Raw genomic sequence first — 57,671 nt, forward strand, 5'->3', positions numbered from 1 at the left:
TTAGGTGGCTGGAAAGGCTATCTCTCAGAACGTAAACCCGGCATCACTACCTTTTGGATGGGGCTGCAAAAATTTACTGCAGTCATGCAAGGCTGGATTCTTTTTAGAAATGTGTCCAGACGGTAGCTCTTAGAGCTAGTTTTGCATTTTAAGTGCCCAGAGCTGGAATCGAACCCTCACACCTTTACGCAACCATTTGGCAAACATAATGAAGACTCGATTCCCTTTCCTTCTTCCAAAAATCAGTACAAACTAATACATAACTACCTTTATTTATATGTCTCATGGACGATCGTCGTGTACTTCGCATATAGCGCCTTTGACAAAACAATTGCATCTCCCTGGGTTGTTACGGGATATAACTCCTTCGCATTCACCCATTTCCATTCCCAATTCTTTATCTGGTCATCAAAATAAGTATCATCTACCGGTTTTTTCTGGCGCATACAGTTGCCCACGTAAGCGAAATACTGCTGCCAGCGTGCCCTGTAGAAGTTTTTGAGTAAACCGGCCCACTGTCTGCTGGAATATTCATGTAAAGGGCTGTTCTTATCTCCCCAGAGGGTGATCAGATCACGGGCATTACGCTCATATAACGCTTTTTCGGCGGGCGTTGTTCCCCAGCCTTTAGCATCACTTAACCATCTGCCTAAAAGGAAATCCTTACGGGTAGCCAGTAATCTGTCCATATCATCCAATAAGGCAAGGAACTGCTGACTGTACTTCTTAAAGCTCACACTGTCATCGTTTTTATACGCCTTTGCTACCTGCTGTTGCAGGGAATCCGCATAGTTTGCCAGTACCTGGCGTGTAACATCCACTATATCATAGCGGAAGCCATCACTGTTTTTCAGGACATCGGCAGCCTTCTGCAGGTGGTCCCAGGCAGGGAGCATTTCACCGGGCGCATAATCAAGCTGTGTTTTTGTGCGGGTGGTAGATGTGTTAAAGGTAGGGCGACCGGTGAGTATACTTTCCGGGCCACCTTCTGTAAGGCCACCATTGTACACTGTTTTTCTCAGTACGTCCCAGGCCAGGTCCGCATCGGTGTTCTGCTTGCCGTAACGGCGCCGGGTGTAGTCTTTAAGCCATGTATCCAGGTTGATGGGTTGGTCCCTCCATACATTCTCCAGCATCAGGGCATACATCACGGGATTCTGCTCAATACCTTCCGGTGTAAGACCGATACCTATCATATTGCGGGCCGCAGGATTGTGCAATGCATTGGCCGGATCATTAGCCACATTATTCATTCTGCCATACATACTGATGTTACCGCCAAAGTTCAGCAGCATACACCAGATCCATTGTTTACCATAGTACCCATCAGTTTTAATCCACTGAGGGGAGTTTTCACTGTAGAGGTCCAGTACGATCATCTTATCATCCGGAGCTGCGGTGAACAGCGCCTTGATCTGTGCAGGATGCCAGAAGTCGCTCTGGTAGTGGAACATCCAGCCCTGCATTACCCATACGGCGGCAGTATCTGCTGCTGTCATAGACTGGTAGATCTTTTTACTGATATTATGTAAGTAAAGAGAATCGTTGGTCGGTGGCAGGTTCTCATTGAAGGTATCAGAAGAATAGAGATGGTCCGTACCGAAGGTGCGGATCTCCTCTTCCATAAATCTTTTACCTATCAATGTGAACATAGAATCTCCGGGATCGAGGATGTATACATCATCGAAACCAGCATCCCAGTTGGTCTTCTTTACTTTAGCGTTCGGGAATTTATCCTTGAAAGCGGAAGGTACGTGTCCTGTAAAAGCGGGTAGTACGGGTGTCATGCCTAATGATCTTTCTCTTTCCAGGATCTTCTTCTGCAATTCCTCATGACCTTTCATGAAAGACTGTGGCAGCGGACCGCCCCATCCATCAATGTTGCCCATCCAGAACCAGTTAAAATAACAGGGACCGCTAAAGAAGTTACTCAGGTCTTTATCTGTTAAACCTAATCCTTTGTATACCCTGTCCCAAACGGAGTTTTGTCCGGTTATTGCCAGTGGCATATTCACACCATTGAGCGCCATCCAGTCGATCTCCCATTGCCAGCGGTCCCAGTTCCACCAGCTCATGGTGTAGTTGAACGTACAATAGTTGAGGTAATAGCGGTATTGATAGGGAGTGGTTTTATGCACTTTTTCCTTTACGACAGGCAACGGAGATGGAAGGTTTAAGTTGGTGCCGTTCCAGCTGATATCGCAATGTGCATAGTTTTGCAGGTAGTAGTTGAGGGCGCTGGCGATGCTAAGCCCATTACTACCTTTCAGCAGGATCATTCCGTTTTTACTTTCCAGTTCAAATACATCTTTCCCTTTTTCCTGAGGAATAAAGCTGGTTTCAAAATGGACAGCATGTTCCTTCAGTACTCTCTTCACCAGGTCAGTGATTGCTTTTTTATCTGGTACTGCTGCTGAAGCTGTACCGGTAACAAATGCAAGCGCCAGGCTTCCGGCACAAAGGATTTTACGAAATGATAGTTGCATAACTCTAGGCTTCAGTATTAATCTTAAATGTTGCGATGTATTTCAGGCCGCTTTTCTCCTGTAATTCTTTTGGTACTTTGATGATCAGCTGACCATTGTTCAACGTCCATTTCAGTTTTGCCTTTGTACCTAACAGGGATACTGTTTTGATCTTCTTTACATCCTGTACAGGGAAAGCTACTTCAGTGGGCAGTTTCACGGTATCACTGTCAGACAGGAAGAAAGCATATACAGATGGCTGGTTCTTAGCTTTGGTAAAATAGATATTTTTATCAGAATACGGAGCTACCGGTACAGAACTGTGAATTCCTTCTCCGTTTATCTTCATCCAGTCACCGATATCCGCTAAACGCTTATAGGCTTCCGGAGCCCAGTCGCCTTTATCACTTGGTCCGATATTTAAGAGCAGGTTACCGCCTCTTGAAACGATTTTTACGAGTATCGTTAAGAGTTTCAGAGAAGGTTTGTACTGATCGCGGGAGCTGTAACTCCAGGAATCGCCCATGGTCATACAGGTTTCCCAGGGATAGGGCAGGGGCTTATCGGGGATGGATTGTTCCGGCGTGGTGTAGTTTTCAAATTCACCGGGAACGGTCCTGTCTACGACGATAAGTCCTGGCTGGTGCGTGCGGGCCATGCCCACGATTTTCTTCATGTCCAGGCTTTGTTTGCCATCGGGTCTTACCCAGCCGCCATCCAGCCAGAGGATATCGATGGAACCGTAGTCAGACATCAGTTCTTCTACCTGGTTATAGGTGTAGTCGTTGAATTTCTGCCAGCGTTCCGGGAATTTCTTCAGATCGTAGTTGATATTTTCATCTTTTGGCGGGTAGTAAGACCACCAGAAGTATTCACTGTGCCAGTCGGGTTTTGAAAAGTATGCCCCGATCATAAAGCTGTCTTTACGGAAAGCGCTGAAGATCTCTTTTGCCACATTGCTGCGTGGATTGGAAGAGAAGGGGGTATTAGGACTGGTGATCTTGTAGTCTGTTTGTTTGGTGTCGAACATACAGAAGCCGTCGTGATGTTTGGTAGTAAATACTACGTAGTTCATACCAGCGGCTTTTGCGGCTTTTGCCCATTTCTCCGGGTTGAAATCTACCGGGTTGAAGGAGTGCTGCAGGTTTTCGTACGCCTTTTTATATCCGAAGTAATCAGCACTGTAAGGGCCTTTACGCACTACCCAGTCGACCGGACAGATACTCCAGCTTTCCACTTCGTTCCAGATGGTATACGTACCCCAGTGCATGAAAAGACCGAATTTCTGGTCCTGCCATTTATCCAGTTTTCTGATTACGAGGGGATCTGTAGGCGACTGGTAATCTTTGGACATTTGATGCACGCCTTCATTTTCCTGCGCTATCGCAAATTTCACCGGTAATTGCAATGATAAAAGTACCGAACAAACGGCTAATGTTTTTCTCATATATGTACGACCTGTTTAAGTGCTGTAAGATCACTGAATTATTGCGTTTAAGGTATGCATATTTTACCTGATACGCATGTCCGTTTAACAGGGAGAATGTCCATCACCTGGGTTTTTCTATAAACAGGCGGCTCTGTCGGTGCAATAAAGTTGATGATAAATGTATTTATAACAGCTATAAGCCCCCTCTATATAAGGTGGGCTTGTAGGGGGCTTATAGGGGACTATGAGGGGGCTTATATGGGGCTTATACTACCTGATGAGTAGCTAAAAAGGCAGATAATTTATGGTACACGTACGTACATCTCTATAATTTCCCGATTAACCTGCAAGTCTTCTATCTTCTCAATTCCTTTCTGGATTAATGTATCGTGTTTTACCTGCAAATTGAAGGTAAAATCTTTGTCTTCCCATTCCCTGTAATTGCAATATGTCAGGTGTTCTGTGTAGGTTTCCCCATCTAATGTGTACGTACCACTTCCGGTATCATATACGGCTTTGGCAGAATCTTTACCATGTTGCAGGTCGTGTTTGAAGAAGGCAAAGTGGGTATTGTTTAAGATCTTGATCATTTCCTGACCTTCAACAGGGAAAGTAATAGTAGTATCTTTGCCTTTGATCATTTTGGCGGCGAACATACGCCAGGTACCATTTATGGGTGATGATTGTGAAACAGGAACGGTTGTTCTGGTACATGATGTGCAGGCTGCCAGAGCAAGAAAAATTAAAGCGTGTATTTTCATAGTGGAAGTTTGAATAAAAATAGTGAATGTCTTTCATATCTCCCGGAATCCATACTAAAGGTAAACCCAGGTTGGTGACAGCTCCGGAGAGTCTCTGAAAGTAGAACATACTTTGAACATAGCCTGGATATAGGTTGAACATACTTTGATGCTTCGGAGCGGAGATGACCAAAGTATATTCAACCTATGTTCAACGTATGGTCAATTCCATAACACTCCACGCAATCACTACTCAAACTAAAAATTCTGTTAAATGTTGGATCTGTGCAGATAAGTTACATGTATTGGTCGTAATTTCGCCATATGAATTGAAGGAAGGAAAGGACGCTTACCACTTGTTGAAAAACACCTCCACTTTGTCGCAATCAGCTACAGTTAACCCACGTAGCACACTTATTAGCAAAATTTAAAAACAACATTTAATGGCACGATTAATTAACGGCATTTTAGGCGGTTTTGTGGGCATAGTAGGCAACCTGGAAGGTTATATGCTCAATGGAAGACAGATTATCCGCAGCCGCCGTAAAAAGACCTCAAAACCACCTACAGAAAAGCAGTTGGCATGGAGGCAAAAAATGGTACAGACACACCAGTTTCTGGGTGCTTTTACAGATTTTGTAAAAGCAGGCTTTACTTATGCTACTACTGGTAAAGGTCTTACTCCATATGCAGCAGCAGTAGGTTACCAGTTGAAACATGTTTTTAGAGGTGAGTACCCTAATTATACAATAGATTATGCACAGGCGCGACTAACCGAAGGCCCAATAAACACGGAGGGTATTAACGCTGCAGTAACCATACAGGGTAACAAATTAATATTTACCTGGACACCTGACCTGAGTTATACGCACAGCAGTGATCGTGTAATGCTGCTCGGCTATTCACCTGTACTGAACGAAGCGGAGTATAAGCTATGTGGCGAAAAAAGAAGCACAGGTAGGGATGTGTTGATATTGTCAGATGAAACCTGGAAAGATAAAACAATAGAAACTTATCTGTCCTTTATTAGTGAAAATGGAATTACGTGTGCCAACAGTATTTATTTGGGTACTTTAACTTATTCCAACTCATCTTAATACTCCCGGTCCTTCGGGTAACATTCTTTTTGTCTCCGGAATATGGCATTACGTCGTACCTTTTTAACTTTCTGTCTATAATGCAGTTTTACTCTCAAAGACTGACTATTTTGCAGTCATGAAAACAAGGATATCCGTTATTCTTACTCATTTTCTTTTCCTTGCGGGATTTGTCAGCTTCCCGGTTTTCACAATACCTCCCCCGGGGGAGCGTATTAATTTAAATGCGGGAGAGTTCTCTCAGTCGCTGGTTTTGACGAATGTATTGGCTGCCGCAGGATATTATCTGAATTACTATTATTTCATCCCTGCATTTAATCTTAAAAGAAAGTATGTACACTATACCATTGCATTGTTGCTGACAGCCTTTATTTATCTTCTTATTCCTGCTGCATGTAATATTATTTTAAACAGGTTAGCACAGGGCTTTCACTTTATTGATTCATTGGTCATGCCTGTAGGGCCATTACTGATGCTCACGCTATCCTTTATGCTCTCTTATATTTTGCATAAGCATAATGAATGGAAGCAGTCGCAACGGGATAAAATGGAAATAGAAATGCAGAAAAATGCAGCGGAGATGATCTTACTTAAGAATCAGATCAATCCTCACTTTTTTTTCAATACTTTAAATGGCATCTATGCTTTGGCGATCCGGCAATCTGATAATACGGCACCTTCCATATTACAGCTATCCCAGATGATGCGATATGTGTTGTATGAAAGTGAAGGAGAAAAGGTATTGCTGGAAAAGGAAATTGCTTACATGCGTGGATATGTAAAGATGCAGCAGATGCGACTGGGAAGTAATAATAGTGTACACTTTGAAATAAATGGCGCCGCTACCGGATTAACGATTGTCCCATTATTAATGATACCATTTATCGAGAATAATTTCAAATATGGGATATCAGGTAACCAGGAAACCCGGATGAGCATTACTATTGACCTCTCCGGGCAAATACTTAGGTTCAGATCGGAAAATACGATTGTGCATCGTGATCAGGAGGATAATCATAAAGGGATAGGTATCAGTAACGTCAGGCGCCGCCTGGACCTGGCATATCACGACCGCCACGATCTGTCTATCAGCGAATTGCCGGATGAATTTGTTGTTCAACTGGAAATAAAACTCTAAACGATGTTACATTGTATTGCTATTGATGACGAACCGCTTTCTCTCGACATACTAAAGGCTTACAGTGAGCCCCTGAATAGTATAACATTGGCCGGTACCTTTACCAGTACTGCGCTGGCCAGAGAATACCTCGATAACAACATCGTAGACCTTATATTCCTGGATATCGAAATGGCCGATATTGACGGTTTGTCTTTTTACAGATCGCTTAATACAAAGCCTATGGTCATCTTTACCACAGCCTATAGTAATTACGCTGTTCAGGGCTTTGAGGTCGCAGCGCTGGACTACCTGTTAAAGCCAATCAGCACCGAGCGCTTTCTGCAGGCGACTCAGAAAGCCTGTCATTTTGTGGCTCTTCAGCAGCATATCACACATGCTAATACAGCTTTCCTTAGTGTCAGATCAGAATATCAGACTAAGAAGATCACGCTGTCTGAAATACTGTATATAGAAGGACTGAATAATCATGTAAAGATCTATACAGATAACTCTCCCAAACCTATCCTTTCAATGATGTCCATGAAGGAGGTCTTATCAAAGTTGTCAGACCGGAGATTCGCCAGGATACACCGGTCATATATTATTGACTTATCCAGGGTAACATCCTATAACAGCCGCTATATTTTCATAGAAAACAAGCAATTTCCTATCGGTGATACCTACCGCGATGTAACAAAACGCCTGTCTGACGGTTCTCCATTATTTTAGTCGGATTCTCCCCTTTATTTTTTAAGCGATGGCCTCATACTATAGATTTGTAAGGGGATTATAAAAGGGATTTTCGCTGATATACTATGAAATTTTTACTACGACTGTTGATTCTTATGTCATTTTATGAAGGATATGCCCAGCGTCCGTTACCACCGCCGGTTCAGGTGAACGGCATGCAGAAGATCCTGGTAGAAGAGAACAATAAAACGGGTACTAAGGATACCATTAAACAAGGAAGTTTTATAAAGTTATGGTTCCGGTCGGAAGAAAAAAGGGTGATGGAACAACCTTTGATAAGAAGTGATTTTAACCGTCATACTTACTATGTAGAATCTAACCTGGTAGCAATAACCGATAGCGCATTGATCTTTGTAAAACGACCACCTTTTATCCCTTTGCCAATTCCTCTACACCTGGGTTCATTAGACTTCGATACTGTTAAAATTGCAGATATAACATCGTTCAGGGCATTGAACAGAACTATAGATGGTGCCGTTAAAGGCGCCGTTATGATGCCAACAATGTCATTCATGCCGGAATACTTCACCTCTTTCCCCGGTATGCTCTTTATGATGCCATCCATGCAGATCGGGACTACTTTTTTTGGAGATGCTGTATTCCGGTTTCACAGGATGAACCGGCAACATCCACACTTCCGGCTGACGGTTGGAGAGATGCCTGCTGATTCTATGTATTATATTAAGAGAAGAAAACTACTGAATGAAAAAGATTACGAATGGGAGATTGAACGGTTGGAACGTTACGATAAGATGTACGACAGAATAAAACATGATCTTTCTGATCAGATACTGGATGAATTTGTAGGGAATCGTATCATTAGCGTGTCCCTTGGGTCTATGTTTGTTGCCGGATATGCCAAAGGGGCCCAGGATCTTAATACAAGAGTGAATATCTCTGAACGGAAATTCGTATTCGGTTTGTCTTCCGAGCATTTCATTTCACAAAGGCATCGTGTGGGGATAGAGATACAAATGAATAGAACCGAAAAGTTTACATCTTTAACATCAGGATCATCATCTATGCATATTACCGGAAGTACAGGCATGATCCTGTCAAACTTTGCCTATATAAAGTTTGGTTTGGGTGGCCTTTACAACGAGCGTTACAAGGGCAGACTAAGGGCGCAGATCGCTGCATTGGATGCAGACATAGTCAGTGAAGCAGATGACGAGAATATTGGTTTTATCCGGTCAAAAAGGGCATTTCTCAGAACAAAGCTAACCGCCGAACCCAAACCATATTTCATGTTCGGGGCAGGTGCCGTGAATACGACACTGATCCGGTTCAAGGGGAGTATGAGTAGCGGTATGAATACGACCGATTATTCACAACAAAAGTTTTCCCTTGAGGCCGGGCCGGGAATCTTTTCCAGACTGGGCCGCCGGCTCACCTATGATATGTCAGTAAAGTACCTGTGGAGTCCTGATTATACACCTTCAATAGGTGGTTTGACAAGTTACAGCGGTGTAAGATTGCAGTTTAATGTTGGATACATGGTAGGCGCCAGTTTTGTACGAATGAGAAGACAGTTGAGAGCCATATCAACGAACAGGGAATAGGATACGGCAAAGCCGCACTTCTCTTTTATCTCAATGCACTTAATTCCTCAGGCCTTGATATGATCTTTATGTCACTCCATCCTCCTGACTGCTTACTGAGCTGTATCTGTGTGACAATCCTTTCTTTCAGGGCTTCCACGTGCGAGATAATACCGATCGTTTTCCCGTTTGCCTGTAAGTTTTCCAGTGCGGAAATGGCGATGTCCAATGTATCTGCGTCCAGTGTACCGAAACCTTCGTCAATAAAGAGAGAGTTGATCTGTACTTTATGACTGGCCAGATCGGACAGGCCAAGGGCCAGCGCTAAACTGACGAGAAAGCTCTCACCACCGGAGAGGGTAGCCATGGGGCGTACCACATCTGCCTGGTAACTGTCAACGATCAGTAACTCAAGATCATTTTCTTTGCTTTTGAGAATGGTGTAACGGTCACTGAATTTATTCAAGTGCCTGTTGGCAAGGTCTGTGAGACGGGCCAGGGTAAGTCCCTGGGCGAAACGCCTGAATTTCTTACCATCCGCAGAGCCGATGAGGTTCGATAACTTTAACCAGCGGTCGAATTCCTTTTTCCGGATATCCAGTTGGGCTGTTATCTCTGCTGACTTCTTCCTGAGTTCATCATCCTTATCCAGGATCTGTTTTAACTTTCCTATCTGCTGGTTCAATTCGCTGATGGCTGCGTTGGCAGTTTCCAGCTGAGGGATTAAAACCGTTTCATCTTCAGTAGTTAATGCTTTAGCCAGTTCTTTTTCACGTACAGCTTCAGTATTGATCAGCAATTGTTGTAATAAGGCGATTCCTGACGTTATTTCTTTCTCCAGCTTGTTTATCCTGTTATGTTCATTTTCATCGAGAAATAGCGCTTTTAAAGCCGGAATGGAATCAAATCCCTGCTTACTGATAGCTGTTAATAGTTGGTTTGTTAATTGTTGCCGGGTTGATTGATAACTTTCCAGGTCTTTGCCAAGCTGGACTATTTTTTCCGTTGTTATGTTCAGCTTTTCCCTTTCGGTTTGTTGTGTTTGCTGAGCTTTATCTTTTTTATCCCTGTTGTTTTGAAGGGTATTGTTCAGTATTGTTCTTTCCTTACCGGGATCTTTATCTGCAAAGAGTGCAAACCTTTCGTCCTTCAGCGTTTTTAACTTTGCTGCTTCCTGTTTCCATTCTGTTTCACGGGCGGTTTGTTCTATTGTTTTTTCAGTTAATGAGCGGGTAATGTTTGACAATGTATTTTCTGCCTGGATACGATCCAGCTTAAGCTGCTGTTGTTCTTTAGCTGATTGATCGTACTTTTCCCATCTTTGGGAAAGAGTCGTTTCAATGGCATTTATCCGGTTAAACTCAAAGTTGATCTGATAAGGGTTCAGCAGGGCAGTGATATTCTCAGTGAGCGTTGTTTGTTTTAATGAGTGCTGTTGGAGTTGAAAAGTGCTTCTCTCTATAGATTCAGAAAGGGCATCAATTCTTTCCTGGTAACGGGCTTTTGTTCCCTGTTCTGTAGCGAATGACTGCATGAGAGTCGCCAGGTTATCCTGTTCATCGCGGACCAGTTGTCTGGTTTCTCTGATTTTCAGGATATCCGCCTGTAAGGAACTATAGTACTGCCTGCGGGTTTGGATAGTCTGAATGAGATGTGAACTAAGCGCAGGGGCTGTTATATCCAGTGCCCCCGGATTGTTATGATTGAACTCATTGACTGTTTCCCGGGATGCAGTAATAAGTTTTGCAAGTTCGTCTTTGCTGGTCTGAATTTTAACCTGTAATGTGTTTAATCCGATGTTACTTTTATTATACTGTTCTGTAAGACTCAGTACATGCTGTTGTTGCTTGTTCCTTCTTTCTTCTGCTTCGCTCAGTTTGTTTGTATAGTTCCCTTCGGCATAAGGATGATGAATAGCGCCACAAAGGGGGCAGGGTTGCGCGGGTTTCAGTTGTAACCTGTCTGCTTCGTATTTCTGGGTTCGCTGTTCCAGTTCTACTAATTGCCGTAAGTCTGAGAGTTGTGTTTCTGCTTCCGTTTTTTCCTTGCTGAGAAGAACAAAGGCTGTTTGCTTCTCTGTATAATTATTTTCAAGATTGACAATGCTTTCTTCCAGTGTTCGTCTTTGCGCTTTGTTGTTGTCGAAAGCTATTGCAAGTCTGTATTTGTTCTCAAGGTTGTTTATTTCAACAGGCAACTGACCGGCTGTTTGTTCCAGTTCTTCCAGCGTCTTACCGGAAAAGTCATTGACCAATCCTTTATTTAACTGGCTGATATAAATTTCCTTTACATCAATCTCTCCCTGAAGTTTAATGATTTTTTTCTCTACTTCTGCGAGAAATGCATGCCCCTTGGCTTTATTTGTTTGAAATTCAGCTAACTCTGTGTTTACATTTGTAATTGCCTGTAAGGTATCGCTGAGTTCCTTATGGTATTGTTTTAAAGCAATTAACTGTTTTTCCAGTGTTATATCCTGCTGATGTGCTGCCAGCCATGTATCTAAAACCTGTATGCGTGCCTGCTTCTGTTGCAGGTCATTGTTCCTTTGTTCTTTGTCAGTATGCAGGTCCTTTACAATAGTTACCAGTTGCTGATATTGTATATTGTATTTCTCTTCCTGCTGAGTGCTGTGTTTAATATTGGCATCCAGTGTTAATACTCTTTCCAATACAGGTTCCAGTGCTGATAAACGCTGCTGGACACTGGTAACGGACAATTCAGCCGCAGAGAGGTTTTCTGTAGCTGTTTGTACGGCTGCTTTATAACCGGGTAACAGACCCTGTTGTGTGGTGAGGGCCTGCGTAGTCTTATCTAACTGGTGGGTAATACCTTCTAATTCTACCAGGGCAGGTTTGAAGTTTACGGCTTTTTCATGTTGCCTTAGTCGTTCGAAATCTGCCTGATGTGCTGTTTGTAAGGTGTTTTTCTCAGTGAGTTCGTTAGTGTATTGCGCCTTTTCTGTTTCCAGTTTTGCAATACTTCGAAGCCAGTTGATCTTATCCGTCAGAGAGGCTTGTTCTGTTTTTAAAGTCGTTTCACTTTTGCGTTGTTCCTCCAGATTTTCAAGATGTATATTTCTTTCTTCGGTTGTCAGTAAATCAACGCCTTCCAATTGCAGACGAAGGGTATTTAATTTGTTGCTCTCTTCCTTTTGTTTTTCGAAAACGAATATGGAGATCTTTGTGTAGATCCCGGTATCTGTTACCTTTTCCAGTAGTTCGCTTCGTTCGTTATCACTTGCTTTCAGGAACATGGTAAAGTCGCCCTGGCATAGTATTACGGAGCGGATAAACTGGTTATAATCGAGTCCGCACAATTCTTTGATCTCCTGTTTCACGGAACCGGTAGTATGACCACCCAGGAATGTACCTGTCGCCACTTCTGAGAGTTCCATCTTTTCCGGCTGTATTTTACCACTCACATTACCACGGCTACGTTTGAGCGACCATTTAGCGCGGTATGCTTTCTCATTTACTTCGAATTCCACTTCGGAATAAGATTCAGCGGTATGCCGGGACATGATCTCTTCCACATCACTTTCGTGACGGTGTACCTTTCCATATAATGCGACTGTGATAGCATCCAGGATAGTGGTTTTGCCGGCACCGGTAGGCCCGGTAATAGCAAATAATCCTATTTCTGTAAAAGGAGGAGCATCGAAACGGATTTCATGTACACCTTTCAGTGAATTGAGATTCTGGAACTTTACACTTAATATCTTCATCAGTCTTCCTTTTGTATCATATACTCCAATACTTCTTCATATGTGCTTAGCAGTTCGCTGTAGTCTTCTTCTCCAAATTCAGCCTGGCATCGTTTCAGGAATACTTCTTTGGGATTGAGATCTGCCAGTTGTAGTGCTTCATCTGTATGTTGTTCCAGTGTTTCTGTGGAATGTTTCTTTATCTGACGAATGAAAAAACGCTCTATAAAATCGTGACTATGTTCTTTGAGTTGCTCTTCCAGATCGGGCATGTAAGCATCTGTTTCCAGCTGTATTTCAACCCAGGCAGGATAAGTAAAACCGGGATCTGTGATTTTCCTCAGTTTGGTGATCACTGTATCAAGATCGCCTTTAATGCGGATCAGTTTGCGGGTGCCGGGTACTTCGTATTCTTCTATCTTCAGTAATGCTCCTTTGACAAATTCCAGGATGATGACCTGTTTCGTGTTATCGGATTCTGAAAAGCTAAGTGGGATCGGAGAACCGGAATAGCGGATATGCGCCAGTTTATTCACCATCTGTGGGCGGTGAATATGTCCGAGTGCGATATAATCAAATTCCCGGGGGAAGAGATCGCCGGCTACCTGTCCGAGGTTGCCTACGTGAATTTCCTTTTCACTATCGGAAGTGCTGGAGCCCGCAGCAAAAAGGTGTCCCGTAGCAATGACAGGAATACCAGCTGCTTTATAGGCAGCAATATGTTCTATGAAACGGTTGTAGTGGTTGTAAATACCCTGTTTGATGCGTATTTCCCGCTCTTCGCCTGTTTCACCCGGGACAGACAAACGGATGTCTTTATCGCGGAGAAAAGGAACGGCACAGATGACGAGCGCCGTTTCCCCGTTTGTATCCCGGACAGGAATGATTTGTTCTGTAAATTCTTCGGGCACACCACCAATGATGTGTACGTTAAAATATTTCAGCAGTACCCTGGGCGCATTGAGTGTGCTGATGGAATCGTGGTTCCCTCCGATGATAATCACTTCGCGGCAACAGGTATCCTTTACTTTCCGGAGGAAGCTGTAGTATTGTTCCAGTGCTGTATTGGAAGGACTGCCACTATCAAAGATATCTCCGGCAATGATCAGTACATCGATTTGTTGTTCATCCAGTATGCGTATGAGCCAGTCGAGGTAATCCTGGTGTTCTTCAGTACGCTCGTATTGTTCCAGTCTTTTCCCCAGGTGCCAGTCCGCAGTATGTAATATTTTCATCTTGTCTGAATTCAAAAGGATAACGAATTTCTTATAAAAAAACCATATCGCTTAAAAAATGTTACGTTTTGCTAACAGCAGGTAGTGACTCAATTTGATTACATAATCTTCGCGCCAGATGTTATTGCTCATAAATACACCTTATTTGACATGAATTTTAGGTGAAGTTAAATTGAAATACAAATCCTGAACCCATATTCCAAAGCTACATCAGAGAACTAAACAGTCAGATGCAGTGTATTTATAAGCAATAACATCTGCCAGATAATATTTAAACTGAGTTTAACGACATTGATATATTTCATTACCTTTAACAGGACTTACCCTTCCTATATATGAGTCTTGCGAAAAATGCTTTCTACAGTGCTGTGCAACTATTACCTATAAAAATGTTGCAGAACGGGGGTTTACTACTTCCATATCATCACCTTGTCAGCAATAAGGACGTACCTCATATCAAACATCTCTATCCTTTTAAAAACATCCGTGCTTTTGAACAGGACCTGGATTATTTACTCAAACATTTCACACCGGTTACGTTACAGGATGTCATTGCTGCTGTTAAATCCGGACAGCCTTTACCGGCAAGGTCTTTCCTGATTACATTTGATGACGGGCTGCGTGAGATTACAGAAAACATAGCACCGCTGTTATTAAAGAAAGGCGTACCAGCTGCATTTTTTCTGAACAGCGCATTCCTGGATAACAAAGAACTGTTTTACAAATTCAAAATAAGCCTGATCACAGAGGCCATACAAACTGGAGAACATAGTGCTGCCGCACTGGCAAAACTCAGCACTGTACTGGGAAATCCCTCCGAACTGGTTCCTGCTGTAAAAAAGATCTCTTATCATAACAGGCAGCTGGCAGAAGAAGCAGGAGTTGCACTGGGATTGTCCTTTACAGATTATCTGCAGCAGCAACGTCCGTTCATGACGTTGGAGGAAGTAGGGAAGCTGGTGCGGCAGGGGTTTGCCATAGGGGGGCATAGCGTGGACCACCCTTATTACAGTCAGCTTACACTGGAAGAGCAACTGGCACAGACAAGAGACTCCGTTAACTTTTTAACCGGACATTTTCATTTACCATATCGTGCTTTCGCATTTCCTCATACCGATGCAGGCGTAAGCCGTACTTTTTTCGATACCATATTAGAAGGACCGGATCCAATAGATGTAATTTTTGGCACTGCAAACCACAAACAGGATATTTCACCACGCATATTGCACCGTTTCAACTGCGAACGTCCTGCAATATCAATCGGTGCAGCAGTTAAAGGAATATTGTTATATAACCGTTTGCAGGAGCTAAGGAACAAACAAGTAATAGTAAGATAATATTAGAATTCTCTTTTTTAACTGATTATAGCGCGCAACATATTTTTGGTCAATTCAATATATATTATTAAATTCAATGGATTATTTAATATTTTATATTTGTTTTTTTTATTAAAAAAGAAATATCTATACTACTTTTGCCAGGGACGACAAGAAGACAAAATCAGGACATTAAGAATTACGAAAAAATTAGGCTATTGTAAAACGCTACTAAAATTTTAACCAGCATTGAGAAACCAAACTATTGCAAGGCTACTTATATGTGCCTGCCTCCTGATGTGTCTGCTTACTCCATATCAAAGCAGAGCCCAGGGAGACCAAACTAAGATTACCGTAAACCTGGCCACCGGCGTAACCACCGGGGCATGGTTACACCTACCGGATGATTACAGCACCACATCTACCAGTTACCCACTCATTATTTTCCTGCATGGAGTAGGAGAAGGTGGTACAGATCTGAATGTTGTATTGTCTCACGGTCTGCCTAAAATTATCGCGAACGGTGCAAAGATGCAGTTCACCGTTGGCGGAAAATTATTCAAATTCATTACTGTTTCACCTCAAATCCCTAATGGCTGGGCCAGTGAAACTATGATCCAAAATGTACTGAATGATATCAAATCCAGGTATCGTATTGATGCATCACGTATTTATCTCACAGGATTAAGTGCCGGTGGGTATGGCACATTGAACTATGTAGCCTCAGGCGCTACTTACGCTAATAACCTTGCGGCGATTGTACCGGTATCTACCGCCGCCATTGATGCCAGCAAAGTTGCTGGCCTTTGCAATGTAGCCAGCGGCAGTATTGGATCCTGGTTCCTTTGCGGAGACAACGACAGTTTCATTGACAATCAGATAACTTATGTTGCTGACATCAATAAATGCGGTCCTAAATACCCTGCTATTGCCACTACCTATGCAGGTGGAACACATAGCGATAACGTATGGGACAAAGCATATGATGCCACGCATGCTTATCAATCCCCCAATATTTATGAATGGATGCTGCAGTACAGCAGGGCCAGTGCCGGTAATACAATTGCTGCACCTGTGGCTGTTGCTACTGCCAGCAATATTACGCTTCCTGTAAGCAGCACTACCCTGAATGGTTCCGGTTCTACTGCATCCGGCAGTACTATTGCCAGTTATGCATGGAGCCAGGTATCAGGGCCTTCTACAGCCACTTTCAACAATACTACTGCGGCAAGTGTTACTGTCAGTAATCTCATAGCAGGTACTTATGTGTTTAGTCTCACAGTGAAGAATACTGCGGGCACCTCCGCCAGTACACAGGTGAGTGTAGTCGTTTCTCCTGCAGTAACGATTGCTGCACCTGTTGTGAATATATTAAACACCAGTATTGCGATCAAACTACCGGTAAACAGTACAACACTGGATGGTTCTGGTTCTACCGTATCCGGCAGTACTATTGCCAGTTATACATGGAGCCAGGTATCAGGGCCTTCTACAGCCACTTTGAGCAGTACCAGTACAGCAATTATCACTGCCAGTAACCTGGTAGCGGGTACTTATGTATTCAACCTCACCGTGAAAAGTGCGGCGGGTGGTACAAGCAGCAAACAGGCCACTGTAACGGTAGCTGCTGCAACAACGACCACAACGCCGGCTACAACAACAACATGCAGCTTCTGTAAATTCCTGATCAAACCAGGTACTGATGGTGGTGCATACATCAACGGCGCTACCATGACGGTGCAACCGGGTGATACTGTTTGTATACAGGCGGGTAACTATTCCTACATGCAGTTCTTCAATTTTACCGGTACAGCGGCCAAACCAATTGTGTTCATCAATTGCGGCGGACAGGTGAAAATAGGGAACGGTGGTAGTTATGGTTTCATCTTCAATAATGTGAAATACTTCAAGGTTACCGGTTCCGGTAGCAGCGACAAATATGGTTTCAGTATTAACGGTGTTACTAAGAGACTGAATGTGGGTGTTGCGATGGGTAAGGGATGTACCGATTACGAAGCGGACAGAATGGAAATAACAGGCAGCGAAGTTGGGATGATGGCGAAAGTGAATCCAGATTGTGAAACCGCTAACCAGTATCCTTATTTTGCTATCCGTAATGTAAAATTACATGACCTCTATATTCATGATGTATCAGGAGAAGGTATGTATATCGGGAATACTGCTCCCAATGGTACAGAAGTGACCTGCGCAGATGGTACCGTGAAGAATGTACTGCCTCCCCGCATCTATGGCCTCAGAATCTACAATGTAATTACTGCCAATACCGGATGGGATGGCATACAGGTAGCTTCTGCCCCACAGGATGTAGAGATTCATGATAACAAAGTATCCAACTATGGTACCACCAATATGGGCAGCCAGCAGGCCGGGATCATCCTGGGTGGGGAAACCAATGGTAAGGTATATAATAACACCGTAATTAAAGGAACAGGTAATGGTATCGAGGTATTCGGTATCGGCCTTTGTTATGTATATAATAATATAGTGAGTGATGCAGGATGGGATGGTTCAACTGCCAGACAGGATGCTATATTTATAGATGACAGACCAACCCAGAATAACTATGTGCCATTGCAGGTATATGGTTTCAATAACACTGTTTATAATTCAGGAAGAGATGCTATCCGTTTCCAGAACAGCTATGGAACAGTCGCTAAGGGCAACCTGTTTTATAACAACCTGCTGGTAACACCAGGATCGTTATCAACAAGAGGCACGCTTTCTTATCTGTCTTTCGATGCGGGTATGGATTACCTTTCTGTAAACAACCTTAATTATTCAGATGTCAGCACCGTTAAATTTGCAGACGCTGCAAATAAGAACTTCCACCTGGCTTTAGGATCTCCTGCAATAGACAAGGGGAAGGACCTGAGTGCTTATTTCAAGTACGACATCGATAATGAAGCAAGACCACAGGGAGCAGGATACGATGTTGGTGCGGATGAATATTCTTCCGGTACCGTAACGAATGTTGCTCCGGTAGCTAACGCAGGTAGTGATCTGACAATCACCTTACCCGTTGCGACAGCTACGCTGAATGGTTCCGGTTCCAGTGATCCTGATGGTACGATTGCTTCCTATGCCTGGACACAGGTATCCGGACCAGCAACTGCTACCATTACTACAGCTATTATAGCTCAACCAACTATCAGCAAACTGGTGACTGCAGGCTCTTATGTTTTTAAACTCACTGTTACAGATAATAAGGGTGCTACCGCTACAGACCAGGTAACTGTTACTGTAAAAGCTGCTACTGTTGTTACTAACCAGCCACCGGTTGCGAGTGCGGGCAGTAATATCACCATCACTTTACCAACTTCCCAGGCTACTTTAAACGGTTCCGCTACAGATGCAGACGGTACCATTGCTTCATACGCCTGGACACAGTCGTCGGGCCCGGTGACGTCAACGATTACTTCTGCTACTATTGCCAAACCGACCGTGAGTAAGCTGACTACAGCAGGTACTTATGTATTCAGACTGATCGTTGCGGATGATAAAGGCGCTAAAGACACTGCACAGGTAAGTGTGATTGTAAAATCGGCTACAGCTGTCAACCAGGCTCCGGTTGCGAGTGCGGGTAGTAATATCACCATCACTTTACCAACTTCCCAGGCTACTTTAAACGGTTCCGCTACAGATGCAGACGGTACCATTGCTTCATACGCCTGGACGCAATCGTCCGGCCCGGTGACGTCAACGATTACCACTGCCACTATTGCCAAACCTACCGTGAGTAAGCTGACTACAGCAGGTACTTATGTATTCAGACTGATCGTTGCCGATGATAAGGGCGCTAAAGACACTGCGCAGGTAAGCGTTATTGTAAAAGCGGCTGTAGTTTCTACGACCAATAAGCCACCGGTAGCTAATGCCGGCACAGATGTTACCATTACCCAGCCTCAGAACAATTCCAATGCAACCGGAATCGCTTCTGCTGACAGTGATGGCACAATAGTAAGTTACAAATGGACGCAGGTTTCAGGACCTTCTACCGCTTCCATTGTAACCCCCGCTGCGATGGCTACCGACCTGAACCAGTTAACGACCGTAGGTACATATGTGTTCCGGTTAACGGTGACAGATAATGCTGGTGCTGCATCTACAGATGATAAATCGATTATCGTAAAACCTAATCCGGCCAATGTACTGGTGGCGAATGCAGGAGCTGATCAGACGATCAATTATCCCGGTACTAACCTGGTAACACTGGATGGCACTGCCTCTTATGCTACAGGAGGATATGTATCTGCATACTCATGGACACTGGTAAGCGGGCCTTCAGGCTCAAGCATCCTGAATCCGGCAGCACAGCAACCTGTTGTTACATTTTCGGCAGCCGGCACTTATGTGTTCCGCTTAACAGTAACCGATACTTATGGCAATACAGCCACAGATGATGTTACTATCACGGTGGGTAGTAAAACCAGTCTTATTGATGGAACAGCGACAAGTTTACAGGTTTATCCAAATCCTGCAACTACTGTATTGCATGTAAGACTGACATTGTTACAAACAAGCAGGATTGTAATTAAGATTTATACCAGCACTGGTGTAGTAAGAGGCATTTATGATCTTGGTACCGTATCAACAGTTTCCAAGGACATAGATGTTAGCGGCTTTACTTCCGGTATTTATATTTTGCAGATCTCTGACGGACAAACTATGAATCTGTCCAGTAAATTTATGACGACCAATTAATAACCTATGCTACCCGAAAGATCCGCCGGGGTTACCCGGCTGGATCACTTTCGGAATAATCAGGAGGCTGTCCCCGGTAAAGGGGGCAGCCTTTTTTCTGTAACATAAGTTTGTATGGCAGAGTACCTGGTTTTTATTTTCAGGAAGTGTTTTTCATACAGTTCGTATGACAGATATGCTACGCCGCAGGTAGTGATCAGGCCCGTAAGCGGATACAATATTTCATATACCGGTACATTCGGCGTATGACCAAATACCTTCATGAAAACCATCAGCAATAACTGGCAAACGGGGGAATGAAAAAGGTAAATACCGTAGGAAACCTTTCCCAATACTTTGAGCAGAGGATATTCCAGGTTAAGTATACTATTAGGTGCCACCGCCATCAGCATCAGGTAGCCGAAAAGCGCTGCGTGGATAAAATGATCATAATAGTATTTACTGAGAATGGGTATTTTGATAACAGATAACATTACCAGGACGGTAATGATCAGCATGCACCATTGTATACCCGGCTTCAGGATAGCGTCAAATAATTTGCTGTAAGATTCCTTGTTGAACAACAGGTATGCAGCAAACATTCCCATCCCGAACAATTCCAGTTTATCAAACAGCAATACATAATTAATTCCAAACAGTTGCAGTACTGTAAATTTCCCGGGAAAGAGATAAGGAAGTACCAGGCACAATGTCTTGCACAGGAAGCCTATACTCAGCATTACCAGGAACAACAGCTTTAGCCTTTTCCTGAACAATACCAGCAACAATGGCCATATCAGGTAAAATTGTTCCTCTATACAAACAGACCATGTTATTTCAAGGATCCCTTTATTATAGGGGAAAAATGCCAGCTGGATATTTACCGCAAATAGTAAGAGAAACAGCAGGTTAGTAAGGATGGTATGACTATCACCCTGTGTCGCGATCCCCAGTTTATGCATAATAAAAGGAGAGAGGGCCGTCAGCACAATACCATAGGCAAAATACAACGGCCATATTCTCAACATTCTCCTGATATAAAAATTCTTGAAATTAATACTCCCCGTTTGCGCGTTCTCTTTCATCAGCAGATAACTGATCAGGAACCCGCTGAGTACAAAGAAAAGATTAACACCAATGCGACCGGCGTCTTCCAGTATATGACTCAATATATGCCAGGAAGATACGCCGTTTTCAACTTTGAAATACTGCATATGATGGAACACCACGAGGAAGGCCGCGAGGAATCTTATGGCATCTAAGTTTTTAAAATGTACTCTCATTCGGGGAAGTGTAAAAATTAATATTATTTTTTATACTGTAGCATCCATTCATAGATGTTCATACCATATTTCCTATACGCTGTATCATATTGTTCTTTCCAGGTGCGATGTGCAAAGCCCTCCAATATTGTCACTTTAGCCAGGTTAGGCTTGTATGTGTTGGTGCTGTCTTTGTAGCGTTCACAATTTTCCAGGAAATGCAGTTCTTCTGTACCAGCCAGATACCAGCAGGGAATATTGGCATCAGCGACCAGTTTGAACTGTGTAAGATTTTTATCGTCAATAGATGCAACTGACATCGGCACTGCTGCAGCGAAACGGGCGGAAAGGGCAGCGTTATCAGTGATCGCCATTACACTTGCCCAGCCACCTGCACTGTAGCCTGTCAGATAAATGCGGGAACGATCTATACGGTAACGTTTCTCTACATCGTCCAGCATCCGTTTGATCTCATCCGGTTTTAATCCCCAGTTCGGAGCCTGGGGAGCCACTACTATAAACTTGTATAATTTACCATCTACCGGGTTTACGGCCTGGATTTTCTCACCATTGTTAATCCAATAGGGGATACCTTCCAATAGTAACTTTTGCAGGTTGTTACCCGATTTACTTTTCCCATGCAGGAAAATGATCAAAGGGTACTCTTTTTTTGTTTTTGTGTATTCATCAGGCAGGGCAAGCAAAGCATGAACTTTACCCCATGATGTAACGTTTACCATAATGCTGTCCATGTGTCGTTGAGCAGATGCAGCCGAAGGGATATGCAGCCACCAGATAAAAAGCAGTATAAAAAAAGCACGAATAGTTTTCAACATGATAATCAATTAGTCTTTAAAATTACTGGGCTATTACATCCTCCAGTCTTACCCCAATAATCTCCTCTATTTCAAGTTTGACATTACTTAAATCTCTTTCCAGTGACAGCTTCTTGTTTCTGTCGTCGTTATAACGCTGGGAAGTGGTAGTATACGATTCGTAAGAAATACTACCGCTTGCCAGTTTGGTTTCTGCCGTCTGAAAAGCAGTGTAATCATCTTCAGTGACCTCGTTCTGTAAAGTCAGCATTTCTTTGGTCATCAGGTAATCATGGTATTTGGAGAGTACCATTGCTTTCACCTGGCGTTTTGCTACTTCCTGTTCTGCCGTAGCAATGTCCACATTTTTGCGGGCAATTTTGACATCATTGGCTTTACCTGTCAGGGAACCTAAGGGTACATTGATACCCACGTTCCACAGCGGATAATAGATCTGGTTACGGATGTCGGTAGTGTTGGTGCTTTTGTATGTTTTCAGCGTTACTTCATTGAGGTTGGCGCTTACTGTTACATAGTTGAGCCAGTTAGCACCTGACTTGTGCAGTTCTGATACGGTTTTGTCTTTTTCGTAATCTCTTATTTTTATGGAAGGATTACTGTATGCGAGTTGTACCAGTTTGTTCTGGATATCCTCTTGTGTAGCATCTTTGACCGGTTTAACTGTTTGTGCCTTCAGTCCTAAGGCAGCAATAATCAGCAGAGATGAGAAAATCACGTTCTTTTTCATGTTGTTGTTTTTTAATCTTTTAGCAGACTTTGTTTATGAGGTTTGTTCGAAATTTTTAAGTTTTACGATGACGGCCATTGTGCCATAAAAGAAAAAGGCGCCTGGCATCTGACCTATTGCCACCTGTGCATATTGTGCGATCATATAGGCAAACAGGCTGGCTACAATGCCCACATAGATCGTTCGTATTTCTTTGGACCTGCTGGAATAATAATTGCGTACGCCTACCTGCAGCATCGTAAAGAACATGAACAACGTATATGCGAGGCCAATAGGGCCTGTTTCCAGCGCTGCACGCAGATAACCACTATCCGGAGGGAAACCTGCCAGGGGATGCCCCGGATTGTACAGTAATCCTAATACGCCACTGGTAGCTACACCACCGCCTAACGGATGACTATGCATATAAGGCCGGATCATTTCGCGGTTATTGTCGCGCACGGTCATCGATTCATCATCGGTTAACTGGAAGGATGTACGTATACGGTTGACGGTACTGTTACTGTAAAAAGGGCCGAAGATCAATGCCACGAAGAACAATATAAAACCTGTCATGAAGAGCAGTGTTTTACGGTTGGTGATGGTCATTAATCCATATATACAAAGTCCGGCAGGAATGATGAAGTAAGCGGTACGGGTACCGGAATATGCCATGCCGAGTACCATGAATATAATGCCAATGATAAGCAGCCAGCGACGTTTGGGTCTTTCTTCATTCAGCGCAGCAATTATTCCATACACGATGCTGATGGCCATCAGGATCCCATAAGCGCTGGGATCGGAGAGAAAGGAAAACTTACGGATCTCACCACCCTGGTAATAGAGCTGGTATCTGATGGGATCACTCATCACCCAGTCGTTTTCAAAACCCAGTAATCCGAACCATTGCTGGAAGCATCCGTATATTCCGGCGAGGATGGCGAGGAATAACCATAGTTTCATAAAGTCCTGTATATCTTTCTTCGTGTTAAAGACATGCAGCCCTACGAAATAGATCATGACAAAATTCAGGAATTTCCTCATAGTGAAGACCCAGCCTGCTACTGAATACATAGATGGATTGAACAGTTCTATCATCAGGAAGCCGAAATTAATAATATAGACGTAGGTGATAGGACTGTTGAAGTACTGCCATAAACGTTGTTTATGGATGGTCTTCTTGTAATAAGAGCCTATAAATGTTACCGCAAGAAGCACATCCACCACTACACCCGTTGGTACGTCATCATTGGTGAAGCGCTTGAAGTAGAACATAAAGAAGGAGAACACCATTGTGATAATAAATCCCAGTCGCGTATTGAACAGGGCTATCAGTGTCACCGCCATTCCTATCAGTCCTGCAATGATGATGAATCCGAAGCGGTAATCGCCAAATCCTATTACATAACTGATAGCCACTGCCATCAGTAACATGATAGCATATGCCAGGGGGGAGTCCAGTAATTTGGCCCCCTTGAACCACTTTGTTTTATGTAAGTAAGCTATGCTCATAATATCATCTTGTTTCAGTAAAACACTACTTTCAGAAAGAGGAAAATCATGGTGAGTGCGATGAATGTCAGCACGATGATTTCCAGTATCCGGTCGTCCGAGAATCTGTTGTCTGTCATAATAATGTGTTTTGCAAATGTTTTCCCATTTCAGCTATACAATTTTCCCAGGTATGGGATAAGGCAAATGTTATCCGTTCTTCCCTGATGCCGCTTTGCGGATCCTCCTGCAATGCAGCGGTGATCCTGCCGGTATATTCTCCGCGGTCAGCGCAGAGGTATACGTAAGGCGCAAACATCCGCATGGCGGCGGTATCTGTTGCCACAACAGGTTTACCCAGCGCCAGGTACTCATCTATTTTGCGTGGGTAATTCCCGATGGTCATGTCATTGATCACCTGCGGATTAATACATACGTCAAAACTGTTGATATAGGCCGGCAGTTGTTCCGGTGGGCGGTTACCTGTGAAATGGACATTAGCCAGCTGGTGCAATTTGCTTTTACGGAAGGACTCGTCTTCCGGTCCTACCAGAACAAGGTTCCAGGAGGGCATTTGCGCTGCAATATCCTCCAGCAGGGTAATATCCAGCCGGGTTGCCAGTAAAGCGCCTACATAGCCTATAATGGGCCTTTGTACAGCCTTTATATCTTCAGGTGTTCCCGGCACGGGTGCTTTCAGCCAATCGAAATCACAGCCCTGTCCGATATCGAAAGACCGTTCATTATGCTCCTGTGCGTATTGCGCCAGGTAAGCAGAGTTAGCTGTTACGATGGTCGCCTTCTTCATCAGTTCGGCTTCCAGCCGGGGCCCATGTTTTTTGAAATAGGGCTGACCGGTAAGTTTGTCCCTGATATAATAGATCGTTTCCTGTACACCCTCCAGTAACTCCGGAAAATACACCGCACGGAAAAAGTCATTATCAATGAAAAGAAGGATGTCTTTAAATCCCAGTCTTTTTGCGGCCTGGTTGATTTCTTTAGCCAGGCGTTTATTGTTGATATAATTAAAGCGGTCGAATATACCTGGGAAAGGGATCCAGTTGATGGACTCGAGAACGGTCCTGGGGTCCAGTGTCCACAAAGTATCATTCACCGGGTTGATGTCATTGGCTTTACCATGCAGGCTGTTCAGACGGGTCTGCACCATTTCATCCTGAGGTGTGCGTAGCGCGGAGATCCTGTCGAGTGCCCGGTTCACATACAGCACGCGGTTGTGACGCGACAATTCCAGCGCCATGTTCTTACAGTTGCTGCCGATCTTTATATCCCAGGATTGCAAGCCTGCTACTATGATATCTCTGTTCCTGATCATCGTGTTTTCCATTTTAAGAAGTAACGTTGCCGGACAACAGATAACATTTCAGGATAGAACTGCAGGCAGTATTTGAATACGTTCAGCAGGTTTATATTCAACTTACGGTAAAGGATTACCTGCGTGATGATAAAACAGATACCGTAGGAAGTCATCGTACCATAAGCTGCCCCCATTAATCCCAACTGACGGGTAAAATACATGCAGATGAAGATGTTGCAGGCAGCCACTATTGTATTGACAAGGAAGTTCGTTTTAGGTGCACCGATAGAATCCATGATCGTTCCGAACTGTTTGATGAAAGGAAGGAACAGCCCATAGAAAATAGTTACCTGCAGGATAGGTACGGCATCCAGGTATTTATGACCGGCGATGATCGTTATGATCAGTTTGGGCAATAGCATGATCACCAGGCTGGCAGGTATGGCAATACCCAGAATGGAGCCTACTGCTTTTTCGTAGTAATATTTCACCATCTCCAGGTTGCCGTCTTCCATCATCTTCGCTGTTTTGGGGAAGAGGATATCTCCCAGTACCTGTGAAGGCACATCTACCAGGTTGGAGATACGCAGACAAACACCGTACAGGGCTACTGCGGAAGTAGACAGGTAAGATGAGATGATGAACTGATCGGTATTACGGAAAATGGAAGCGCTGATATTTGTACCGAATACGAACTTCCCAAAGTGCCATAGTTTTGCTAACCATGCTTTGTTGAGTTTCATACTACGATAGAGGAATTTTCTGGCAAAGAAAGCAGAGACCAGTGTACCGCATAAAAGCCCTGTATCGAAATAACAGATCAGGTAAATGAGAGAAATGTTACCTATAAACAGGAGATGGAATACGATGAGCAGGAAAGAGATCCCCTGTCTGCTCAGGTAGCTCCAGAAGATACCTCTGAAGTCTGCATTGGCATTCTGTGTCCATTCGAAGTGAGAAAAGGGAATGAGTAACAGTAAACCTGGCAGGAAGAGGTACATCACCATTGACAGTGAAGGCGCTTTCAGCAGGATACTTACCGGATGCATGAATACGGCGATCAGTAACCCTATCAGCACGGTAATACTGATATTGAGGTAGAGGGCCGCAGATTGTATGTGCGGATGTTCTTCTGCCTGGTGGCCATTGATATATTTGATCACTGCATTTTTGATCAGTGATTGTCTGACAATTTCGATGATACCCGTGTATACAAGGAACAGATTCCAGACACCCATATCGGATTTGGTCAGTGAGCGGGTCAATACCAGCACACTACCTATACCGAACAGTAGCACTGCGATTTTCTGTAACCCGCTGTATATGCCGGATTTCAGCCAGTAAGTGTATTTTGGGTTACTCATTTTAATTGGTTCGTACTGTTTTTAATTGCACAGGTCTTTCCAGGCTATACAACCACCATGCGCCGATGCGCATTGCAAATTTGTATAGCAGTATAGGGATGACTATGGCGAAACACAGGCAGATCAGCAGTAATGCCGGTAACCAGGTAAGGCCAAACACTTTCACAAGCACCATGCGTACCGCAGATGCTACCAGCACATGCGATACATAGATATACAATGAATGAAAACCTGCTACACGTAACAGTTTAAAGCTGTCGTAACGTTGCAGGAGAAATGAGATATTGATCATGAATGCACATCCCACCAGGGCAATTATGGCGAACAGTAAAGGCTGGTGTTGTTCAACAAACAGGTTATCCTTCATGGCCAGATTGCTGTACAGGAAGTAATATTGTCCGATTGCAAAGAAGGGCAGGAGACAGGCGAATAATTTCCAGGAACTATATAGCGGGTATTTGCTGCTGTCCAGGATTTTGTCTGCTACCAGCTCTCCGATAGCGAAGAAGAGGTAAAAGTGACAGATGTCGTAAATGAAGCCCAGGTCTATACGCTTAACGGAAACATAATCGGAGAATACGTACAGTATACTGCCGATGATCAACTGATGCCATACTTTGAAGTGCAGTTTTTCCCTTGTGAGTATATAGATCACTGTTACGTTGAACAGAGCATACAGGTACCAGAACTGATCAATCATCCTTGGGAATAAGATCACATATCCATAATCTATCCAGCTGCGGTTGGCATTTACATATTTCCCCAGCAGCATTTGCAGTGTGATCTGTATAACAGACCACAGCAGGTATGGGTATAAAAGGATATTGACCTTATTGATGATTAAGCTTTTCACTCCTCTTTTGGCCAGGCTTTTTGCGATAAACACACCAGACAAAATGAAGAACAGCGGCATCCTGAAACTGTAAAAGATAATGTTGGCATGTTCCAGCCAGCTATACTGAGCCGCTTCTACACCAGAGCGGGATATACCTTCAAAGATATGACGGTATAGTACCAGTATAATGGCAATACCCCTTGCATAATCTATCCAGGCCAGGCGGTTACCTTTCATATTAGGAAGCGCGGCGCTCATTATATATCGATGTTTTCGGGTTCAACAAAATTGAGGATAGCACCACCTAATTTCTCCTGAAGGCTTTGCAGGAAAATAATTGCTTCCTTATCCGTTTGTTTCACACTGGACCTGGCAGAAATAACAGCGATAACAATTTCCGCGTATTTCATCAGTTCTTTACTATCTGAACGGTCGTTCAGCGCAGCGCCTTCCATCAGGATATAATCATACTGATGGGCGATCGTTTTCAGATATTCCAGCAGGTTGCCCGGTTTCAGTATTTCCGAAGGCGTGTATTCTCCTCCCTCACATCCTATTACGAATACGCCAGGTAATGGCGATTCAGTTACCAGTTGCTTTACTGCGTCCACATTGAAATCATCTACGGATGAACTGAATGATTCAAGTACAGGCTGCGCACCAAAATCACGGGTCAGTGAATTATTTGGAAACTGTGTATCGATAATCAGTACGCTCTTTTTGCTGAGGCTTAAACTGTAAGCCAGGGCTTTGATGATAGTAGATTTCCCTTCACGTGGTTTAGTACTGGTGAAAAGGAAAATCTTTTTGCCACTGTCTTCCATTTCAAAGCGCAGTTTCCTGAGCAGTTCCCGGAATACCGCAGTATTATGTTTTTTCAGATTTGGATCTGTGAAGATCTTTTCCAGGGGAGCATGTTTAAAGTTGATGCGGTTCACTACACCCAGCAGTTTCAGTTCCAGTACTTTCAGGAACTGAGTAGGTGTTTTGATAGAGAGGTCCACATACTCCAGGAAGATGATGGCGATACAACAGAAAACCAGCATGGACATACCTGCCAGTGCGATGATGATGAGTCGTTTCGATGGTTCCGGTTCTACGGCAGGCTGACCAAACAGGATCTGGTGGAAGTTGTCCATTGGTGCGATCTTGTTATTTACAGCGGCATCGTAACGGGATTTAATGCTTTCATATTCCTGTTGGGCCAGTTCCACTTCTTTCTGTAAGGCGAGGTTATTGGCGCCACGGGAAGCGGCAGCCCCCATGCTGCTGTTCAACTGCCGGATCTTCTGTTCGTAGGCATCAATATTCTGTGCACTGCTTTTAATCTGTAGTTCCAGGTCGCTCTTCTTCTGCTGTAAATCTGCCAGTGTATTACCGGTAGTGGTAGAAGGCGCCGCAGAAGCCATTGCAGTGAGCTTCGTTTTATAATCGTTCTTCAGTGTCTGATACTTGGCATACAGCGCTGCATCATTACCGCCTTTGTTTACGTAATCGGAATAGGCTTCATTCATCTGCGTACGCAGAGAGGTTAGCTCTGTATTCATGGCAGAAGTGGTGGAAGAGGTCTGACTGTTGGTCTTGCTCATATCCGCCAGCCTGATAATGATTTGCTGTAGCGTAAGCTGTGCGCTGTTGTTGATGCTTTTTTCATCTGCCAGCCTGTTTTCGAAATTACTGATCTGTTCCAGTTTGCTGGAGCTTTCTACGGATACATCGAGTGTACCCATTGCTTTGATATTGGCAATCTTGGCATCCAGTTCATCTCTTTTCTGATCTACCAGTTTCTTCAGCGTTTCAATGTTCTGAACGGTTAACTGGTTTCTGCTTGACTCATAGTTACGCAGGTATTCTGTACATACCTGGTTTACGATATAGGCAGACAGTTCGGGATTGACAGAGCGGTATTGAATATCGATAAAGTCGGTACGCTGCACACGGCCTGCGTATAATACGTAACGCAGTGTTTCCAGGTCATACCTGTAAATCTTCAGCAACTCCAGGATCTTTCTTTCTTCCGGAACGTAAGAACTAAGCAGTTGCTCATCGTTGTACTTTTTAGTGAGGATGGCGATAGCCTTTGCTCTGTCGAGCTGACGGTAAGCGTCATACTTTTTCTCTTCGACACTTAGCGTACGGAACGCTTTGTCCGGATTTTCCAGATCATGCAGCATCAGGTTATAAGAGGTCATCCCTAAAACACGTGGAGATTTCAGCGCTTCGATCACGTTATTGAATTTCACATCTATTTCATAGATATTGAAACTTTCATCTTTTAGTTTTACCTGATCACTGATAGTAAATCCGGTAGCAATTTGCGCAACGGATTTGTATAATTTCTCCTGCTCAAGGGTTAACAAAAATGCCGCGAGTACAGCCATTAATGTACTAATAATAATAAACCATTTTCTTCTCATCAATGATTTAAACAAATAAATCAAGTCCATATTGATGGTTACTTTAAAGTGTAAAATAATCTAATCTGAAAAATCCGAAAAAATCCGGTTTGCACCGGACCTTTTCGGTAAAAATTGAAAATTGATCAACTAAGAATGGTTACCAGTTTTTAATCAGTTTAACAGTTTTCAGCAAATTATCTCCTTCCATTACTTTCAGCAGACAAGGTCCGCTTGGGATTTGTGAAGAGCCAAGATCCAGCGTTATTCTCTGAGATCCTGATACACCAGGTACTATCCTTGTGTAGATAATTCTGCCGTTCATATCCAGTATGGAAACGGTTATGTTTCCGCTGGTTTTTCCGCTGTTGTTAAGATCAAGTGTAACCTGGCTGTCGAACGGATTCGGGAATACTCTCGTAATGGTTACATTACTTGCAGCATTCTGTAACAGGCCATTTGTCAGCAACGGATTTGCTTTTTTAGCCATCAGCAGTGACTGATCGAGCTGGCTTGCTTCCGGTGTGTAAGCCTGTATTACCAGGGCGCCGATATATCCGTAGATAGAGGCTCCGCCGGATGTTACAGTAATCAGCACTTCACCATTCGCATCAGGAACTACCTCATTGATCTGCGTGGTATTCATTGTATTATAGCCTGCATTCAATGATACTGTAGTTGTGTTAATAGTATAGTTGCTGGTCCTGTCACCGCTTCCGTCCCTGCTGGCGAAGAATACAAAGTTGTATCGTTTTGCCAGGTTCAGACCTTTGATGCGTAAGCGTCCTTCTTCATTTATATCTACCCAGTAAGTGCTGCGCATAACGTTATCAGGATAAATACCGGAGTTATTACCGGTGTTCATACCGAATGGATTATCGCCGGTGAAGGCTTTGTCAATCACCATAGTCAGCCCTGTATTATTCCAGTTGTCATCTTTCAGGTCTGGGAATTCAAGTCCCTGCGCAGGTATGGAGTTGGTGTTATTCCAGGGTATAGCTGCAGGATCGAAAACGTTACAGTTGATGTACACTGCACTGATAAAGGTTGCGGCAGTGGCTACATTGGTAAAGTCTGATTTAGCAGTGTCTTTCAGCGCACGTACTTTGTAGTAGTAGCGTGAATCTGCGCCAAGTCCTGCATCAGCAAATGAGTTCACGTTATTGGCAACTGTTGCCCGCAGCGTGAAGTTGCTGTTGTCTGTAGAACGCCATACTTCAAAGCCCGTTTCATTGTTTGAGTTGTCCATCCATTTCAGCTGAATGCTGGTCTTGGATGAAGCAACGGCAGTTGCTGTACTAGGACTAAGCGGCGTACCATTGTCTGTGTAATACTGGATAACAACATCGTTGATATATCCGTAAGCGGCACCAACAGATTGTTTAACCGTGAAGTTGATCGCACCGGTGCTGTCTGCAGCAATACCATTTATCTGTACGGTATTGGTGTTGTTATTTGCAGCATTCAGTGTTACGGTATTGCTGCCAACGGTAAAGTCTGTATTCTTATTATCATTACCTGTACGGCTGTTAAAGAATACCAGGTTATACCGGTAAGTAGTTGGTAACCCTGTGATGCTTATTCTCCTGGCAGTAGATTCACTGGTATAGTAATTTCCAGCGATCGCGTTGTCAGGATATACACCACTGTTATTACCGGTAGTTGCACCGCTTGTGTTGGTACCGGTAAAGGCATCCAGTAACTGGATCTTAAATGGTGTAGCTACACCGATCTCATTCTGCAGATTAGAGATGGAAGCACCTGCGCCCGGATAAGAGTTAAAGTTATTCCATGGTGCATCAGCAGGTAATGTCATGTTGAAGTGTACATACACAGAGGTCAGGTTCTTATCCCTTACATACAGGGTGAACGTTCTGGTAGTACTACCACCATTGTTATCATTAGCAGTAACATTGATGTTATATCTGCCTATGTTACCCGCTGAAGGAATGATTTTGATAGTACCTGTACCATCACCGTTATCTGTCAGTTTAGCAAATGAAGGCAGATTGGTTGATTTTAAGGTCAGGATATCACCGGCATCATCAGTAGCATGCAGGCTGATCGTTACTGTATCGTTATTCTTCATTGTTACTCCTGCAATGCTATCCAGTTTAGGATTGTTATTACCGGTAGTAATCGTTACGGTATCGGAGTAAGCAGATGCTCCATGAGAGTTGATCGCCCTGATAGCGTAGAAGTATTGTTGGTTTGCCTTTGCAGAAGTATCTGCATAAGACACCGCATTTGTTGGCGCCACAGGGGTCAGTAAAGTATAAGGGCCGGCATTAACACCTGCGCGGTATATTTCGTAACCTGTTTCGTTAAATGCTACATCTTTCCAGCTAAGCGTTACACCGGAAGTAGCGCTTTGTACGGCCAGGTTGGTTGGACGGGCTGGAGCGTTACCGTCGTCATAACCCACTTTCACTACCATCGCATTGAGGTAAGCATATACGGAGCCTGTACCATTCTGCAGATCGATGCTTATTTCGTTGTTAGCGTCTGGTGAAACGTTATTAATAGATACTGTGTTCGTTTTGTTAGATGCGGACTGTAATGATACGGTAGTAGTACCAATGGTGTAGTTGGTCAGACGGTTGTCTGTAACATCTCCACGGGAGCCGAAGAAGGTGAAGCTATACTTGCTGGTGCTGTTCAGGCCATACAGTTTGAATGTCTGTTTGGTAGTGTTGCTCCAGTAAGCAGTTTTCATCACATTGTCCGGATATACACCGGTGTTATTACCGGTAGAAGCGCCATAGTAGTTGGAACCGTTACCGATAGCAGACCAGTTGCTCACGATCTTGATACCGACAGTAGTAGCCACGCTGTTCTGGTCCAGCAGGTTCGGGAACAGGTCGTTCTGAACAGGCTGTTTATTGGTGCTGTTCCATGGAGCAGGAGGAGGATATGAACCATCAGAGAAGTTCACATAGATACTGCGGCTTGGATCAACGTCCAGCACGGTGATGGTGAAGGTTTTGGTATCGATACCATCGCGGCCGTCATTTGCCTGTAATGTTACATTATAGACACCCGCATCTGTATAACCGGGAGCCAGATTTATTACACCAGTGTTACCAGAAGGAACAAAGGTAGCAAAGGCAGGCAGGCCGGTTGTGGTCCAGGTCACTGTTTCCGCATTACCGTCTGTAGCTGTAAGGCTTACGGAAGAGGTCGTGTTTTCGTTCAGTGATACATTGGCAACATTGGCGATTACCGGAGAATAGTTATCATTTACTGATAAAGTGAAAGATGTAGAGGCAACACCGCTGTGCTGATCGGTTGCTGTAACAGTGATATTCGGATAAGTACCCTGGTCGGAAACGGCCGGATTGAATGTCAGTGTAGCTGTACCGGCACCTGTATTTGCGAATGTAGCAAAGGCAGGCAGATTGGTCGCCGTTAATGTGAGCGTTTCAGCATCAACATCCGTAGCGGTCAGGTTCAGAGACAGTGATGTACCATATCTTACGGAACGGTTTACCAGTTGAGTAAGGACCGGAGGATTGTTCAGTGTAGTGGCAACATTACCCAAACCGAATATTGAATAACCACCTGCGTTCTTTGCCCGTACCTTATAAAAATAGGTAACGTTCGCGAACAGGCTGGAGTCTGTGAAGCTGGCCTGTGCAGTTGCGTTTGCTCCTATCGTTGCGTACAGTTTATAGTTACTGCTGTCATTTACAGATCTGAAGATTTCAAACTGTGTTTCGTCTGTAGAATTATCATTCCACACCAGCAGGATCTTTGAAGAACTGAGAGGTGTAAGTGTTACCGGTCCGGGACGGTTAGGCACCGGAGGCATTGGCAGTGTGGTTGCAAGCATTTTCGGGTTTCCGAAAGTGCTGTCAGCCATCAGGCGTTTGGTCATACCCGGGCCTGCATAACTGGCTGACAGTGAATAGCTGCCTGTACCCTGGAAGTAGGTTATATAGATCGGATACCTGCCTTTGGTAAGCGCCTTGGTACCGGAGCGTTCAGTTGTACTCTGGGAGTAGTTATTGTTTACTACAAGGTTGCTTTGAGCAAACCCACCTATATATAACGCACTTCCATCATCAGAAGCGGTGTAGAAGGTATAAGTTCCTGTTGCAGGGATATTAATGTATCCGGAGAATTTAAGCGCGTAGTTGGTTTCACGGTCTCTTACATCCAGCGTTACATTACTCACCCAGCCTGTTTTAAGAGGAGTGAGGGTACTGAAGCTGGGGAGAGAGGTCCAGTTACCTGGGTATATTCCATATTGGAATCCACCGCTTTCGCTGATGTTCAAACCGGAATCGCCATACTTATTGATCGCTTTCAGGCGGTAATAGTAAGTCGTTTGCGCAACCAGGTTGCTATCGGTATAAGCAGTTTGATTTGCCGGTACTGTTGCAATGGAAACGAACGGACCAGTAGAACTGGTGGCACGGTATATTTCAAAACCTGTTTCATTATTGCTGCTGTCTGCCCAGGTGAGTCCTATCTTATTATAAGACAGCGCCGTTACCTGGAGATTACCAGGCGTTTTAGGCACGGCTGGTGATGCAGGTGCTATTTCTTTATAGTAATCGGCAATGATCTGTGTTTTGCTGACAATACCATTGGCGGTATTCTTCCATGAAACGGTCATAGCCTGTGAACCTGTAACTTCGAAGAATGCTATTGCTATCTGGTGCATACCAGCAGTGAGATACTTGGTTCCTTCCCTGTCCCGCGCACTATGTATACCATCATTATTTACCAATGGGGTAGCTGCTGCATTGTACTTGGTATCAATCCACAGTTTGCTGCCAGCATCTGAATTGGTGACAAAGGTATAATTCCCGGAAACGGGGATACGGATATATCCTTCCCATACGAAACCGAAGTAATCATCCTGAGTACGTACGCTGATATCAGGTGTAGCAGAATAACCTGTAACATCCGGTGTCAATGCATTAAAGTCCGGTAATGTAGTCCAGTTACCGGTATAATACCTGTATGCCAGTCCATTAATATATGCACCTGAACTTACCTGGTTACTGCGTGCTGAAGAATTGCCCGCTGCATCCCTTGCTTTTACCACAAAGGTGTAGATGGTATCATTCTTCAGACCGTAAACGGTAAAGTCGGTAACATCGTTGTCAACAGTATATGATTTAAGACCGTTGACGTAGATATCGTATTTGTATACGCCTACATCATCAGTAGAAGGTCCCCAATCCAGGGATACTGCAGTAGCCTGAGTACCAGTTACCGTAAGGTTGGTTGGTGCTGTTGGTGCCGATGCGTCCACCTGCGTTTGTGTATTTGCTTCATTACTTAACGCAGCAGCGCCCGTATTGTTCACTGCACGTATAACATAGAAATATTTTGTGTTAGCGTTTAGTCCGGCATCTGTATATGTTACTGCATTTGCGGCAGTAACATTAACCAGTGTGTAAGGTCCGCCAGCGGTTACTGAACGGTAGATCTCATAACCGGTTTCATTATAAGTTGCATTTGGATTGTCTGTCCAGTCGAGCGTAACCGCTACCTTGGAAATGGCGGTCGCAGTCAGTCCAACAGCAGGTGAAGGAGCGTTGGTACCGTTGGCAGGTATTACTGTAAAAGGCGCAGAAAACGCACTGGAACAGCCGAATTGTTCTGTTACTTTCGCCTGGTATTGTCCTGGAGTACTGGCATTCAGTGTTTGTCCGGTACCAATTGTAGTGGTATCACCTACTTTCTGCCAGAGATAGGAAGTATATCCTGATGGCAGTGTGAGTGTAACATATGTTTTACCATCAGTCGCCGGAATAACGTTACTCATTAGTCCGGAAACAGTGATAGGTGGCGTTTGAGTAGCTGCCTTTATTTTTACTACCACGGGGGTAGGAGACCATGGGGACCATGTTGTGCCTCTTTTGATCCTTGCATCGTAAGTGCCGAATTCGGTTACCACTAATTCATTTGAATTGGCACCGGGAATAGTTACACCATCCTTGCGCCATTCGTATCCGTCGAAACCGGCAGTCAGTCCAAGTGTTGCGTTCACTGTTTCACCGGGACAAAATTCGGCATGACCGAACTTGGGCCATGGGTTTGCTTTATGTTGTCTGGTCATGTACAGGTAGAAATCCGGTTCAGCCCATGCATTATCCCAGATACCATGTCCTCCGTTAGGATATATTGTTTCCTTTACATTGGCGCCTGCTGCCAGTGCCGCACTCATTACGGCCGCTGTGGTATTCGGGTGAGGATTGTTATCCAGTCCGCCCTGGAAGATCCACATCGGGATGTATTTAAATACGTCAACCTGATCCTGGTACGCGATGGAACATCCGCTGATAGGAAGGTATCCTGCAACAGTTTTGGGATATGCGAACATGAACTCCCAGGTAGCGGTTCCACCACCGGAAAGTCCGTTTACAAAGATCCTGTTCTCGTCCAGTTTGTTATTCTGGATAAGTGTATCAAGTATCTGCTTAACAAACGCATAATGCGGCGCTCCGAAGAAGCCCGTAGTACTTTGTGGTACGAGAATAAACCCATCAAATTTACCATTATCAACATTGGCGCAGAAGCTGCTGCCACCATGATAAAGAGAATACTCGTTATCGTAGATACCGCCGCTTTCGCCGCGGCCATGGAAGAAGATAAGGATGGGATAAGTCTTACCGTCATTAACGCCCTGCTGATATGTTTTGGGATATTTCAGCCTGAAAGGCATACCATTGAGGTAATAACATTTGTAAGAATCTTTATTCGAGAAATTCACCGCAGTACGAAGTGTGCGGACCCACTTGCTGATAGTGCCCCATGCAGGCGTAGCAGGTGGATTATTGGGATTGTATGTTATGACAGGATCACCAGAGTTAAAAACCTGGGCGACTGAGGGGCTGCCAAATCCCAAGATTAGTAATAGACAAAAAGTGTAAATTTTACTCATATAGATAAGCATTACAGTTAAGGACTGATTTAATGACTTACCCAGTATGTCTGGCGCTCTACGGCACGATGAAATACGACTTTGCCAACTCGATACTGAGCGGCTTCTCTAAGGAATTCGGTTAAAAAAATTAGGTGTGGTTTTAAAAGAGGATGTGGTAGTGAGGTTAAAATTCGCTGCTAAGGTATTAAAAAAATTAAATTAAGCAAATGTTTTTTAATGCATTAACAAATCGTTTGTAATTATTACTTCATACTGCCTGCGATTATTTTTTTACTGTTATCAACGGCTTTCCTGCTGCCGTGTAAATAATATCCGATGAATGTATACCGCACGAACAACTGGTAAGTGGCGAGTGCGACGAGCACCGGGATAATGAAGCAGAGCAAAGGTTTCAACGGCCCCCACAGTGTTGTGTTCCCCACCCATATCTGCACTGCATTTACGATGGAAACGTGTATAAGGTACACCCAATAAGAGGCATCTGAGAGATATCGCATAACAGGGGATTCTGCATTTATGTAGCGTAAAAAGACGCCTAAAAAACCTAATACCAATGTTACCGTTGTTAACGTCATTAACAATTTAATCTGCCAGTCTGCTGTAATTATTGCATTTCCCGTAATGGGGAAGTAAGCGAAATAGTATACAACTAATGCACAAAATATGCCCGCTATCATAAATAGCAGTCCGTATTTTTTTAATGGTAGAAAATACACTTTCATATTACGGTGCAATAACCAACCGGCATATACAAACAGACCGTAGTATAATATATAAGATATACGAGGTTTAAGTCCGGGTGTATATTGTATATACGGTGAGTCGAACAGCACTAGTGTCAGGAAGGAGAGAATAAGTAGCAATGGCAGTATCAGCGCTGGTTTGATATGGATTTCCAGGTCCTTTACCAGTGCGGTACGCCACTTTATGATAAAGATCCCTATCACGTAAAACAGCAACAGGTAATAAAGGAACCAGAGATGCAGCGGGCCTCTCCAGATAAAAATGTCATGTATGATAGTGAGAAAGTCATTCGTTGTAAAGTGCGTTGCGTGGCCTGTAACGGTATAAAATACATCCGGCAGGTAAGTAAGCGGCAGAATAAGGAACAGACCCACTATAAAAGGGACCAGTATGCGCTGTGTACGGTGTTTTATAAAAGCAGAAACGCCTATACGGTAATATAGCAGGCGGAAGAAAAAGCCCGCTATCAGGTAGAACAGTTGCATCCTGAAGGTATGGATCGAAAAAAAGATCAGGTCGTAATTGCTGCTACGGTAGAGCGGGTCCTGGTACATCCCTTCAAACGGCTTTACCGTATAAGCCATTACAGCATGCAGCAGTACCCCGAGGAACATGGCCAGGGCTCTTAGTGCATCCATACTGGAAATACGGGTTATGTTGGCAGAAGATGACATGGGTAACTATTTGATCATATATTAATATAAGTTGTTTTCCGCTGTGCTTTTTCCCACACGGAGGACTGTTGTTTCCTAAGATATCTAAAGAACCCTTCATATATCGCTACATTCATGAAAGTAAAATAGAAAGGTATATAGCAAGGCTTGAATCTTATATTTTTAGCGGCCAGGAACCATCCGCCTGATGCTAACAGGTAGAATCCTGCCTGGGCAAAGAAGAGGAGGCTATAAAACCAGCCTGCACCGTTGAAAGTCAGTATAGCGGCAGATATCAGCAGGAGGGAGAGACTGAGCGGGCTCAGTGTCCAGCGAAGCACCCGGTGTGATATGTACTGGAATGATAACAACGGATAGCGAAAAACGTTCAATAAACTTTTCAGCATAACGATCGATTGAAACCCACCGGCGCTGATCCTTACTTTGCGTTTGTGTTCTTCTGTAATAGAGGCAGATGGCCTTTCCATGGCGTACGCATCGGGCGCATAGGCGATGCGGTATCCCTGCTGGTTAATTTTTAATGATATAATGAAGTCGTCCAGTATAACAGAGGTGTCAACAGGGGTGAACAGGCTGGTTCGTACAGAGAATAATTCTCCGGCGGCCCCCACTACGGTATAAAAGGCCGCATCCAGTTTTTTCAGTAAAGATTCATATTTCCAGTAAACGCCCTCTGTAGCTGCGGCATTATCTCCATCAGCGGTTAATACCTTCTTTTCTCCGGCAACACCGCCGGTTTTTTCGTCCCGGTAATGTTTGACAATATTTTTTATGGCGGCGGTATTCAATAAAGTATTTGCATCACAGAATATAACGAAAGGAGTCCTTACTACTCTCATGGCCCTGTTGATCGCTGCTGTTTTTCCTTTGCGTTCATGTTCATGTAATAATGTAATGCGCGGATAGTTTTGGACAACTTTTTCTGTACCGTCCGTGGAACCATCTGTTACAAAAATGATATCCAGTTTTTGTTCAGGGTAATCCAGCGCCAATGTGTTCTGAATCTTCTGGTCTATGAAACCGTATTCATTATAAGCTGCGACAATGAGCGTGACAGAGGGCTCAAAAGCAGTGTCCTCCTGCTTTTCCTGCTTCAGTATGCGCTTGCAACGCACCAGTAGTGCTAACAGCAAACCATACCCGAAGTAGTTGTAAAACAGAATACTTAAACTTATAAAAAATATAATTTTCAACAGTAGCATAAGATGTTGGGGGACGTTAATAAGAACAAACTTAAATAAGAATTATTATTGTTTAGGTAGAAAAGTGCCCATAAAACGACTTTTTAATATCGTTCACTGAGCAATTCATACCGTTTACGAAGAAATCTTGACCATTTACCAGATTGCTGATATTATAAAATAACTATTATTATACTTTTACGCAGGATTTCAAATAAAAGCCATCAAGTATTTAGGGTTACAACAAGAGAAAAATCTTTCTGATAATTTTCTTGTACTATTCAGGAATAATAAATATTTTTACCTGAGTTTTGAATAAGCCCAACATAATCTTACCATCTCCTCTGAAATTCAGCAAAACCAATTTATCCTGAAAGAACTATCGTTGCAGTATTTGCGTGTTTCCGCAATTCTGACTACGGTGTTAGCACGGTGATAATTACTTTACCTTATCCTCCTGGAAGATCAAGAAAGAACCATTTACCCACTTTGTAACATATTGTTACGAATGGAGAGTTCATGGATTTATTATTTTCTTAAAAAGGAGTTAAATGAAGAAGAAGACAATTTTAGTGGTGGATGATAGTGCCCCAATGAGGATCTTACTTGAAGCAATGCTTGGTCATAAATATAAAGTTTTTGCGGCGACAGACGGACTGGTGGCGACTATGTGGTTATCTAACGGGAATATGCCCGACATGATCATCACAGATATACAAATGCCGAACATTGATGGATGGCAACTGGCAAAGAACTTATCAGGGAATGCATTGTACAGCGATATTCCTATTATAGTATTAACAGGGATGGACTTAAATAATAGTACACCGATATATCCAAATGTAGCACGGGTAATGAATAAGCCTTTTGACCCCGTAAGGCTGATTGAGATTGTGGATCAATACCTGATGGCGAGACAGCCTGTGAGCATCGCAGGTTGATTTTTACACCCCAGGAGAGAATAGAATAACCATTGTGACTAACGTCAATTAAGTAAACCGAACACATATGATATCAAATCTACCCTTAAATTTACCAGAGGCCAGGAGGAAACCTGAAACAAAGGTCATTTCGTTGTCTTCCAGCATTGTTAAGCGGTATAAGCTATGTATCGGCAACAACCGCTATTTCGACAGGTTGGCAGATGTATCAGAAGAATATGTTTTTATAGTACCGGATGTTCAGTTATCTCTCAATGTATTGAAAGAACAGTTATTTAATGGAGTTGTTCCGTCTTTCATTATCTATACTATAGATCATCGTTTATCCGGCCTTAGTAAGTTTAAGAAGTTCCTTCGCTCAAATCCTTTGCTCCAATCTGTACCCCTGTTCGTTTATACAGATACGATTACACACGAAATAAAACAGCGCTTGCGTAAAGTTGGTGGCATTGATGATATTATTACCCCGGATGTTTCTCATGAAGCTTTTGAGGACAAGTTCAATATTGCCAGGAGCATTCGTGAAATGGCACGCAAAGCAACTAAAGAAGACCGCATCTTCAGTCCTGGCCACTATATCAATTATTCTTTCAAACGTGTGCTGGATATCACCATTGCAGGAACGGCCCTCATATTACTGAGCCCTTTATTTCTTTTGATTGCCGTGATGATAAAGATAGAATCGAAAGGTCCTGTTTTTTATATATCATATCGCGCAGGCAGCCGTTACCGGATCTTTAAGTTTTATAAGTTCCGTACGATGGTCCCTGATGCCGACAAACAGGTTGCCGCGATGATGGAGTCCAATAATCAGTATGATACGAATGGCGCTGGCCCCGTTTTCTTTAAAGTAACGAACGATCCGAGAGTAACCGGTCTGGGGGCCTTTTTAAGGAATACCAGTCTGGATGAAATTCCTCAGTTGCTCAACGTAATTATAGGAGATATGTCGCTGGTAGGCAATCGCCCGCTGCCATTATACGAGGCAGCTACGCTTACTACAGATGATTTTGCGGGTCGCTTCATAGCTCCTGCAGGCATCACCGGACTATGGCAGATCAAGAAACGTGGCAACAAGGACATGAGTGTTGAAGAGAGGATCAGTCTTGATATAAATTATGCTGAAAAGCATTCCGTGCTGTATGATATGTGGATACTGGCGAATACACCAGGTGCCATGCGGCAGAAAAATAATGTATAAAGTTTAATCATCACCGAATACGATATGAGTTTCAAGAACCAAACACCGTTGGTGTCTATTATTGCACTGAACTATAACCAGACAACTGTTACGTGCGAGTTCCTGGAGTCTACAAAGAAGCTGACCTATAGCAATTTTGAAACAATTGTTGTTGATAATGGCTCCAAAGCAGACCCCACTCAGCAGATCGAAGCTGGTAATTATCCAAATGTCAGGCTGATACTTAGTCCTGTGAATCTCGGATTTACAGGTGGTAATAACCTGGGTATCGAACAGGCAAAAGGGGACTACATCTTCATTGTAAACAATGATACTGAAGTTACGCCGGACCTGATAGAACATTTGTTAAGTCCGTTTTTTGAGGACGCTACCATTGGTGTAGTGTGTCCTAAAATCCGGTTTTATTCTCATCCCAATGTGATCCAGTATGCTGGCTTTCACAAAATGAACCTGCTTACCGGACGTACCTGGGCAGTAGGAAGTAAGGAAGAGGATAAAGGACAACACAATGTTTCCGGAACTACCTGGTGTGCACACGGCGCCGCTATGATGGTAAAACGCGAAGTGATCGAAAAAGTAGGCCGGTTTGCAGATAAGTTCTTTATCTACTACGAAGAATCTGACTGGTCCGCACGCATTTTACGTGCAGGATACAAGATCTATTATAATGCAGACGGACTGATTTTCCATAAGGAGTCTATTACTATGGGGAAAGAAAGTCCGGTGAAAGCATATTATCACACGCGCAACCGTATCCTGTATATGCGCAGGAATACGAACAAACTGCAACTGACCGCTTTCCTGTTCTTTTTCGGTTTTCTTACATTCCCCAAAGCTGTTCTTACATATGCTATGAAAGGACAGTTCGAACATTTAAAATCATTTATAAAGGGGACTTCCTGGAATCTAATCAATTCAAGTTATTCACCGGTTTAAATTATACACTATGACAAAGATAACATCACTCGTTACCGGCGGAGCCGGATTTATTGGCTCACATGTTGTAAAACATTGTCTTGCACTGGGGCATGAAGTTATTGTGCTGGACGATCTGAGCGGCGGATTTGAAGACCATATCCCCGCAGGCGCGGTATTCGTACAGGGTTCTGTTTCTGATGAGAACCTGGTTACAAGTCTGTTTGAAGAGTACCGTTTTGATTATGTATATCACCTGGCTGCTTATGCTGCTGAGGGGCTATCACATTTTATCCGCCGGTTCAATTATAATAATAACCTGATCGGCAGTATCAATCTGATCAACGAGTCTATAAAACATAAAGTAAAATGTTTTGTATTCACTTCTTCTATCGCGGTATATGGCGCAGGTCAGTTACCCATGCGTGAAGAAATGACGCCAATGCCGGAAGATCCGTACGGTGTATCCAAATACGCTGTAGAACTGGACCTGAAAGCGGCACATGAAATGTTCGGACTGAACTACGTAGTGTTCCGTCCGCATAACGTATACGGCGAAAACCAGAACATTGGTGATAAATACCGTAACGTGATAGGCATCTTCATGAACCAGATCATGCAGCAACAACCGCTCACCATATTTGGCGATGGTGAACAAACCAGGGCTTTCAGTTATATCGATGATGTAGCAATCCCCATCACTAACAGTGTAAATATTCCGGCTGCTTACAACCAGGTGTTTAACATTGGCGCTGATAAACCTTACACCGTAAATGAACTGGTGAAAGTGGTAGGTGATTGCTTCGGTGTTACACCGGATGTTAAACATCTGCAGGCCCGTAATGAAGTAATGCATGCTTATTCCGATCACACAAAAGCACATCGTGTATTCGGTGAAGGAAGTGGTGTGAATTTGCTGGATGGTATCAAACGCATGGCCGCATGGGCCGCTAAAGTGGGCGCACGTAAGAGCAAGGAATTCGGGAACATCGAGATCTACGAAAAACTGCCTCAGGGCTGGGAAAAGAAACCACAACCAGAAACAATTCCTGCATAATGCGGAGTAATAAAAAAATAAAGGTATTACAGGCTATCCGCCAGGGTATGGTGGGGGGTGGGGAATCCCATGTACTCAGTCTTGTAAATGCGCTGGACAAGCATCTTTTTGAACCGGTGGTACTATCTTTTACAGATGGTCCCATGATCACGCGCTTAGAAGAAATGGGCATACGCCATTATGTAATACCTTCTCTCAAACCTTTTGATGTATCGTGCTGGATGCAGGTAAAATCACTGATACAGGAAGAAGAAATAGATATTGTACATGCACACGGTTCACGTGCAGCAAGCAACCTTTTTCTCCCTGCAAAATTAAGTGGTCGTCCTTTGCTCTATACCATACATGGCTGGTCATTTCATGATGACCAGCCATACCTGCAAAAGCAGTTGAGAGTATGGTCAGAAATGCTGCTGACCAAAGGTACCCGGGCTAATATTTCCGTATCAGCCTCCAACAGGGATACCGGCGTGAAGCATTTTCCGGGTTTCAGATCAACGGTTATTAATAACGGAATAGATCTGGAACGTTTCAATCCGGATGCAACACTGACCGACGTAAGAAAAGAACTGAACATTCCTGCACATCATACTGTTGTAGGATATATCGCCAGGATTACCGTACAGAAAGATCCTATTACGATGGTATATGCCTTTAAGGCAGTGCTGGAACAGCAGAAAGACATTACGCTGCTGGTAGTAGGAGAGGGGGATATGCAGCAGGAAATGACAGATACCGCAAAGATGCTGGGCATCAGTGATAACATCGTATTCTGCCCCTTCCGCCCGGATGTACCGGAACTGTTACAGGCTATTGATATTTATTGCCTGCCTTCCTTATGGGAAGGTTTGCCGATAGGTCTGCTGGAAGCAATGGCAATGCGTAAGGCCGTTATTGTTACAGCGGTAGATGGCTCTAAAGAAATAGTGACCGACGGGCAGAACGGCCTGTTAGTACCAGCCAGGGACCCGGAAGAACTGGCTGCTGCGATCATACGCCTGCATATGGATGAGCCGCTAAGGTATTCTTTACAGCAGGCCGCCGCAGAAACAGTGAACCTCCATTATTGTGTGCAGGGCATGACCCGTCAGGTGGAAACATTGTACCAGGGCGTGCTGGACCATAAAAATTAAATCATGACAACTACACCTTCTTTAACATACGAGTATGACCGGATCGCGGACCGGAAGCGACTGGATTTTATCAGTGACGCTATCAGCGGCAAAACACAATCCCATGCTAAAATACTGGATGTGGGTTGTGGCAATGGGGTTATCAGCCGCCATCTTGGTAAACTCGGATTTAATGTGCTGGGTATCGATGTAAGTGCGCAAACCATCGACCGCGCCCGCACACTGAATACAATGCCGAATGTACAGTTTGAAGTGATCAGCGCTGAACAGCTGGTGGCACAGGGTGATACCTTCGATGCAATCATCTGCAGTGAGGTACTGGAACATCTCCAGGACCCGTCCTCCTTACTGAAAGTATTATATCAATCACTGAAACCAGACGGATTACTGATCGTAACCGTGCCTAACGGCAGCGGCCCGCGTGAATTATTTGTAACCCGGCCTGTATTGAAAATGCGTGAGAATAACGATTGGATATGGAAAGCAGTGGTGAAGGTAAAAACCGCACTGGGCTATACCGGCACCACTGTTCAATCTGCAGCAGATAACCTGGACCATGTGCAGTTCTTCAAAAAATCAGACCTGGAAGTATTATCCTCTGAGAATAATTTCAGAATAGTACGTTTTGGTAAAGCGAACTTTATAGAGGATGTATTCCCTTTCTCTTTCGTTGCCAAAAAGATCCGCAGCCTTCAGTGGCTCGACTGTAAAATTGCAGATGCACTGCCATACCGGTTTACCGGAGGATTCTTTTCAGTTTGGGAAAAAGTTAAATAACATGCTTACAATTCTATTAATCATCTTTTTTGCTGTACAGCTTGTGCTGGCGGCCTACCTGCTTCAACCGGCGTTTTTATTACTGGTGTATGGTTGTAAAAGAATGGCAGGACTGTTTGCTAAAGGGCAGGAGACTGATGAATCTGATACTGCAAGGGATTTCTCTTTTGCCGTGATCGTTACAGCCCACAAAAACCTGGAGCTGGTCCCCCCGCTTGTTGACTCCGTGCTGAAACAAACTTACCGTCACTTTAAAGTATATGTAGTGGCGGATGGTTGTGAGCAAACAGATATTGGTTATAATAAGCACCTACAGGTAAAAGTGCTTGCACCGGAAGTACCACTCAATGCGAAGATCCGTTCCATTGATTACGCCATCAACAATTTTGATCAGCCGCACGATGTGCTGATCATCCTCGATGCAGATAACCTGGTGCATCCTGATTACCTGTCCGTACTGAATAAATATTTTAATAAAGGGTACCGCGCTGTACAAACAAATATGCTGGCTAAGAACAACGATAGCATCTATGCAAAACTGGATGCTGCGGGTAACTACTTCAGCAATTTCGTAGACAGGCGTATGCGTATGGAACTGGGCTTATCTGCCAATATATGGGGCCTAGGTATCGCTATTGAAACTGCCTTATATAAAGCAGTGATCTATCGTAACTTCCTGGGCGGATTTGATAAAAAGATACAGGCAGATATTGTTAAGCTGATCCCTCAGCTGGCGTATGCAGAAGATGCAATGGTGTACGATGAGAAAATAGATAGCGGAGATGCATTGGAAACACAGCGTACCCGCTGGATCAATGCCTACTTTAAATATTTTAAATACGGCTGGGACGTATTTGTAACCGGACTGCAACGCGGTAACTTTAACCTGATGTTCTTTGGGTTCAACCTGTTACGTCCTCCTTTGTTTTTACAGATCAGTATTGCCGCAGTATTCGCATTGCTTAATTTCTGGATCGCACCCGCTCTTACCATCGCATGGATCGCGATCTTCATCATTTTCCCGCTTTCTTTCCTGGCTATCGTTGCTGTAATGAGTACCGATAAAGAAGTGGTAAAATCCCTGTTATATCTTCCACTTGTTTTTTTAAGACAGTTAAGAGCATTTTTGCATATTAGCAGAGCTAACAAGGCATTTCTTCAGACTCAGAATAATAAAGTGATTTATATTGAAGACCTCCTGAAGAAATAAGTATCTTTGGGATCACCGCTCCATCTTCTGATGGGGCGGTTTTCATTTATAAGATACTGAACTATGGAACACAAAATCAATCTCGCCTTACAGATATTACCATCTGTACCCAGTGAACAGGTATATGCCGTTGTAGATGAAGCTATCGCCGTGATTCAGGCTTCGGGGCTCAAATACCGGGTATGCCCTTTTGAAACGGTAATAGAGGGCACTTACGAAGAAACCATGGAGGTTGTCCGTAAGGCCCAGGAAGTATGTTTTAAAGCAGGTGCTTCACAACTGCTTGTATATATTAAAATGCAGATCAGGAAAGATATGGATGTCCATATCGAGGATAAGACCGGTAAATACGACTGATCAGCCAAATACCAGGTAAGCGATCCCTAATGTAAAGAAGATGTTGAACACCTGCGCGATGATAAACGCCAGTGCAGGCCGTCCATTCTCCATTTTAAAGATATCGGTGAACTTTGTTTCCAGCCCTATGCAGGTGAATGCCAGCGCAAACCAGTATGTCTGCAACTCTTTTAAAGAGCCTTTGGCCGCTGCTACCAGCGGGGTTGGTAATATAAAGGAGAAGAATACGGATGCCAGTACAAAACCCAGTACGAATTTGGGGAAACGTTCCCATATGGTACGCAGGGTGGGCTTTTCAAAATTAGCTTCTTTGCGGGAATAAGACCAGTAAAGAGAGATGAGAAAAGCTGCCAGCCCCAGTAATACGTTCTGGGAGAACTTCACCAGTGTGGCATACTTCAGGGCTTCTTCGCCGAGCATGGTACCTGCTGCCACTACGGCTCCTGATGTATCGATCGTGCCACCCAGCCAGGCGCCTGCTACTTTAGGCGACATATGCGCCCATATGGCGATGTAGGGCATGAATAACATCATCGGAATGGCTACTATCAGCACCAGTGAGATGACATGTGACAACTTTTTGTTATCGCCTTCAATGGCCCCGGCAGTGGCAATCGCTGCGGATACTCCGCAAATAGATACCGCACTGGAAATCATCATACGGAATTCATCATCCAGTCCCAGTTTACGGCATACCCAGAAGCTGAAATACCATACGGTAAATACAACGGCTACGGACTGTACGATACCTAATGCGCCTGCTTCCAGGATATCTTTAAAGATGACGTTGCACCCCAGCAGGATCAAACCTATTTTGATATATAGTTCTGTTTGAATAGCTGGTTTCATCCAGCCGGGAACTCCTATCAGGTTACTGATCAGTAAGCCCAGTATGAGGCTGAATAATACCACCTCGATCCCAAAGCTTTTCATAGCGCTGTTATTCGCGATCAGCTGTGCTATTAAAGTAATGAATATAACGGCCAGCAGAGAGGGGATGAGATTAAGCAACTTTGTGTACCCGGCCAGCAGTCTGGCAATAAACAGGCTGGCCAATACCCACAGGAACAGGATGCCCATTTGCTGCCATAGCAGGGTGTTCCCCAGTTGGGCACTGAAGCTACCGGCACCGGACCAGACGGTAAATTTAGGTAATAAAGGTTTGAGCCCCAGACATACGAGGCCAATAGTTACAAAAGCAATAATAACTGCGATCCAGTCTTCATGTAGTGGTTTCTTAGGCATGATATATCGGCGTATAAGTTGATGGTGGTAACGACCAATATACGCACGATTTTTTATCAATGAAAGAAAATATACCCTATAATGATCGCACATACCACTCCTACGAAATCGGCTATTAAACCACAGGTGAGTGCGTAACGGGTATTCTTGATATTTACAGAGCCAAAGTATACGGCCAGTACATAAAAGGTTGTTTCCGTTGATCCCTGTATGATGCAGGCCAGGCGTCCCTGGAAGGAATCCACCCCATAATGTTTCATCACATCTATCATTAATCCACGGGCAGCACCACCGCTGAAAGTTTTCATGATGCCAACGGGGAGGGCAGGTACGAAGTCGGTATTGAAGCCCATCCATGCAAAGACACTGCCGATGCCATTCACTACGTAATCCATACACCCGGTATTACGGAATGCACTGATACCTACCAGCATAGCTACCAGGTAAGGGATGATCGTAACGGATGTTTTGAACCCATCTTTAGCGCCTTCAATAAATTCTTCATAGGCATTGATCTTATTGATCATGGCCATGATGAGGAAAGAGACGATCACAGCAAAGATGAGCAGTCCGCCGGCCAGACCGGTATATAATGCGAACGTTTCGGGAGGGTATATTTTTATACTTTGCGTGAGCAGGAAAATCAAGCCGCCAAGAGCCCCCACAAATATGAAGAAAGGTAGTCTGAACAGGTTAATACGCTGGTAGATAGCTACTGCTATCATTCCTGATAAAAAAGAGATCAGGGTACCTATCAGGGCGGGGATGAATATATCAGCAGCATTAGCGGCCCCGCTGGCCAGCCGGATGGCAATCACGGAAGTAGGGATGATGGTAATACCTGCCGTATTCAGCACCAGGAACATGATCTGGGCATTGGTAGCCGTTTCCTTCTCAGGATTGATCTCCTGTAGTTCCTTCATCGCCTGCAAACCAAGGGGAGTAGCCGCGTTATCCAGTCCCAGTGCAGTGGCACTGAAATTCATCAGGATAGAGCCCATAGCAGGGTTGTTTTTAGGGATACCGGGGAACAGCATGGAAAAGAAGGGGTTTACGGCTTTGGCAAACGCCTTGATCATACCCGCTTTTTCTCCTACACGCATAATTCCCAGCCAGAAGGTCATGATGCCCGCCAGTCCCAGGGATATTTCTGCCCCGGTTTTGGCGCTATCGAACATACCAGACATGACGGTAGTAAAGATGGCTGTATCATGAAATACGATCAGGCGAACAAGCGCTACCACAAAAGATATCAGGAAAAAAGCCAGCCATACGTAGTTTAACACCATATATAATAAGTTCAGATTACCTTACCTCAAATCTAATCGCAAATATTAAATAATTAAAGTACAATTCCTGATATATATAATATTATCGTTTACAGACCTGCTTTGGGAAAGGGAAAAAAGTATTATCTTCGCGCAAATTTTTTAAAATGGCGTTACAAGCAGGAATTGTTGGATTGCCGAATGTAGGGAAATCGACATTGTTTAATGCGGTAAGCAACAGTGCCAAAGCACAGGCCAGCAATTACCGTTTTTGTACTATTGAACCTAACGTGGGATCGGTAGATGTACCGGATACACGTTTATATAAACTGGAAGAACTGGTAAAACCAAACCGCGTGGTCCCTACCAGTATTGAATTTGTAGATATTGCAGGCCTCGTAAAAGGTGCCAGCAAGGGTGAAGGCCTTGGTAACAAGTTCCTCGCAAACATCCGTGAAGTAGATGCGATCGTACATGTTATCCGTTGCTTCGAAGATGATAATATCTTAAGGGAAGAAGGCGCGATCAATCCTGTAAGCGATAAGGAAATCATTGATACCGAGCTGCAGTTGAAAGACCTGGAAAGTGTAGAGAGAAAGGTGGCCCGTACTGAAAAGATGGCTAAAACAGGTGGAGATCCCAAGGCAAAGAGAGAGTTTGAAATACTGAAACAATGCCAGGAACACCTGGAAAAAGGCCGTAACATCCGTGAACTGGGATTAAGCAAGGAAGACCGTTCTGCTATTGCCGACCTGTTCCTGCTCACTGAAAAACCGGTTTTATATGTCGCTAACGTAGATGAAGCATCTATGCACACCGGTAACAAGTACTCTGAACAACTGAAAGAGTCTGTGAAAGCTGAAGGTGCACAGGTGATCATCATGAATAATAACATTGAAGCGCAGATCTCCGAAATGGAAGATCCGGCAGATAAGGAACTGTTCCTTTCTGAGTATAAACTGGAAGAGCCAGGTCTGAACCGCCTGATCCGTTCTGCTTATAACCTGCTGAACCTCATCACTTATTTTACCGCTGGTGTACAGGAAGTACGTGCCTGGACTATCCAGAAAGGCTGGAAAGCGCCACAGTCTGCCAGTGTGATCCATACGGATTTCGAAAAGGGTTTCATCAAGGCTGAGGTGATCGCTTACGAAGATTTTGTAAAATACGGCTCGGAAGCAGCCTGCCGTGATAATGGCCGTCTGCGTATAGAAGGTAAGGAGTATGTTGTAGCCGATGGAGATGTGATGCACTTCCGTTTCAACGTATAAAATAACTAAAGATACTTCAGTGCTATATGCAGCTGAGGGTTACAACAAATCAGACGTCCCGGGTGTAATGCCCGGGACGTCGTCTATTTGGGGAAGTCTGTTATTTAAATATTTCGTCAAACAGTATTGATACATAATAAATGCCACCCACTGTCGGATTACCGAAAGATGTCTGGTAATAGTGATTCAGGATATTAGAGCCACCCAGTTTGATAGTGGCTTTTGCTTTAGGCATCTTGTAATTCACCTGTGCATCTATTGTTCCATAAGCAGATACATTGCCGGTTACAAAACTGGAGTTCCATAAGAAAGCATCCTGCCAGCGATACGTTACATTAAACCCGATATTCTTATACACGTTCCTGTTTGCCAGTCCCAGGTTGAAACGGTACTTAGGCGTGTTAAAAGAAGAGGATAACCCTGCTGATTCTTTTGTGATATCGTTATAAGAAACGTTACCGGACAATGTCCAGTTACTGATCAGGTAATCCAGTCCTAATGCACCACCCTGGGTCACTACATCAGAAGGATTGTTCACGTAGGTGGCGAAGATATTGGCACTGTTAAGCGCGGGGTCCTGTGCCAATGGTTTGGTCGGCTGGATCAATACCAGGTAGGAGAGGAAGTTTTTGTAAGAACTGTAATAGTAATAAGCATCTATCAACAGCCTGTTTTTTATCAATCCCTTATACCCGATCTCCCATGCTTTTACACTCTCTGGTCTGAATTTTCCGAAAGTATATGTCTGTAATAAAGCAGGATTACCTGTTGCAGCATACTGTTGTACACTAGCCTGTGTATACCCTTTGTTGTTATACAGGTCATATTTTGTCAGCATTGCCGGTAAACCGCCTATCAGCCTGGTGTTATAGCGGATCGGAAGGTCTATGTACTGGTCCTGATTGGTAGGATTGCGGTAAGCTGTCTGGAAGGATACACGGATATTCTGTTGCGGTGCAACGGTAAATACTCCCGAGATACGAGGTGTGAATCTGCCATCGAAGTTCTCGTTCTTATCATAACGTACAGACGCCGTTAATTTGATACGATCGTTCAGTAGTTTTTTACCTGCCTGTACAAAACCTCCATATTCATCTATCTTAATTCTACCACTGGCATCATCGAAAATAGTACCATCAGAATTCAGGGAATAACGACGATAAGAAGCGCCAGCCTGCAGATCAAAGATTTTTATTTTATCTGAGAAGTTGTAGAACCCTTCATAATGATAGAGGTTTGTTTTATCATTGAACTTGGCGCCGTTCCTGCCTGTACCGAAACCGATATACCGGTTGGTGATCGCATCTTTAGTGGTGTTAAAGGCCGCAGAACCTGGTAGTAAGCGTGCACGGTCTGCATATCCTCTTGCGATGGCATGCGCTTCTGCATCTGTTTTAACACCTGGAGCACCAGCGAATACACCGGCTCTTGCCTGGTTGTAAACAGTGGCATATTCTGCAAACCATCCGCCTATAACGTTCCCATTGGCATCTGTAACAGCGCTGGGGTTATAGGTTTCGTTCAGCAAAGTACCGAGTGCGGTAGCATTGTATGCTTCCCCGGAACGCTCCTGGGTAGTATAACCACGAAGGAAGAAGTTCTTGCCTCTCAGTTCCAGTTTATATTGTCCGAGGTTGAATTTACGCAGGGAGTAACGGTCGGAACCTGTATATACGGTAGTACCGGAACCCCAGTTGCCCTGCACAATTGCCTCTATCTGGTCTGTGATCCTGTAATGTAATGCCAGTCCTGTTTTCAGACTTTTAGTACCATAATCCACCAGGTCTTTTTCATTGTAACCGGTACGTGATACAGATACACCGTTCAGCAAACCAGCGGAAGCGCCAAATTTAGTATTGATCTCATCCCCATATACATTCACCCCATCGTAGTTAGGATCTGTAATATGGGAATAACCGGCTTTCGTTTTCAGGTTCAGCCGGTCGAAGTTGGTAGAATCCCGTGCCTGCCAGTCGTCCGCCTGCATATAACAGAAGTTCACTTTAAAAGCGAAGCGGCCGAATGCTTTGGCATAACGAAACATTACATCGGGAATAAAGCCAACGGACGACTGCTGTACAGTGCCGAGGTGATTCATGCCGGCCTGTAATTTCAGGCTTAACCCCTGGTATTCAAAAGGACTTTTACTGGTCATGAGTAAAGTACCATTCATACCACCTGCACCATACAATGCAGAAGAAGCACCTGGTAACAGTTCCACAGAGGCCAGGTCCAGTTCTGAGACGCCAACGATATTGCCTACGGAAAAGTTAAGGCCGGGCGCCTGATTATCCATTCCATCCATCAGTTGGTTGAAACGGGTATTCCCGTTAGTATTAAATCCACGGGTAGTTACCGCACGGAAACTCAGACTCTGTACGCTCGACTCTACGCCCTTTAAAGAAGGCAGCGCATCGTAGAAGTTGGGAGCAGGTGTTTCGCGGATGGCGGTGATGTTCAGTTTTTCAATAGAAACGGGAGAGGTAAGGATACTTTCTGATACACGACTGGCGGCAACAACTACTTCATTGCCGAGTATCTCCGTAGAGGCTAATTTTACGGTAACGTCCGAGGGACCGCTAACAGCCACTACTTCATTCGTGAACCCTACTGAAGAAAAAATGAGGGTAACCGGAAAAGAACGGGTTGTGTTCAATTTGAAATGACCAGCGCCATCTGTTACAGTACCCGATAAGGTACCTTTGAGGCTAACGCTGACACCAGGCATTGGTTCGCCCGTTGTTTTGTTTGTGACTGTGCCCGTAATGGTGTTTTGTTGCTGTGCATTTGAGGTAACAGCATACAGGGTAAAAAATAATAGAAGGTACAAACTTGATTTTTGTAGGTAATTCCTCATACTGTGGTGATTTTGGTGACCTTATTGGTAATATAGTACTAAATATAAGCAAAAAAAGTCCACAGTCGCGACGGACTGTGGACTTTTCAATATTATATTAACCTTAAGGCTAATCCATCTTCTGACCTACTTTCCTGTAACCCAGGTAGAAGAACAGCGGGAATACCAGCAGCGTTAACACGGTGGCAGTGATCAACCCTCCGATCACAACAATTGCCAGTGGTTTGGATGTCTCGGAGCCGATACCTTTTGACAGGGCCGCCGGCAATAAACCGATAGCTGCCATCAAAGCTGTCATGACCACAGGACGTACCCTTGTACGTACCCCATCGCGGATAGCGACCTCCAGTGTATGCTTGTTGAACTCATGCTTTTTCACCTTCTGCATATTGTTCTTGAACACAGAGATCAGGATTACCCCGTTCTGTATACAGATACCAAAGAGCGCAATGAACCCGATACCCGCAGAGATACTGAAGTTCGTACCGGAGAACAGTAACGCGGCAATACCACCGATGATAGCAAAAGGTACATTCAGTAATACCATCCCTGCATCTTTCACATTACCAAACATCACAAATAAGATGAGGAAGATCAGTAACAGACTGATAGGCACTACCTGCGTCAGCCGTTTGGTAGCACGTTGCTGGTTTTCAAAGTCGCCCGCCCATTGCAGCTCATACCCTTTGGCCAGTTTCACCTGCTTGTTCACCTTCGCCTGTGCTTCTGCTACCGCACTTCCCATGTCACGACCACGGATAGAGAACTTCACAGCGGTATAACGCCTGTTGTCATCCCTGAAAATGATACTGGGACCCGTGAGTGTTCTGATAGTAGCGATATTCTTGATAGGCACACGTGCACCACGGAGCGTAGGTACCATCAGGTTGCTGATGGCTTCCGCATTATTACGGTATTGCTCTTCATACCGCAGACGCAGCTGGAATTTACGTTCGCCTTCATAAATCTGTGTTACCGCTTTACCACCAATGGCCATTTCAATGATCGCATTGGCATCGGCCGTCGTAACACCATATAATGCCATCTTATTTTCATCCAGTTCTATACGCATTTCGGGCTGACCGATATTCTTGATAACACCCAGATCTTCCACGCCCTTGATATTCTTCATGATATCATAGATCTCATTGGCTTTGCCTTCCGTATAAACGAGACTATCTCCGTACACCTTCACACAAAGTGATCCTTTTACACCGGATACGGCTTCTTCCACGTTATCCATGATAGGCTGGGAGAAGTTGAGGTTGATACCCGGGAATACAGATAATTTCTTCTGCATCTCATCTACCAGCTCCTCTTTTGAGATACCGCTTTTCCATTCTTTTTTAGGATAGATGTCCACATGGAACTCTACGTTATAGAAACCGGTAGCGTCTGTACCATCGTTCGGACGGCCTGTCTGCGACATCACCTGTTTCACCTCGGGGAAGGTAAGGATGATACGCCGCATCTTGTTCGCCAATGTCCTGGATTCATCAAGGGATACACTCAGCGGACAGGTAGCACGGATATAGATCGCCCCCTCGTCCAGTTCAGGTAAGAACTCACTACCCAGGTATTTGAACATAAACAAACCAATGACTACCGCAATGCTGGCAAAAATCAAAGAGATACGTTTATGATGATAAGTCCAGGTGAACAGTTTCATCACCCCGTTGGTAATCCCTTCTACAAAAATGTTGTGTTTTTCCTTCACATTTTTGCGGAGCAGGATACTACTTAATAACGGAATCAGCGTCAGCGTGAGGATCAATGCGCCCAGTAACGCAAAACCTAATGTCCAGGCCAGCGGAGAGAACATCTTACCTTCTACTTTCTCAAAGGAGAACACCGGCAATAAACCTGCGATGATGATCAGTTTGGAGAAGAAGATAGCCTTACCTAATTCACCTCCGGTATTTTTGATGATACCCAGTTTGGACAACTTGTTAAAGCGTTCCATACCGATCTTATGCGACTTCTCATCGAGTAGTACAAAGATACCCTCGACCATCACGACGGCACCATCTATGATAATACCAAAGTCGATAGCTCCCATTGACAACAGGTTAGCAGACATCCCCCTCAGTGTCAGACATATGAATGCGAACAATAGTGCCAGCGGTATTACGATAGCCACGATAACGGTAGTACGCCAGTCGGCCATGAACAGGAACACGATCACCGTTACGAAGATGATCCCTTCCAGCATATTATGCAATACGGTATGCGTAGCGAATTCGATCAGGTCACTACGGTTGTAGAACGTGTTGATCTTCACATCGGAAGGCAATACCTTTTCATTCAGGTACGCAATCCTTTCCTGTACACGTTTGATGACCTCACTGGGGTTTTCTCCTTTACGCATTACGATGATACCTTCCAGCACATCATTCTGTTTATCACGGCCTACCTGTCCAAGACGGGGCAGGGCAGAGATATCTACCTGGGCAATATCTTTTACGAGGATAGGTGTACCATTGATATTATCTACAATGATATTACCGATTTCCTCTGCGTTGTTGAGTAAGCCGATACCACGCACCACGTAGGCCTGTGAATTATCGACGATCACATCACCCCCTACATTGATATTACTTTTGGAAATAGCGCTGTATACGTCCAGCGGAGTGATATCATAAGAAGCCAGCTTCTGTGGATTAACGGTGATCTCATATGTTTTCACCTCACCGCCAAAGCTCACCACATCACCGACACCCGGTACATTTAACAGACGGCGTTCAATCACCCAGTCCTGCAATGTCTTTAATTCCCTGACCGTTTTCGTTTTGCTTTCCAGGGTATAGCGGAAGATTTCACCTGTAGGACCGGTAGGCGGCTGTACATCAGGTTCAGCGCCATCCGGCACTTCCACATCGCGTAACAGGTTATTTACCTGCTGACGGGCAAAAGCGTCATCCACATCATCATCGAAAATAACTTTCACTACGGACAGACCGAACACCGTTGTAGAGCGAACGGATGATTTTTTCTGTACCGGGTTCATGGCTATTTCAATGGGCACGGTTACAAACTTCTCTACTTCTTCCGCACTTCTGCCAGACCATTGTGTAATGATAGTGATCTGTGTATTGGTAACATCCGGGAATGCTTCAATGGGAATATTCCTGAAAGCGATAACGCCCCATACGATTAATACAACCGTAGCAAACCCTATAAAGAGCCGATTCTTCAGGGAAAAGGCAATAATACTTTTTATGATTTTTTGCATAAGATCCTGCTTGGCTATTGAACATTTAGAGCATCGTAAATAAATACCTGTGAGCTGGTCACTACCTGGTCTCCGGCCTGTAAACCGGATATAAAGGCTTTATCATCTATTCTGCGAAGCACTTTAATTTCGCGTATTTCCAGTCCGGATGATTTCTTCACCACTACATACTGTTTACTATTGTCCATTACGATAGCATGTGCAGGGATACTCAGCAGACTTGCAGAAGGTTTGGTACTTACCTTGATGGTAGCGAACATTTCCGGTTTCAGTTCATTATTGGCATTAGACATACTGATACGAACTTTCATGGTACGGTTAGCCGGGTCCAGTACATTATATACCTTGTCTATTTTACCAATGTAGTCTTTCTCGGGATTAGCCAGTGTGGTTACACGCACT

At 44.1% G+C, this 57,671-nt stretch carries 36 protein-coding genes (1 of these 36 running past the window's edge); 15 read left to right on the plus strand and 21 right to left on the minus strand.

Annotated elements, in window-relative coordinates; all coding sequences use genetic code 11:
• Window positions 1–269: 269 nt before the first annotated feature.
• From GO495_RS31150 to GO495_RS31160, 3 genes are all read right to left on the minus strand, one after another.
• Complete coding sequence (locus GO495_RS31150) at window positions 270–2,486, minus strand: alpha-N-acetylglucosaminidase (RefSeq protein ID WP_157303869.1); 2,217 nt, start codon at window positions 2,484–2,486, stop codon at window positions 270–272.
• A gap of 4 nt (window positions 2,487–2,490) precedes the next feature.
• Entirely contained in the window at window positions 2,491–3,912 is a 1,422-nt protein-coding gene (locus GO495_RS31155) for an alpha-L-fucosidase (RefSeq protein WP_157303870.1), read from the minus strand.
• Window positions 3,913–4,196: 284 nt separating this feature from the next.
• Window positions 4,197–4,655: a hypothetical protein gene (locus GO495_RS31160; RefSeq protein WP_157303871.1), complete on the minus strand. Its 459-nt coding sequence runs from the start codon at window positions 4,653–4,655 to the stop codon at window positions 4,197–4,199.
• A 422-nt stretch (window positions 4,656–5,077) separates the two neighbouring features.
• On the opposite strand from GO495_RS31160, the gene GO495_RS31165 reads away from it, so the two are divergent.
• The 4 genes from GO495_RS31165 to GO495_RS31180 all read left to right on the plus strand — a co-directional run bounded on the left by GO495_RS31165 (window position 5,078) and on the right by GO495_RS31180 (window position 9,163).
• On the plus strand, window positions 5,078–5,731 hold the full coding sequence (locus GO495_RS31165; RefSeq protein ID WP_157303872.1) for a DUF6266 family protein: 654 nt from the start codon (window positions 5,078–5,080) through the stop codon (window positions 5,729–5,731).
• Between the two features lie 118 nt (window positions 5,732–5,849).
• The gene (locus GO495_RS31170) at window positions 5,850–6,869 is read left to right on the plus strand and encodes a sensor histidine kinase (protein ID WP_157303873.1); all 1,020 of its coding nucleotides are present in this window, start codon (window positions 5,850–5,852) and stop codon (window positions 6,867–6,869) included.
• Window positions 6,870–6,872: 3 nt separating this feature from the next.
• On the plus strand, window positions 6,873–7,580 hold the full coding sequence (locus GO495_RS31175) for a LytR/AlgR family response regulator transcription factor (protein WP_157303874.1): 708 nt from the start codon (window positions 6,873–6,875) through the stop codon (window positions 7,578–7,580).
• A gap of 86 nt (window positions 7,581–7,666) precedes the next feature.
• Window positions 7,667–9,163 carry a hypothetical protein gene (locus GO495_RS31180; RefSeq protein WP_157303875.1) on the plus strand — a complete coding sequence of 499 codons (1,497 nt, stop codon included), beginning with the start codon at window positions 7,667–7,669 and terminating at the stop codon, window positions 9,161–9,163.
• A gap of 25 nt (window positions 9,164–9,188) precedes the next feature.
• Here GO495_RS31180 and GO495_RS31185 read toward each other — a convergent pair whose 3' ends face one another.
• A complete protein-coding gene (locus tag GO495_RS31185) occupies window positions 9,189–12,866 on the minus strand; it encodes an AAA family ATPase (RefSeq protein ID WP_157303876.1) in 3,678 nt (1,225 codons plus the stop codon).
• The gene (locus GO495_RS31190; RefSeq protein ID WP_157303877.1) at window positions 12,866–14,080 is read right to left on the minus strand and encodes an exonuclease SbcCD subunit D C-terminal domain-containing protein; all 1,215 of its coding nucleotides are present in this window, start codon (window positions 14,078–14,080) and stop codon (window positions 12,866–12,868) included. Before GO495_RS31190 ends, GO495_RS31185 begins: the two co-directional genes overlap by 1 nt.
• Before the next feature lie 335 nt (window positions 14,081–14,415).
• Between GO495_RS31190 and GO495_RS31195 the strand changes: the two genes are divergently transcribed.
• On the plus strand, window positions 14,416–15,417 hold the full coding sequence (locus GO495_RS31195) for a polysaccharide deacetylase family protein (protein WP_157303878.1): 1,002 nt from the start codon (window positions 14,416–14,418) through the stop codon (window positions 15,415–15,417).
• Between the two features lie 228 nt (window positions 15,418–15,645).
• Window positions 15,646–20,118: a PKD domain-containing protein gene (locus GO495_RS31200; RefSeq protein ID WP_157303879.1), complete on the plus strand. Its 4,473-nt coding sequence runs from the start codon at window positions 15,646–15,648 to the stop codon at window positions 20,116–20,118.
• Window positions 20,119–20,177: 59 nt separating this feature from the next.
• Here the strand turns inward: GO495_RS31200 and GO495_RS31205 are convergent, their stop codons facing one another.
• The 11 genes from GO495_RS31205 to GO495_RS31255 all read right to left on the minus strand — a co-directional run bounded on the left by GO495_RS31205 (window position 20,178) and on the right by GO495_RS31255 (window position 39,826).
• Window positions 20,178–21,380, minus strand: coding sequence for an acyltransferase family protein (locus GO495_RS31205; RefSeq protein ID WP_157303880.1), 1,203 nt, complete (start codon window positions 21,378–21,380; stop codon window positions 20,178–20,180).
• 23 nt (window positions 21,381–21,403) lie between these two features.
• A complete protein-coding gene (locus tag GO495_RS31210; protein WP_157303881.1) occupies window positions 21,404–22,195 on the minus strand; it encodes a carboxylesterase family protein in 792 nt (263 codons plus the stop codon).
• A gap of 22 nt (window positions 22,196–22,217) precedes the next feature.
• The gene (locus GO495_RS31215) at window positions 22,218–22,922 is read right to left on the minus strand and encodes a TolC family protein (RefSeq protein ID WP_157303882.1); all 705 of its coding nucleotides are present in this window, start codon (window positions 22,920–22,922) and stop codon (window positions 22,218–22,220) included.
• Window positions 22,923–22,955: 33 nt separating this feature from the next.
• Window positions 22,956–24,413: an O-antigen ligase family protein gene (locus tag GO495_RS31220; RefSeq protein WP_157303883.1), complete on the minus strand. Its 1,458-nt coding sequence runs from the start codon at window positions 24,411–24,413 to the stop codon at window positions 22,956–22,958.
• A gap of 115 nt (window positions 24,414–24,528) precedes the next feature.
• A complete protein-coding gene (locus GO495_RS31225) occupies window positions 24,529–25,725 on the minus strand; it encodes a glycosyltransferase (RefSeq protein WP_240915395.1) in 1,197 nt (398 codons plus the stop codon).
• Window positions 25,722–27,071 (minus strand): lipopolysaccharide biosynthesis protein, encoded by a 1,350-nt coding sequence (locus tag GO495_RS31230; protein ID WP_157303885.1) that lies wholly within the window; start codon window positions 27,069–27,071, stop codon window positions 25,722–25,724. Before GO495_RS31230 ends, GO495_RS31225 begins: the two co-directional genes overlap by 4 nt.
• A gap of 1 nt (window position 27,072) precedes the next feature.
• Window positions 27,073–28,164, minus strand: a complete 1,092-nt coding sequence (locus GO495_RS31235; protein ID WP_157303886.1) for an acyltransferase family protein — start codon at window positions 28,162–28,164, stop codon at window positions 27,073–27,075.
• Window positions 28,164–30,353, minus strand: a complete 2,190-nt coding sequence (locus tag GO495_RS31240; RefSeq protein WP_157303887.1) for a GumC family protein — start codon at window positions 30,351–30,353, stop codon at window positions 28,164–28,166. Before GO495_RS31240 ends, GO495_RS31235 begins: the two co-directional genes overlap by 1 nt.
• A 109-nt stretch (window positions 30,354–30,462) precedes the next feature.
• On the minus strand, window positions 30,463–37,203 hold the full coding sequence (locus GO495_RS31245) for a fibronectin type III domain-containing protein (protein ID WP_170302751.1): 6,741 nt from the start codon (window positions 37,201–37,203) through the stop codon (window positions 30,463–30,465).
• A 245-nt stretch (window positions 37,204–37,448) separates the two neighbouring features.
• On the minus strand, window positions 37,449–38,624 hold the full coding sequence (locus tag GO495_RS31250; RefSeq protein WP_157303889.1) for an acyltransferase family protein: 1,176 nt from the start codon (window positions 38,622–38,624) through the stop codon (window positions 37,449–37,451).
• Between the two features lie 14 nt (window positions 38,625–38,638).
• Window positions 38,639–39,826, minus strand: coding sequence for a glycosyltransferase family 2 protein (locus GO495_RS31255; protein ID WP_157303890.1), 1,188 nt, complete (start codon window positions 39,824–39,826; stop codon window positions 38,639–38,641).
• A 530-nt stretch (window positions 39,827–40,356) separates the two neighbouring features.
• Here GO495_RS31255 and GO495_RS31260 point away from each other — a divergent pair.
• From GO495_RS31260 to GO495_RS31295, 8 genes are all read left to right on the plus strand, one after another.
• The gene (locus tag GO495_RS31260; RefSeq protein ID WP_157303891.1) at window positions 40,357–40,746 is read left to right on the plus strand and encodes a response regulator; all 390 of its coding nucleotides are present in this window, start codon (window positions 40,357–40,359) and stop codon (window positions 40,744–40,746) included.
• 67 nt (window positions 40,747–40,813) lie between these two features.
• Entirely contained in the window at window positions 40,814–41,947 is a 1,134-nt protein-coding gene (locus GO495_RS32290) for a sugar transferase (protein WP_240915396.1), read from the plus strand.
• A gap of 24 nt (window positions 41,948–41,971) precedes the next feature.
• Window positions 41,972–42,883 (plus strand): glycosyltransferase family 2 protein, encoded by a 912-nt coding sequence (locus tag GO495_RS31270; protein WP_157303892.1) that lies wholly within the window; start codon window positions 41,972–41,974, stop codon window positions 42,881–42,883.
• Window positions 42,884–42,893: 10 nt separating this feature from the next.
• Complete coding sequence (locus GO495_RS31275; protein ID WP_157303893.1) at window positions 42,894–43,919, plus strand: NAD-dependent epimerase/dehydratase family protein; 1,026 nt, start codon at window positions 42,894–42,896, stop codon at window positions 43,917–43,919.
• Window positions 43,919–45,052, plus strand: coding sequence for a glycosyltransferase family 4 protein (locus GO495_RS31280; protein WP_157303894.1), 1,134 nt, complete (start codon window positions 43,919–43,921; stop codon window positions 45,050–45,052). The genes GO495_RS31275 and GO495_RS31280 overlap by 1 nt, the downstream gene beginning before the upstream one ends.
• Before the next feature lie 3 nt (window positions 45,053–45,055).
• The gene (locus GO495_RS31285) at window positions 45,056–45,829 is read left to right on the plus strand and encodes a class I SAM-dependent methyltransferase (RefSeq protein ID WP_157303895.1); all 774 of its coding nucleotides are present in this window, start codon (window positions 45,056–45,058) and stop codon (window positions 45,827–45,829) included.
• Window position 45,830: 1 nt separating this feature from the next.
• On the plus strand, window positions 45,831–47,039 hold the full coding sequence (locus tag GO495_RS31290) for a glycosyltransferase (protein WP_157303896.1): 1,209 nt from the start codon (window positions 45,831–45,833) through the stop codon (window positions 47,037–47,039).
• 63 nt (window positions 47,040–47,102) lie between these two features.
• Window positions 47,103–47,396 (plus strand): thiamine-binding protein, encoded by a 294-nt coding sequence (locus GO495_RS31295; protein WP_157303897.1) that lies wholly within the window; start codon window positions 47,103–47,105, stop codon window positions 47,394–47,396.
• On the opposite strand, the gene GO495_RS31300 is transcribed toward GO495_RS31295, so the two are convergent.
• Both GO495_RS31300 and GO495_RS31305 read right to left on the minus strand, forming a co-directional pair.
• Entirely contained in the window at window positions 47,397–48,641 is a 1,245-nt protein-coding gene (locus GO495_RS31300; RefSeq protein WP_157303898.1) for a YeiH family protein, read from the minus strand.
• A gap of 56 nt (window positions 48,642–48,697) precedes the next feature.
• Window positions 48,698–49,930, minus strand: a complete 1,233-nt coding sequence (locus tag GO495_RS31305; RefSeq protein ID WP_157303899.1) for a nucleoside recognition domain-containing protein — start codon at window positions 49,928–49,930, stop codon at window positions 48,698–48,700.
• Window positions 49,931–50,076: 146 nt separating this feature from the next.
• Between GO495_RS31305 and ychF the strand changes: the two genes are divergently transcribed.
• The gene (ychF, locus tag GO495_RS31310; protein ID WP_157303900.1) at window positions 50,077–51,180 is read left to right on the plus strand and encodes a redox-regulated ATPase YchF; all 1,104 of its coding nucleotides are present in this window, start codon (window positions 50,077–50,079) and stop codon (window positions 51,178–51,180) included.
• A 100-nt stretch (window positions 51,181–51,280) separates the two neighbouring features.
• Here ychF and GO495_RS31315 read toward each other — a convergent pair whose 3' ends face one another.
• The 3 genes from GO495_RS31315 to GO495_RS31325 form a co-directional block, all read right to left on the minus strand.
• On the minus strand, window positions 51,281–54,037 hold the full coding sequence (locus GO495_RS31315) for a TonB-dependent receptor (protein ID WP_157303901.1): 2,757 nt from the start codon (window positions 54,035–54,037) through the stop codon (window positions 51,281–51,283).
• Between the two features lie 109 nt (window positions 54,038–54,146).
• On the minus strand, window positions 54,147–57,269 hold the full coding sequence (locus GO495_RS31320) for an efflux RND transporter permease subunit (protein ID WP_157303902.1): 3,123 nt from the start codon (window positions 57,267–57,269) through the stop codon (window positions 54,147–54,149).
• 14 nt (window positions 57,270–57,283) lie between these two features.
• Window positions 57,284–57,671, minus strand: the end of a protein-coding gene (locus tag GO495_RS31325) for an efflux RND transporter periplasmic adaptor subunit (protein WP_157303903.1). 692 nt of this gene lie beyond the right edge of the window; only the last 388 of its 1,080 coding nucleotides appear in the window; its start codon lies beyond the right edge, outside the window; it ends in the stop codon at window positions 57,284–57,286.

The organism is Chitinophaga oryziterrae, from assembly GCF_009758125.1.
In the GTDB taxonomy this organism is placed as follows: Bacteria; Bacteroidota; Bacteroidia; order Chitinophagales; family Chitinophagaceae; genus Chitinophaga; species Chitinophaga oryziterrae.

Coding starts and splice junctions, on each gene's coding strand:
- GO495_RS31320 (WP_157303902.1), bottom strand. CDS start 57,269: ATGCAAAAAATCATAAAAAGTATTATTGCCTTTTCCCTGAAGAATCGG.
- GO495_RS31280 (WP_157303894.1), top strand. CDS start 43,919: ATGCGGAGTAATAAAAAAATAAAGGTATTACAGGCTATCCGCCAGGGT.
- GO495_RS31150 (WP_157303869.1), bottom strand. CDS start 2,486: ATGCAACTATCATTTCGTAAAATCCTTTGTGCCGGAAGCCTGGCGCTT.
- GO495_RS31300 (WP_157303898.1), bottom strand. CDS start 48,641: ATGCCTAAGAAACCACTACATGAAGACTGGATCGCAGTTATTATTGCT.
- GO495_RS31295 (WP_157303897.1), top strand. CDS start 47,103: ATGGAACACAAAATCAATCTCGCCTTACAGATATTACCATCTGTACCC.
- GO495_RS31155 (WP_157303870.1), bottom strand. CDS start 3,912: ATGAGAAAAACATTAGCCGTTTGTTCGGTACTTTTATCATTGCAATTA.
- GO495_RS31240 (WP_157303887.1), bottom strand. CDS start 30,353: ATGGACTTGATTTATTTGTTTAAATCATTGATGAGAAGAAAATGGTTT.
- GO495_RS31315 (WP_157303901.1), bottom strand. CDS start 54,037: ATGAGGAATTACCTACAAAAATCAAGTTTGTACCTTCTATTATTTTTT.
- GO495_RS31175 (WP_157303874.1), top strand. CDS start 6,873: ATGTTACATTGTATTGCTATTGATGACGAACCGCTTTCTCTCGACATA.
- GO495_RS31255 (WP_157303890.1), bottom strand. CDS start 39,826: ATGCTACTGTTGAAAATTATATTTTTTATAAGTTTAAGTATTCTGTTT.
- GO495_RS31285 (WP_157303895.1), top strand. CDS start 45,056: ATGACAACTACACCTTCTTTAACATACGAGTATGACCGGATCGCGGAC.
- GO495_RS31305 (WP_157303899.1), bottom strand. CDS start 49,930: ATGGTGTTAAACTACGTATGGCTGGCTTTTTTCCTGATATCTTTTGTG.
- GO495_RS31225 (WP_240915395.1), bottom strand. CDS start 25,725: ATGATCAGGAACAGAGATATCATAGTAGCAGGCTTGCAATCCTGGGAT.
- GO495_RS31215 (WP_157303882.1), bottom strand. CDS start 22,922: ATGAAAAAGAACGTGATTTTCTCATCTCTGCTGATTATTGCTGCCTTA.
- GO495_RS31270 (WP_157303892.1), top strand. CDS start 41,972: ATGAGTTTCAAGAACCAAACACCGTTGGTGTCTATTATTGCACTGAAC.
- GO495_RS31180 (WP_157303875.1), top strand. CDS start 7,667: ATGAAATTTTTACTACGACTGTTGATTCTTATGTCATTTTATGAAGGA.
- GO495_RS31235 (WP_157303886.1), bottom strand. CDS start 28,164: ATGAGCGCCGCGCTTCCTAATATGAAAGGTAACCGCCTGGCCTGGATA.
- GO495_RS31275 (WP_157303893.1), top strand. CDS start 42,894: ATGACAAAGATAACATCACTCGTTACCGGCGGAGCCGGATTTATTGGC.
- GO495_RS31195 (WP_157303878.1), top strand. CDS start 14,416: ATGAGTCTTGCGAAAAATGCTTTCTACAGTGCTGTGCAACTATTACCT.
- GO495_RS31220 (WP_157303883.1), bottom strand. CDS start 24,413: ATGAGCATAGCTTACTTACATAAAACAAAGTGGTTCAAGGGGGCCAAA.
- GO495_RS31185 (WP_157303876.1), bottom strand. CDS start 12,866: ATGAAGATATTAAGTGTAAAGTTCCAGAATCTCAATTCACTGAAAGGT.
- GO495_RS32290 (WP_240915396.1), top strand. CDS start 40,814: ATGATATCAAATCTACCCTTAAATTTACCAGAGGCCAGGAGGAAACCT.
- GO495_RS31245 (WP_170302751.1), bottom strand. CDS start 37,203: ATGAGTAAAATTTACACTTTTTGTCTATTACTAATCTTGGGATTTGGC.
- GO495_RS31165 (WP_157303872.1), top strand. CDS start 5,078: ATGGCACGATTAATTAACGGCATTTTAGGCGGTTTTGTGGGCATAGTA.
- GO495_RS31210 (WP_157303881.1), bottom strand. CDS start 22,195: ATGTTGAAAACTATTCGTGCTTTTTTTATACTGCTTTTTATCTGGTGG.
- GO495_RS31250 (WP_157303889.1), bottom strand. CDS start 38,624: ATGTCATCTTCTGCCAACATAACCCGTATTTCCAGTATGGATGCACTA.
- GO495_RS31160 (WP_157303871.1), bottom strand. CDS start 4,655: ATGAAAATACACGCTTTAATTTTTCTTGCTCTGGCAGCCTGCACATCA.
- GO495_RS31290 (WP_157303896.1), top strand. CDS start 45,831: ATGCTTACAATTCTATTAATCATCTTTTTTGCTGTACAGCTTGTGCTG.
- GO495_RS31260 (WP_157303891.1), top strand. CDS start 40,357: ATGAAGAAGAAGACAATTTTAGTGGTGGATGATAGTGCCCCAATGAGG.
- GO495_RS31190 (WP_157303877.1), bottom strand. CDS start 14,080: ATGAAAATATTACATACTGCGGACTGGCACCTGGGGAAAAGACTGGAA.
- GO495_RS31230 (WP_157303885.1), bottom strand. CDS start 27,071: ATGAGTAACCCAAAATACACTTACTGGCTGAAATCCGGCATATACAGC.
- GO495_RS31205 (WP_157303880.1), bottom strand. CDS start 21,380: ATGAGAGTACATTTTAAAAACTTAGATGCCATAAGATTCCTCGCGGCC.
- GO495_RS31170 (WP_157303873.1), top strand. CDS start 5,850: ATGAAAACAAGGATATCCGTTATTCTTACTCATTTTCTTTTCCTTGCG.
- ychF (WP_157303900.1), top strand. CDS start 50,077: ATGGCGTTACAAGCAGGAATTGTTGGATTGCCGAATGTAGGGAAATCG.